The 55,932-nt window shown below is 61.0% G+C and carries 58 protein-coding genes (2 of these 58 running past the window's edge); 35 read left to right on the forward strand and 23 right to left on the reverse strand.

What is annotated here, in order from left to right; genetic code table 11:
- The 4 genes from AC2GXZ_RS21130 to AC2GXZ_RS21145 form a co-directional block, all read left to right on the forward strand.
- A protein-coding gene (locus AC2GXZ_RS21130) for a LysM peptidoglycan-binding domain-containing protein (RefSeq protein ID WP_483761174.1) crosses the window boundary here: on the forward strand, positions 1-518 show its final stretch. The gene continues 1,225 nt to the left of window position 1, outside the view; the window shows 518 of its 1,743 coding nt (coding positions 1,226-1,743); its start codon lies beyond the left edge, outside the window; the stop codon is at positions 516-518.
- A gap of 575 nt (positions 519-1,093) precedes the next feature.
- A complete protein-coding gene (locus tag AC2GXZ_RS21135; protein ID WP_483761175.1) occupies positions 1,094-1,759 on the forward strand; it encodes a hypothetical protein in 666 nt (221 codons plus the stop codon).
- A gap of 119 nt (positions 1,760-1,878) precedes the next feature.
- A complete protein-coding gene (locus AC2GXZ_RS21140; protein WP_483761176.1) occupies positions 1,879-3,783 on the forward strand; it encodes an ABCB family ABC transporter ATP-binding protein/permease in 1,905 nt (634 codons plus the stop codon).
- Between the two features lie 24 nt (positions 3,784-3,807).
- The gene (locus AC2GXZ_RS21145) at positions 3,808-3,960 is read left to right on the forward strand and encodes a hypothetical protein (protein ID WP_483761177.1); all 153 of its coding nucleotides are present in this window, start codon (positions 3,808-3,810) and stop codon (positions 3,958-3,960) included.
- A 73-nt stretch (positions 3,961-4,033) separates the two neighbouring features.
- On the opposite strand, the gene AC2GXZ_RS21150 is transcribed toward AC2GXZ_RS21145, so the two are convergent.
- Together AC2GXZ_RS21150 and AC2GXZ_RS21155 are read right to left on the reverse strand one after the other, a co-directional pair.
- Positions 4,034-4,309: a hypothetical protein gene (locus AC2GXZ_RS21150; RefSeq protein ID WP_483761178.1), complete on the reverse strand. Its 276-nt coding sequence runs from the start codon at positions 4,307-4,309 to the stop codon at positions 4,034-4,036.
- Between the two features lie 116 nt (positions 4,310-4,425).
- Positions 4,426-5,370, reverse strand: coding sequence for an alpha/beta hydrolase (locus tag AC2GXZ_RS21155; protein WP_483761179.1), 945 nt, complete (start codon positions 5,368-5,370; stop codon positions 4,426-4,428).
- 67 nt (positions 5,371-5,437) lie between these two features.
- Between AC2GXZ_RS21155 and AC2GXZ_RS21160 the strand changes: the two genes are divergently transcribed.
- Entirely contained in the window at positions 5,438-6,103 is a 666-nt protein-coding gene (locus tag AC2GXZ_RS21160) for a TetR/AcrR family transcriptional regulator (RefSeq protein WP_483761180.1), read from the forward strand.
- A 78-nt stretch (positions 6,104-6,181) separates the two neighbouring features.
- Here AC2GXZ_RS21160 and AC2GXZ_RS21165 read toward each other — a convergent pair whose 3' ends face one another.
- Both AC2GXZ_RS21165 and AC2GXZ_RS21170 read right to left on the reverse strand, forming a co-directional pair.
- The gene (locus AC2GXZ_RS21165) at positions 6,182-6,307 is read right to left on the reverse strand and encodes a hypothetical protein (RefSeq protein WP_483761181.1); all 126 of its coding nucleotides are present in this window, start codon (positions 6,305-6,307) and stop codon (positions 6,182-6,184) included.
- A 115-nt stretch (positions 6,308-6,422) separates the two neighbouring features.
- Complete coding sequence (locus tag AC2GXZ_RS21170; protein ID WP_483761182.1) at positions 6,423-6,734, reverse strand: hypothetical protein; 312 nt, start codon at positions 6,732-6,734, stop codon at positions 6,423-6,425.
- A gap of 37 nt (positions 6,735-6,771) precedes the next feature.
- Here AC2GXZ_RS21170 and AC2GXZ_RS21175 point away from each other — a divergent pair, with 37 nt between their 5' ends.
- The 3 genes from AC2GXZ_RS21175 to AC2GXZ_RS21185 all read left to right on the forward strand — a co-directional run bounded on the left by AC2GXZ_RS21175 (position 6,772) and on the right by AC2GXZ_RS21185 (position 8,633).
- Positions 6,772-7,470 carry a phosphatidylserine decarboxylase gene (locus tag AC2GXZ_RS21175; protein ID WP_483761248.1) on the forward strand — a complete coding sequence of 233 codons (699 nt, stop codon included), beginning with the start codon at positions 6,772-6,774 and terminating at the stop codon, positions 7,468-7,470.
- A gap of 22 nt (positions 7,471-7,492) precedes the next feature.
- Complete coding sequence (locus tag AC2GXZ_RS21180; protein ID WP_483761183.1) at positions 7,493-8,305, forward strand: CDP-alcohol phosphatidyltransferase family protein; 813 nt, start codon at positions 7,493-7,495, stop codon at positions 8,303-8,305.
- A gap of 190 nt (positions 8,306-8,495) precedes the next feature.
- The gene (locus AC2GXZ_RS21185) at positions 8,496-8,633 is read left to right on the forward strand and encodes a hypothetical protein (RefSeq protein WP_483761184.1); all 138 of its coding nucleotides are present in this window, start codon (positions 8,496-8,498) and stop codon (positions 8,631-8,633) included.
- A 98-nt stretch (positions 8,634-8,731) separates the two neighbouring features.
- On the opposite strand, the gene AC2GXZ_RS21190 is transcribed toward AC2GXZ_RS21185, so the two are convergent.
- The 3 genes from AC2GXZ_RS21190 to AC2GXZ_RS21200 form a co-directional block, all read right to left on the reverse strand.
- Positions 8,732-9,358 (reverse strand): LysE/ArgO family amino acid transporter, encoded by a 627-nt coding sequence (locus tag AC2GXZ_RS21190; RefSeq protein WP_483761249.1) that lies wholly within the window; start codon positions 9,356-9,358, stop codon positions 8,732-8,734.
- Between the two features lie 34 nt (positions 9,359-9,392).
- The gene (locus AC2GXZ_RS21195; protein ID WP_483761185.1) at positions 9,393-10,157 is read right to left on the reverse strand and encodes an SOS response-associated peptidase; all 765 of its coding nucleotides are present in this window, start codon (positions 10,155-10,157) and stop codon (positions 9,393-9,395) included.
- 101 nt (positions 10,158-10,258) lie between these two features.
- Complete coding sequence (locus AC2GXZ_RS21200; RefSeq protein WP_483761186.1) at positions 10,259-10,585, reverse strand: YnfA family protein; 327 nt, start codon at positions 10,583-10,585, stop codon at positions 10,259-10,261.
- A 123-nt stretch (positions 10,586-10,708) separates the two neighbouring features.
- Between AC2GXZ_RS21200 and AC2GXZ_RS21205 the strand changes: the two genes are divergently transcribed.
- The 6 genes from AC2GXZ_RS21205 (at position 10,709) to AC2GXZ_RS21230 (ending at position 13,542) form a co-directional block, all read left to right on the forward strand.
- A complete protein-coding gene (locus tag AC2GXZ_RS21205) occupies positions 10,709-10,987 on the forward strand; it encodes a type II toxin-antitoxin system RelE/ParE family toxin (protein WP_483761250.1) in 279 nt (92 codons plus the stop codon).
- A 21-nt stretch (positions 10,988-11,008) separates the two neighbouring features.
- Positions 11,009-11,317, forward strand: coding sequence for a HigA family addiction module antitoxin (locus AC2GXZ_RS21210; RefSeq protein WP_483761187.1), 309 nt, complete (start codon positions 11,009-11,011; stop codon positions 11,315-11,317).
- 15 nt (positions 11,318-11,332) lie between these two features.
- On the forward strand, positions 11,333-11,761 hold the full coding sequence (locus AC2GXZ_RS21215; protein WP_483761188.1) for an NUDIX hydrolase: 429 nt from the start codon (positions 11,333-11,335) through the stop codon (positions 11,759-11,761).
- A gap of 99 nt (positions 11,762-11,860) precedes the next feature.
- Positions 11,861-12,298, forward strand: a complete 438-nt coding sequence (locus tag AC2GXZ_RS21220) for a TIGR02301 family protein (protein WP_483761189.1) — start codon at positions 11,861-11,863, stop codon at positions 12,296-12,298.
- 117 nt (positions 12,299-12,415) lie between these two features.
- The gene (locus AC2GXZ_RS21225; RefSeq protein ID WP_483761251.1) at positions 12,416-12,673 is read left to right on the forward strand and encodes a hypothetical protein; all 258 of its coding nucleotides are present in this window, start codon (positions 12,416-12,418) and stop codon (positions 12,671-12,673) included.
- A gap of 14 nt (positions 12,674-12,687) precedes the next feature.
- Positions 12,688-13,542 carry a hypothetical protein gene (locus tag AC2GXZ_RS21230; RefSeq protein ID WP_483761190.1) on the forward strand — a complete coding sequence of 285 codons (855 nt, stop codon included), beginning with the start codon at positions 12,688-12,690 and terminating at the stop codon, positions 13,540-13,542.
- 146 nt (positions 13,543-13,688) lie between these two features.
- Here AC2GXZ_RS21230 and AC2GXZ_RS21235 read toward each other — a convergent pair whose 3' ends face one another.
- The gene (locus AC2GXZ_RS21235) at positions 13,689-14,501 is read right to left on the reverse strand and encodes an ATP-binding cassette domain-containing protein (RefSeq protein ID WP_483761191.1); all 813 of its coding nucleotides are present in this window, start codon (positions 14,499-14,501) and stop codon (positions 13,689-13,691) included.
- A 114-nt stretch (positions 14,502-14,615) separates the two neighbouring features.
- Between AC2GXZ_RS21235 and AC2GXZ_RS21240 the strand changes: the two genes are divergently transcribed.
- The 14 genes from AC2GXZ_RS21240 to AC2GXZ_RS21305 all read left to right on the forward strand — a co-directional run bounded on the left by AC2GXZ_RS21240 (position 14,616) and on the right by AC2GXZ_RS21305 (position 32,480).
- Positions 14,616-16,331, forward strand: coding sequence for an ABC transporter ATP-binding protein (locus AC2GXZ_RS21240; protein WP_483761192.1), 1,716 nt, complete (start codon positions 14,616-14,618; stop codon positions 16,329-16,331).
- An 81-nt stretch (positions 16,332-16,412) separates the two neighbouring features.
- Positions 16,413-17,297, forward strand: a complete 885-nt coding sequence (locus AC2GXZ_RS21245; protein ID WP_483761193.1) for a helix-turn-helix domain-containing protein — start codon at positions 16,413-16,415, stop codon at positions 17,295-17,297.
- A 146-nt stretch (positions 17,298-17,443) separates the two neighbouring features.
- Positions 17,444-19,633, forward strand: coding sequence for a TonB-dependent siderophore receptor (locus AC2GXZ_RS21250; RefSeq protein ID WP_483761194.1), 2,190 nt, complete (start codon positions 17,444-17,446; stop codon positions 19,631-19,633).
- Between the two features lie 127 nt (positions 19,634-19,760).
- Positions 19,761-20,636 carry an ABC transporter substrate-binding protein gene (locus AC2GXZ_RS21255; protein ID WP_483761252.1) on the forward strand — a complete coding sequence of 292 codons (876 nt, stop codon included), beginning with the start codon at positions 19,761-19,763 and terminating at the stop codon, positions 20,634-20,636.
- Positions 20,620-22,620, forward strand: a complete 2,001-nt coding sequence (gene fhuB, locus AC2GXZ_RS21260) for a Fe(3+)-hydroxamate ABC transporter permease FhuB (RefSeq protein ID WP_483761195.1) — start codon at positions 20,620-20,622, stop codon at positions 22,618-22,620. The genes AC2GXZ_RS21255 and fhuB overlap by 17 nt, the downstream gene beginning before the upstream one ends.
- A complete protein-coding gene (locus AC2GXZ_RS21265; RefSeq protein ID WP_483761196.1) occupies positions 22,617-23,702 on the forward strand; it encodes a siderophore-interacting protein in 1,086 nt (361 codons plus the stop codon). The genes fhuB and AC2GXZ_RS21265 overlap by 4 nt, the downstream gene beginning before the upstream one ends.
- A 90-nt stretch (positions 23,703-23,792) precedes the next feature.
- Complete coding sequence (gene ygfZ / locus AC2GXZ_RS21270; protein ID WP_483761197.1) at positions 23,793-24,641, forward strand: CAF17-like 4Fe-4S cluster assembly/insertion protein YgfZ; 849 nt, start codon at positions 23,793-23,795, stop codon at positions 24,639-24,641.
- A gap of 32 nt (positions 24,642-24,673) precedes the next feature.
- A complete protein-coding gene (locus tag AC2GXZ_RS21275) occupies positions 24,674-25,255 on the forward strand; it encodes a YfbR-like 5'-deoxynucleotidase (RefSeq protein WP_483761253.1) in 582 nt (193 codons plus the stop codon).
- Positions 25,252-25,767 (forward strand): tyrosine phosphatase family protein, encoded by a 516-nt coding sequence (locus AC2GXZ_RS21280; RefSeq protein ID WP_483761198.1) that lies wholly within the window; start codon positions 25,252-25,254, stop codon positions 25,765-25,767. The genes AC2GXZ_RS21275 and AC2GXZ_RS21280 overlap by 4 nt, the downstream gene beginning before the upstream one ends.
- Positions 25,768-25,893: 126 nt before the next feature.
- Positions 25,894-26,715 (forward strand): mechanosensitive ion channel family protein, encoded by an 822-nt coding sequence (locus AC2GXZ_RS21285; protein ID WP_483761199.1) that lies wholly within the window; start codon positions 25,894-25,896, stop codon positions 26,713-26,715.
- 339 nt (positions 26,716-27,054) lie between these two features.
- Positions 27,055-29,802 (forward strand): DUF2339 domain-containing protein, encoded by a 2,748-nt coding sequence (locus tag AC2GXZ_RS21290; protein ID WP_483761200.1) that lies wholly within the window; start codon positions 27,055-27,057, stop codon positions 29,800-29,802.
- Entirely contained in the window at positions 29,799-30,449 is a 651-nt protein-coding gene (locus AC2GXZ_RS21295; RefSeq protein ID WP_483761201.1) for an HD domain-containing protein, read from the forward strand. Before AC2GXZ_RS21290 ends, AC2GXZ_RS21295 begins: the two co-directional genes overlap by 4 nt.
- A 27-nt stretch (positions 30,450-30,476) precedes the next feature.
- A complete protein-coding gene (locus AC2GXZ_RS21300) occupies positions 30,477-31,325 on the forward strand; it encodes an MOSC domain-containing protein (RefSeq protein ID WP_483761202.1) in 849 nt (282 codons plus the stop codon).
- Between the two features lie 258 nt (positions 31,326-31,583).
- Positions 31,584-32,480 carry a DMT family transporter gene (locus AC2GXZ_RS21305; RefSeq protein ID WP_483761203.1) on the forward strand — a complete coding sequence of 299 codons (897 nt, stop codon included), beginning with the start codon at positions 31,584-31,586 and terminating at the stop codon, positions 32,478-32,480.
- Between the two features lie 69 nt (positions 32,481-32,549).
- On the opposite strand, the gene AC2GXZ_RS21310 is transcribed toward AC2GXZ_RS21305, so the two are convergent.
- Entirely contained in the window at positions 32,550-34,271 is a 1,722-nt protein-coding gene (locus AC2GXZ_RS21310) for a flagellin N-terminal helical domain-containing protein (RefSeq protein WP_483761204.1), read from the reverse strand.
- 312 nt (positions 34,272-34,583) lie between these two features.
- Here AC2GXZ_RS21310 and AC2GXZ_RS21315 point away from each other — a divergent pair, with 312 nt between their 5' ends.
- A complete protein-coding gene (locus AC2GXZ_RS21315) occupies positions 34,584-35,822 on the forward strand; it encodes an MFS transporter (RefSeq protein WP_483761205.1) in 1,239 nt (412 codons plus the stop codon).
- Between the two features lie 15 nt (positions 35,823-35,837).
- On the opposite strand, the gene recO is transcribed toward AC2GXZ_RS21315, so the two are convergent.
- Positions 35,838-36,590: a DNA repair protein RecO gene (recO, locus tag AC2GXZ_RS21320; protein WP_483761206.1), complete on the reverse strand. Its 753-nt coding sequence runs from the start codon at positions 36,588-36,590 to the stop codon at positions 35,838-35,840.
- A gap of 179 nt (positions 36,591-36,769) precedes the next feature.
- Here recO and AC2GXZ_RS21325 point away from each other — a divergent pair, with 179 nt between their 5' ends.
- Complete coding sequence (locus AC2GXZ_RS21325) at positions 36,770-37,162, forward strand: hypothetical protein (protein WP_483761207.1); 393 nt, start codon at positions 36,770-36,772, stop codon at positions 37,160-37,162.
- Between the two features lie 165 nt (positions 37,163-37,327).
- On the opposite strand, the gene AC2GXZ_RS21330 is transcribed toward AC2GXZ_RS21325, so the two are convergent.
- The 9 genes from AC2GXZ_RS21330 to AC2GXZ_RS21370 form a co-directional block, all read right to left on the reverse strand.
- Positions 37,328-37,801 (reverse strand): PAS domain-containing protein, encoded by a 474-nt coding sequence (locus AC2GXZ_RS21330; RefSeq protein WP_483761208.1) that lies wholly within the window; start codon positions 37,799-37,801, stop codon positions 37,328-37,330.
- Positions 37,802-38,034: 233 nt separating this feature from the next.
- Positions 38,035-38,994: a GTPase Era gene (gene era / locus AC2GXZ_RS21335; protein WP_483761209.1), complete on the reverse strand. Its 960-nt coding sequence runs from the start codon at positions 38,992-38,994 to the stop codon at positions 38,035-38,037.
- A gap of 9 nt (positions 38,995-39,003) precedes the next feature.
- Positions 39,004-39,720, reverse strand: coding sequence for a ribonuclease III (gene rnc / locus AC2GXZ_RS21340; protein WP_483761210.1), 717 nt, complete (start codon positions 39,718-39,720; stop codon positions 39,004-39,006).
- Positions 39,720-40,469, reverse strand: a complete 750-nt coding sequence (lepB, locus tag AC2GXZ_RS21345; protein ID WP_483761211.1) for a signal peptidase I — start codon at positions 40,467-40,469, stop codon at positions 39,720-39,722. Before lepB ends, rnc begins: the two co-directional genes overlap by 1 nt.
- A 129-nt stretch (positions 40,470-40,598) precedes the next feature.
- Positions 40,599-41,006, reverse strand: coding sequence for a holo-ACP synthase (acpS, locus tag AC2GXZ_RS21350; RefSeq protein ID WP_483761212.1), 408 nt, complete (start codon positions 41,004-41,006; stop codon positions 40,599-40,601).
- 33 nt (positions 41,007-41,039) lie between these two features.
- Positions 41,040-41,615, reverse strand: coding sequence for a DUF2062 domain-containing protein (locus AC2GXZ_RS21355; protein WP_483761213.1), 576 nt, complete (start codon positions 41,613-41,615; stop codon positions 41,040-41,042).
- A gap of 229 nt (positions 41,616-41,844) precedes the next feature.
- A complete protein-coding gene (locus tag AC2GXZ_RS21360) occupies positions 41,845-42,000 on the reverse strand; it encodes a DUF3563 family protein (protein ID WP_483761214.1) in 156 nt (51 codons plus the stop codon).
- 262 nt (positions 42,001-42,262) lie between these two features.
- Positions 42,263-44,194 carry a methyl-accepting chemotaxis protein gene (locus AC2GXZ_RS21365; RefSeq protein WP_483761215.1) on the reverse strand — a complete coding sequence of 644 codons (1,932 nt, stop codon included), beginning with the start codon at positions 44,192-44,194 and terminating at the stop codon, positions 42,263-42,265.
- A 366-nt stretch (positions 44,195-44,560) separates the two neighbouring features.
- Positions 44,561-46,492: a methyl-accepting chemotaxis protein gene (locus AC2GXZ_RS21370; protein ID WP_483761216.1), complete on the reverse strand. Its 1,932-nt coding sequence runs from the start codon at positions 46,490-46,492 to the stop codon at positions 44,561-44,563.
- A gap of 384 nt (positions 46,493-46,876) precedes the next feature.
- On the opposite strand from AC2GXZ_RS21370, the gene AC2GXZ_RS21375 reads away from it, so the two are divergent.
- From AC2GXZ_RS21375 to AC2GXZ_RS21390, 4 genes are all read left to right on the forward strand, one after another.
- Positions 46,877-47,920: an SMP-30/gluconolactonase/LRE family protein gene (locus AC2GXZ_RS21375; RefSeq protein WP_483761217.1), complete on the forward strand. Its 1,044-nt coding sequence runs from the start codon at positions 46,877-46,879 to the stop codon at positions 47,918-47,920.
- A gap of 207 nt (positions 47,921-48,127) precedes the next feature.
- Positions 48,128-48,913, forward strand: a complete 786-nt coding sequence (locus tag AC2GXZ_RS21380) for a DeoR/GlpR family DNA-binding transcription regulator (protein WP_483761218.1) — start codon at positions 48,128-48,130, stop codon at positions 48,911-48,913.
- A gap of 21 nt (positions 48,914-48,934) precedes the next feature.
- Entirely contained in the window at positions 48,935-50,074 is a 1,140-nt protein-coding gene (locus tag AC2GXZ_RS21385) for an MFS transporter (protein ID WP_483761219.1), read from the forward strand.
- Between the two features lie 8 nt (positions 50,075-50,082).
- On the forward strand, positions 50,083-50,466 hold the full coding sequence (locus tag AC2GXZ_RS21390; protein WP_483761220.1) for a VOC family protein: 384 nt from the start codon (positions 50,083-50,085) through the stop codon (positions 50,464-50,466).
- Between the two features lie 135 nt (positions 50,467-50,601).
- On the opposite strand, the gene AC2GXZ_RS21395 is transcribed toward AC2GXZ_RS21390, so the two are convergent.
- Positions 50,602-52,851 (reverse strand): RelA/SpoT family protein, encoded by a 2,250-nt coding sequence (locus AC2GXZ_RS21395; RefSeq protein WP_483761221.1) that lies wholly within the window; start codon positions 52,849-52,851, stop codon positions 50,602-50,604.
- A gap of 138 nt (positions 52,852-52,989) precedes the next feature.
- The gene (gene rpoZ, locus AC2GXZ_RS21400; protein ID WP_483761222.1) at positions 52,990-53,394 is read right to left on the reverse strand and encodes a DNA-directed RNA polymerase subunit omega; all 405 of its coding nucleotides are present in this window, start codon (positions 53,392-53,394) and stop codon (positions 52,990-52,992) included.
- 452 nt (positions 53,395-53,846) lie between these two features.
- Here rpoZ and AC2GXZ_RS21405 point away from each other — a divergent pair, with 452 nt between their 5' ends.
- Positions 53,847-54,422 (forward strand): LabA-like NYN domain-containing protein, encoded by a 576-nt coding sequence (locus tag AC2GXZ_RS21405; protein WP_483761223.1) that lies wholly within the window; start codon positions 53,847-53,849, stop codon positions 54,420-54,422.
- Between the two features lie 108 nt (positions 54,423-54,530).
- Here the strand turns inward: AC2GXZ_RS21405 and AC2GXZ_RS21410 are convergent, their stop codons facing one another.
- Complete coding sequence (locus AC2GXZ_RS21410; RefSeq protein ID WP_483761224.1) at positions 54,531-55,511, reverse strand: lysylphosphatidylglycerol synthase transmembrane domain-containing protein; 981 nt, start codon at positions 55,509-55,511, stop codon at positions 54,531-54,533.
- 110 nt (positions 55,512-55,621) lie between these two features.
- Positions 55,622-55,932, reverse strand: the 3' portion of a protein-coding gene (locus AC2GXZ_RS21415) for a hypothetical protein (RefSeq protein WP_483761225.1). The gene runs 43 nt beyond the window's last position; only the last 311 of its 354 coding nucleotides appear in the window; the start codon falls outside the window, past its right edge; the stop codon is at positions 55,622-55,624.

The raw sequence follows: 55,932 nt of genomic DNA on the forward strand, positions 1-55,932 counted from the left end.
CCGGCATCGCATTGCAGACGCTTGCCGAATACCGTCTGCCTTCCGGTGCTTCGGTGAGCGCAACGGAAACCGTGGGCGTTACCGCACGGCATGCGGCCGCAGCGCGCCAGACGCTTGATGCGCTGCCGCGCGAGGTGGCAGCTGTCGGCGCGGCAATCGACGGCCTGACGAAGCTGATCGCCGAGACGGTCGGACCGGCACTGGCGCAGCAGTTCGGCGGGGCACCACAAACTGTTGCATCGTCGAATGGCACGTCCGGTACACGCACGATCGAACAGGCGCCGCTGACCCAGAGCGACCGAAGCTCCGTCATCATCCGCCGCGGCGATACACTGTGGCAGATCGCCCGCCGCGCCTATGGACAGGGCGTGCGTTACACGACGATCTATCTCGCCAACGAACAGCAGATCGCCAATCCGGACATCATCCAGCCGGGCCAGATTTTCGGCGTGCCGGAAGAATATCGTCCGGATTCGGAAGAGCTGCACCGCGAACGGATGATGCATCACAAGGGCTGAGCGCCATCCGCTCCATTTCGATCACGGCCGGCGGTTCCAACGACCGCCGGCCGTTTCGTTTCGGGGCTGTATTTTGGAACGCAGCGGATCTGCAGCCTGCCGAGGCGGGGATGATTGCAGCCCCTGCGAAAGAAGGGCGACTTCAATATCAGGCACTTGCCTTGGAAGAGATGCTTCCACCTTCCCCGTCTTTTTGGCCATATCGATAATGACGGCGTCATCGGATGGGAAACCGGGTTCGCGAACCGGTCGCATCACCCGGCTCGACAGGGCTCGGTTTCCGGTGATGGCCGTGACTTGAGATCCGACGGGAACTGACACGTCCCGTGCGATCGAACGAAGCGGCCGGGGCAGGCGGAAAGCCTGACATACCAAACCCCATATACCACCGCCTGCCCTCTTCCCTTTCAACCGAGCCGGCCCTGCCGGGGCGGACAAAGACAATTGCGCGCATCCCCGCCGCACCACAACTTGTGACTGTTGATCAGCTTCGCGCAGGACCGCGATGGCAGCCTTCCACCTATTGGAAATACCGAATCGATTCATGCAAAGCCGATATTCTTCGCGAGGCCATCATGATTTCCAGCATCAGTTCCACCCGGGTCTGGACACCGCAACCGACCTCGACAGCGTCCCAGAGTAGTTCGAGCGATCTCGGAGGCAATACATCCGGATCGTCGATCGCTTCGCTTGCCGGCCTGTTTTACGCCGACACATCCGAAGAAGATGATGATTACGGTTATGCGGCCGAGCTTTCCATGACGATGGCATCGCTGCAGCAGTCAGCGTCCGGAGACACGACGGATGCCGATGGCGACGGGTCGATCGACGACATTTCCTCGAACGCGTTCATGAAGGCGCTCGCCCAGAAGATCGACACACTTGAAGCCAGTGACGATACAAGGGACATGGCGGCGGCGATGCGCGAGGCGCTGAAGGCCGGCCAGCTTACCGTCACCGACGTTGTCGCCGGCGAGCAGGTCACCGGCCGCGAACCCGTCACCGCCGCTGCTGCATCCAGCGGTTCGACAGGGCAGGTTTCATCGTCTGACGTAACAACAGTCGCAACGTCTGAATGGAGCACGTTCCTGCGCGATACGCTGCTGCGTGATTCCCACGGACTATACGTGCGCAACGAGGATTTCAGCCATATCGACAAGGCGACCGGCGCAAGCGCTTATTTCGGCATGATCGGCGACAATAACTATTATCTGTCCTGGACGACGCCGACGAACGCATGACCCCAGCAACCTGACGGGCTTGTTTTGCCAATAAAGCCCGGCCTGCGCATTGCAACGGCGGCCTATGCCGCCTATGTGCCGGGGGCCGCGCCCTGATTGCGGTGCGCCCGGAGTTTTTCATGACGCCCAAGAAAAAGATCGTTTCGGCGGATGCCGGCAACCCGCTCGGCACGCTGGTCAACCTGTGGCCCTATATGTGGCCGAAGGGTCGCGCCGATCTGAAAGCACGGGTGCTGTGGGCAACCTTCTTCCTGCTGCTTGCCAAGCTCGTGCTTCTGTCGGTCCCCTATTTCTTCAAATGGGCGACGGATGCGCTGAACGGCAAGCTCGACATGGCCGGTCTGTTGCCGGCCTTTCTGCTCGGCGCCGTCATCCTTGTCATTGCCTATAACTTTACCCGCATCCTGCAGGTGGGTCTGAACCAGCTGCGCGACGCGCTGTTTGCCTCGGTCGGCCAGCACGCAGTGCGCCAGCTCGCCTACAAGACCTTCGTGCACATGCACGAGCTGTCGCTGCGTTTCCATCTAGAGCGCAAGACGGGCGGCCTGTCGCGGATCATCGAGCGCGGCACCAAGGGCATAGAAACCATCGTTCGTTTCACGATCCTGAATTCGATACCGACGCTGATCGAATTCCTGCTGACGGCGATCATCTTCTGGGCCGCCTATGGTTTCTGGTATCTCGCCGTCACCGCCGTCACGGTTGCCGCCTATATCTGGTTCACCATCAAGGCCAGCGACTGGCGCATCTCGATCCGCCGGACAATGAATGACAGCGATACCGACGCCAATACCAAGGCGATCGATTCGCTGCTCAATTTCGAAACGGTCAAATATTTCGGCAATGAGGAGATGGAGGCCAAGCGCTTCGATGTCTCGATGGCGCGTTACGAAAAGGCGGCAACCGAGGTATGGACCTCGCTCGGCTGGCTGAACTTCGGCCAGGGCGTGATCTTCGGGCTGGGTCAGGCCGTCATCATGATCATGTCGGCGCTTGCCGTGCAGCGCGGCGAACAAACGATTGGCGATTTCGTCTTCGTCAACGCGCTTCTGATGCAGCTTTCTGTGCCGCTCAACTTCATCGGTTTCGTCTATCGCGAAATCCGCCAGGGGCTGACCGATATCGAGCAGATGTTCGAGCTTCTCGAAGTGGAAGCGGAAGTCGTCGACCGGCCCGACGCCAAGGACCTCGTCTTGAGCGCAGGAGAGGCCCAGAAGGGCGCAATCGCCTTCAAGGACGTCAGGTTCTCCTACGATCCGGCCCGGCCAATCCTCAAGGGCGTTTCCTTCGACGTGCCGGCCGGCAAGACGGTGGCGATCGTCGGCCCGTCGGGTGCCGGGAAATCAACCATCTCCCGCCTGCTCTACCGGTTCTACGACATCCAGGACGGATCGATCACCATCGACGGCCAGGACGTGCGCGACGTGACGCAGAAGTCTCTGCGCGCGGCAATCGGCATGGTGCCGCAGGATACGGTCCTGTTCAACGACACGGTGGCCTACAATATCCGTTACGGTCGCCCCGGCGCTGCCGATGCCGAAATGCATGCCGCCGCCGAGATTGCCCAGATCGACAGGTTCATCAAGCAATTGCCGGACGGTTACGAGACGAAGGTCGGCGAACGCGGGCTGAAGCTTTCGGGTGGCGAAAAACAGCGCGTTGCGATCGCCCGCACGGTTTTGAAGGCTCCGCCGATCCTGATTCTCGACGAGGCGACTTCGGCGCTCGACACGACGACGGAACACGAGATCCAGTCGGCACTCGACCTGGTGTCGAAGAACCGCACGACGCTGGTCATCGCCCACCGGCTTTCGACGGTGATCGGCGCAGACGAGATCATCGTGCTGAGGGCCGGCGAAATCGCCGAGCGCGGCACCCATGCCGGGCTGCTGGCGCAGGACGGGCTTTACGCGTCGATGTGGAACCGCCAACGCGAGGCGACACAGGCTGAGGAACATCTGCGCCAGGTGCGCGAAAGCGACGAACTCGGGGTCGTCACACGCGGTACGCCGGCAGCGGAATAACGAGTCAAACGAGGAGGTTGGAACGTGCCCATCAGAAGACGGATGAACTATTCGGCAAAACGCATGCTGGTGGCCGGCACTCTCGTGGCGGCCTACCTGCTGACACTGACCTTCTGGGGTTCGCCGCTTCTGGCACTGACGACCTGGCTTGGCATCGTCGACCCGGCAAAGATCTGAAAACCGAGCGTGCCGAGCGGCGCGCGCCGGGCAACCGGGCCTGTGCCGTGAAGAATATCGGATGGATGGGGTCTTACCAGCCTAGACATGTTTCGCTCGCCTTCGGCGGGCATCTGCCGGGAGCCATCTCCCTGGACAGTTCCGCCTCAAATTTTTCGTCACGCGGCATCGGCGACGCATGAGTGCTGCGCTGTGCAATGCGCGGCCTCGCCGTCTTGCCGGCCGTGTAGGTTTCCGCGGCCGCGAAAAGCAGCCGGGTGAAATCCGGTGTGGAAATGCCGTCCGCACGACGCAACAGTGCAATCAGGGGATCGGTCAATACGTCTTCTAATGTAAGGTCGGGTTGCATGGTTTTGCTCCTCTTCAAAACCTATACACAGGCTGCACAACAGCCACGTTGCAAAACTACGGCCAAAACGGGGCATTTTCCATGTGGCAAAATCGCCAATGCCCCGTTCCGAACGATCACAACATGCGGCGGATGCTGGCGAAAAGCCCCGTTTTTGCCTGGTCCGTGAGCCTGCCGGGCAGCATATCGAAACCATGGACGGCACCGGCATAGACATGAAGGTCGGTTGCAACTCCCGCCTGCAGCAGGGCTCGGGCATAGGCCATGTCTTCATCGCGGAACAGGTCCAGCGCTCCCGTGACGATCACGGCTTGCGGCAGGCCCTGGAGATCAGTGGCCAGCGCCGGTGACAGGTAACCGAGTTGACCATCGTCGAGCGGTCCGCTGCCCCTCACCTGTTCCCAGCAGAACCGCAGGAAATCCCGGCCGACGACAAACTCGCCCGTCAACGGGTCATCCGACGGCGCCTGCGGCGTGGCAGTGCGGATATCGAGCATCGGATAAAGAAGGAACTGTGCCGCGAGCGGCACCTGACCGCGGTCGCGCGCAAGAAGCGCCAGTGCCGCAGCAAGACCGCCACCGCCGCTATCCCCCATCACCGCGATACGCTGCGGATCAACCCCGAGTTCGCCGGCATTGGCATGAAGCCAAAAGAGCGCTGCGTAACAATCCTCGAGCCCGCCGGGAAAGGGAGTTTCCGGGGCCAGGCGATATTGCGGGGCGACAACCATCGCTCCAGTCTCGTTCGCCAGCCGCCTGTGGGAGCCGGCCATCATGTCGGGCGTGCCGGCAACCATGCCGCCGCCATGCAGATAAAGGATTGCCGGCCGCAGTCCGTCAGCTGTTTCCGGACGATGCACGAGCAGGCGCAGATCCGGTTTTCCGGGCTCACCGATGATGATCCGTGTTTCATAATCGACAGGCTCCGGCGTCAGGGCCGCGCCCATGCCTTCGACCAGCCCGGAACGGAAACTGGAGAGCGAACTCTTCGTGGGGTCGATTGCGAGAAAATTCGCCACGGCTTCGCGCTGTTCAGCGTCGACAAGATGAAGGGTGGTCATGTCGGTGATCTCCATGTTATTATCACAACGACCATTCCAATAACATTGACACTCCGGAATTACAACAATGTCCATTGTGATAAATACCGCAAAGGGAAAAACGGCCCGTGGCCGTGGCAGACCGCGCGCTTTCGACCGCGATGCGGCACTGCAAAGCGCGATGGAAGTGTTCTGGGCGCATGGTTACGACACGTCATCGATGCCGATGCTGACCGAGGCGATGGGGATTTCCGCCCAGAGCCTCTACGCCGCCTTCGGCTCGAAGGATGCGCTCTATCGGGAGGCCATCGACCGCTACAAGGCAACGGTCGGCGGCTTCGGCATGCGTGCGATGGACGAGGAAAAGGATGCGCTTGCCGCAATGACGCGGCTGTTTCGGGATGCGGCGGTGGGGTTTTCCTCGCCCTCTCATCCGGGCTGCATGATCACAATGGCACCGGCCGGGGCGCCGGCCGAGGTACAAGTGGGGGCACCTGCGGAAAAGTCAGCCGATCCGCTGGTGGAATTCGGGCGTCAGTTGCGGGCGGAAAGCCTCGATCGGATCAGGCACCGGCTCGAACAGGGGATAAAGGAGGGAGATTTGCGGGCGGATACCGATTGTGCCGTCTGGTCGCGCCACATTACCGGAATCATCCAGGGACTTTCGATCCAGGCGCGCGATGGAGAAAACCTCGAAAGCCTGCTTTCCATCGCAGGCGTTGCCAGCGGCTCCCTGGCTGTCCTGCGAGCATGACCGGCGCCTTGCGACCAGTGCCAGCCTCAGTCGTATGAATGGCGAGGTCCGTGACCTGGTCCATTCGAAAACGGCACGTCAGCGGCGCGACTGGCCGAAGCGGTTGCGCTCGCGATAACGACGCTGGCTCCAGACGGTGTAGGCGACTGCAGCGATGACAATCGCTATGTCGACCATTGCAACGAGGCACCATGTAACGTTCATTTCACACTCTTCCGTTCTTCGACCAACACAAGATCACAGAAGTGCTAACACTCCGGGCTTACGCGCTTTGGCGACGCTCGACCTTGATATAAATCAGCAGTCCCTTGCAGCACTTTCATGACAGTACCGTGAAACACGAAGCAAAAAGCATGCCGTTTTGCTGCAATGCAGCAAAAACAGGATCACCTGTCGGAAAACCAACGCGCCAATCCCGCAATAGTTGCGAATAAAGGCGATTTGACAACCATGCAACAGCCATGAGTCGGATACGCGCCAGATAACGACACGCGAAAACCTGCCCGCAGACGGGGCAAAGCGCTGCTTTCAGGTGCATGAGACCGACAAATGAGGGCTTTCCAGGCTGCAGAAGGAACCGCATTGCCGGGAATATCGTTTTTCGATAGTCAGTGCCCACCGACATGGGCATTACGCCTCCAGATTACCCCTTCAGGGAGACACAGTTGATCAACCTCTTCGACACCATCCGCAACACGCTCGTGCCGATCCACAAGGAAGGCTATGTCTTCATTGCGATCTTCTTCGTCGTCTCGCTGATCCTCGGTTACTTCGCCGAACCGCTGTTCTGGATCGGCCTCGTGCTGACGCTGTGGTGCGCCTATTTCTTCCGTGACCCGGAACGGGTCGTGCCGCAGGATGACGACCTGATCCTGTCGCCCGCCGATGGCCGCATCAGCCATGTCGCCATGGTCGTGCCGCCGGCCGAACTCAATCTCGGCCAGGAACCGATGCTGCGTATCTCGGTGTTCATGAATGTCTTCAACTGCCATGTGAACCGTGCACCGGTGCGTGGCGAAGTGACGGTGATCGAATATCGCGCCGGCCAGTTCGTCAATGCCGAACTCGACAAGGCAAGCACGGACAACGAGCGCAACGGCCTCGTCATCGACAGCCGCCACGGCCGGGTGGGCGTGGTGCAGATTGCCGGTTTCGTTGCCCGTCGCATCGTCTGCTGGGTCAAGCCCGGCGAGCCGGTCAATGCCGGCGAACGTTTCGGCCTGATCCGCTTCGGCTCGCGCCTCGACGTGTTCGTGCCGCATGGCGGCCAGGCGCGTGTGTCGATCGGCCAGCTGGCGATTGCCGGCGAAACCGTGCTTGCTGAGTTCGGTTCGGCCAAGGGGCCGTCCCTCGGCCGCCGCAGCTGATAAAACCTGGAGGAGACGGAGCATGGATGTGCCACCAGCAGAGCAGAACCGCTCGACCGACGAGGCGCGCGGGCCGCGGCTGAGGGAAATCCCCATCCGGCTGATGGTGCCGAACCTGATCACGGTGCTGGCGATCTGCGCCGGCCTTACCGGCATCCGGCTCGCCTTCGAGGCGCGTTATGAGCTGGCGGTCGCCATGGTTCTACTTGCCGCCTTTCTCGACGGCATCGACGGCCGCGTCGCACGCCTGCTCAAGGCCACCTCGAAATTCGGGGTGCAGATGGATTCGCTCGCCGACATCATCAATTTCGGCGTTGCCCCTGCCCTGGTCTCCTACGCCTTCCTGCTCGACGGTGCCCGCTCGCTCGGCTGGATCGCGGCATTGCTTTATGCGATCGCCGCCGGCCTGAGGCTCGCCCGGTTCAACGTGATGGAGGACCGCGGCATCAAGGCGCCGTGGCAGTCGGAATTCTTCGTCGGGGTGCCGGCCCCGATGGGCGCCATGCTGGTGCTGCTGCCGGTCTATCTCGGGTTTATCGGCGTCGAGCGGACCCCGCTCTTCGTTTACGGCAGTGTCGCCTACACGGTTGCGATCGGTTATCTGCTGGTCTCCCGCCTGCCCGTGTGGTCCGGCAAATCGAGCAAGATCCGCCGCGACCTGATGTTCCCGATCCTGCTTCTCGTGGTGCTCTATGTGGCGCTGCTGATGAGCTATACGTGGGAAGTCCTTTCGATCACCGTGGTTGCCTATCTGTGCGTGCTGCCGTTCAGCGCCAGGGCATGGAAACGCCGCTTCGGAACGATCACCATCGAAGACGATGGCCATCACCTTTAGGGCGGGCGGACTTCGGAAATTCCTTGCTGCGACGCACTGAAATTGCTGCGTTGCAGCTCCTGCCTGCGACAAGTTGACACGCGTAGACTGACCTCATCGAAAACGGGCGGATAAGCCTTTATTCCGCCCGTATTGCCGGTGAATTGCCGGCGCCCGCAAATGCGGTAGATAGATTCTTGAGGACCAGACCGTGAGCAACACTGCCAAGACCAATGCCCCGGAAGCAAAGCCGGACGTCAGCGAACATTTCCGCCCGATCGGCCTGAAGGCCGTTGCGGCCGCAGCCATGATGCTGAAGCGCAAGCCGAAGCTGTCGCCGATCCGCTAGATCGTTTCACGCGTTCATGGAAACGCTGGGATAATCCAGCGCTTTGTTTCTCCGCAATTCCGGACGCGAAACCGCTCTGCACTTTCGCTGGAATTGCTCTAGGCGGCCTGGACCTCGGTCACGGCACTCCAAAGCAATCCGAGCGCCAATGCGCTCATAACCAGGCCGATCAGGCCGTCGAGCACCCGCCATGCGGCGGGTCTGGCAAAGACCGGTGCCAGCAGCCTTGCACCATAGCCTAGCCCGAAGAACCAGACGAATGAGGCAAGTGCCGCGCCTGCGCCATAGGCCACACGTTCGGAGCCTTCGAAACCTGCCGAAAGACTGCCCAGAAGCAGGACCGTGTCGAGATAGACATGCGGGTTCAGGAATGTGAAGGCGAGACAGGTCAGCACCGCCGCTTTCAGCGACAATCCCTCCGACCCACCGGCCAGCATGACGTCCGGCCTTGCCGCCCGCCTGAATGCGAGCGCTGCATAACTCCCCAGAAATACGGCGCCCCCGAGCGTCACCAAGAGGATCAGCGTCCTCGACTGCGAGACGAGCGCGCCCATGCCTCCGACACCGGCGGCGATCAGCACGGCGTCTGACGCTGCGCATATCAGGCAGAGCAGGAAGACGTGCCGGCGCAACAATCCCTGCCGCAGGATAAAAGCATTCTGGGCGCCGATCGCGACGATCAGCGAACCACCAAGGGCAAAACCGGACAGACCGGCAGATACGATGTTCATGAAGCTGGGATTCCGCAGGCAGGGGATTTTAGAAGAGCGACATCTGGGACGTGTCTTTTGCCGGTTTCGGCGGCTTGTCCTGAGGCTCGGCAACGGCAACCGGTTTCTGGATGTCCGGCCCCATATTGGAAACCTTGTTGACCAGATCGGAGACCGGGATCGCCTCGAAGAACTCGTCTTCAACGGGTTTCAGCAAATCTTCGACCTGGCGCGGTTCCTGGGTCTTGCATTCCAGCCAGCGATCGAAATCATCCGGCCTTATCACCACCGGCATGCGGTCATGAATGCCGCGGATGGCACGGTTCGCTTTGGTCGTCATGATCGCCGCGGTATCGACTTCCGAACCGTCGGCGGAGGACCATGTCTCCATCAGACCGGCAAAAGCAATGATGCCGCCATTCCTGGGGCGGATCCAGAAGGCCTGCGACTTCTCTCCGCTTTCCTTCGGCGGGCGTTTCCACTCGTAAAAACCGGAGGCCGGCACGAGGACACGGCGATGCCGCATAGCGGCGCGAAATGAGGCCTTGCCGATCGCAGTCTCCGACCGGGCGTTGATCAGCAGCGGGAATTCCTTCATGTCCTTGACCCAGCCGGGGATCAGCCCCCAGCGGGCGAGGAAGGCGGTGCGCTCCGGAAGGTTGGAACCCGGCTGGCGATCGGCCTGCATGACGACGAGAACAGGCTGCGTCGGCGCGATATTGAACCGCGCCGGAAAATCCGGCTCGAAATCGACGACGCTGACGAATTGAAGAACATCATCCGGCGAGTGGGTCAGGGCATAACGTCCGCACATGGAAGCCTAGATGGCACCGGCTATCAGCCCGGTCAAGCCGCGCGCACAACCGACGCCATGTCGGGCTGACCGCAATCATGCTGTCGAAAGCCGGTCATGCCTCATGCACTGCGCGGCCCGAACATGATGATGGCGCCGCCGATCAGGCAGACAAGCGCACCGCCGATATCCCAGCGATCCGGCGAGCGGGCCTCGATGGCCCAGAGCCAGAGCACCGAGGCGACGATATAGATTGCGCCATAGGCAGCATAGGCGCGGCCCGCTGCTTCCGCCGGCACCAGCGCCAGCGCCCAGGCGAACAGTGCCAGCGACACCATGCCCGGCGCCAGCCACCAGACCGGCTTGCCGAGCTTCCACCAGCCCCAGAAGGCAAAACAACCGGCGATTTCGGCAAGTGCCGCAAATGCATAAAGGAGATAGGTCTTCATCGGTTGCCGTGCATGGAAGATTGACCCTTCGGGACTTAGCATCGACATTGATGATCAGCAACGATGCGGTCAATTCCCGCTATCGAGCCTTGACGAAACGTAAGCCAAATGCTTACATTCATTATGATCAGGTCGTTCAGGAGCAAAGCGTTGGCGAGCTTGTTCGAAACGGGCAAGGCGAGCAAGATAGACGCCAAGATGCACAAGCGCATCCTGGTGCGCCTCGACCGGCTCGATGTAGCGGAACAGCCGCAGGACATGAACTTGCCGGGGTTCGACTTCCATGCCCTGCACGGTTTTGATCCAACGCGCTATACCGTCCACGTAAATGGGCCCTGGTGCATCACGTTCGAATTCGATGGCAAGGATGCCGTTCGTGTCGATTTCGAGCAATATCATTGATGGCGTGGCTGAGGTGGCAAAATGACCGAATACCAAATCAAGAGACCCATCGAGCGCAGTCCCTCTCATCCGGGAGCATTGCTTCAGGATGTCATCGCAGCTACCGGCAAGACCAAGGTCGAGATCGCCGAACTACTGGGCATATCGCGCCAGCAGCTCTACGACATCCTGCGGGAGCGCAAACCCGTCTCGCCAAATATCGCCGCCCGTCTCGGCAAAATGTTCGGCGACGGCGCGGCGATGTGGTTGCGGATGCAGGCCTCCTACGATGCCTGGCATGCGGAGAGAAATGTCGACGTCAGCAATATCCCGACGCTGACAGCCGCATAAAGAGGCAGTCGAGCCATGCCGTTTCCCCCGCAGGCCGCTTCTTCCGCCATTCTCGAGCGCGACGGCAGGTTGCTGCTGATCCGCCGGACGAAGCCACCTTCCGCTGATCTGTTTGCCTTTCCCGGTGGGCGGGCCGAGGTGGGCGAAACTCCACCCGAGACGGCGATCCGTGAATTTTTCGAGGAAACAGGCATCACGGCGCGCAATCCGGTGCTGTTTGCCACCTATGACCTGACCGGCGACAAGGATGCCGCCGGGGATGATGCACGCCACTTCTTCCTGTCCGTCTTCCGGGTCGAGGCCGATCGCGATGTCGTGGCGATCGCCGCCGACGATGCCGCCGATCCCGGGTGGTATACGGTCGAGGAAATCCGAAGGCTTCCGGTGCCGCCGAGCGTGCTCGAATGCGCCGAGAGGCTGGCGGCGATCGAAGACGGCGGGTAATGTCGGCTGCGGTCGAAGCGACCGCCGAATCACCGCTGTTCGAACGGGGTTCGCCCTTTTTTGAAATCAGCCGACCGGGCCCGCACCAAGGAATGCTGTTTGAAATCCGCCGCCTGCATCGCCCTGCCCCTCCTCCTTGCACTCGTCTCGCCGCTTGCCGCACAGACGGTGAAGAAGTCGGCTGCGGAAAAACCGGCGCCTTCACTGCAGGCGGACCCGGCCGAGACGGCAAGGCCGGCACCCTATGACAACCAGCTTTTACGGCTTGCCGAAGTGCTGGGATCGGTCAGTTATCTGCGGTCGCTTTGTGGTGCACCGCAGGAGGACTGGCGCCAGTCGATGCGGCAATTGCTGGATACGGATGCGGCAAACGAGGCGGCGCGACGGGAGCGGTTGACGGCTGCCTATAATCGCGGCTACCGGTCTTTCGCCGCAGTGCACGCATCCTGCACCGCGGCTGCACGCATCGCTGAAGAGCGTTACCGTAACGAAGGCGCAACACTTGCGACGGAAATCGCCTCGCGCTTCGGAAATTAGCGGATTATTTACCTCTTTCGTCAGGAGAGCGTGTCGTTTTGATAAAAGGCTGATAAAGTTCTTAACGGCGCAGTAAGCAAATCAGCCTCCGGGCTGGCACCGAGGGAAGTTATGAGTATGCATTCAGGCCGCAACGATATCGATGACATGATCGTCCACGAAAAGATGCAGGTCGCCCTCGAATATCAGAACGACGCCTGGGCTGACGGCCGTGCGGACGGTATCGAGCCGGAGATCATCGCCGACGCAGCGATCGTCTTCGCAATGCGTGAAACCATCCGTCTTCACGGCGAACAGGGCGCAGAAGCAATGCTCGAATCGCTGCGTGACCGGATGCTTGCCGGCGAATTTTCACCAGAACGTATCGTTCAATAAGACCGGGCATGCCCATGCGAACGGCAGTTCGTTCCAGATCAGTCATCATTCTGCTGCTGGCGTCAGCGGCATCGTTTTCCTGCGCCTCCATGGCGCTTGCCGTTTCCGACGGAAGGCTCGCACCTCAAAGCGATGGCCGGCAAGGCTCGGCCAGCGGCACCCAGCCGGGCGCCGGCACGCAGCAGGCGTTCGAAGGTGCAACGAGGCCGGGTCTCGCGCTCGACAATAACGAGATGGCGCAGGACAAGGTGCAAGGCACCCTGCCCGACAAGGCACCGGGAGAAAACGGTGATAGCGGTTCCGTTTCGACCGGAGCGGACCAGACCGGCGACAAGGCAAGCAGCGGGGCAAAGGGCCCGGTGGCCAACGGGGCGGCCGGCAGTGCGGGCGCGGCCGATCAGGTTCCTGCCGAAATCATCCGCGACCTTTCCGCCCTGCCCGCGCCGGTCAAGGCGATGCGCGAGAAGATCGTCGAGGCCGCGGCATCAGGCGATATCGAACGGTTGCGTCCATTGATGCAGAACCCGCTCAAGCCGCCGCAGATCATGAACAACGAGGCCGACGATCCGATCGACACGCTGAAGAATTTTTCGGGCGATCCGGACGGGCAGGAAATCCTGGCGATCATTCTCGACCTTCTGGCGTCGGGGGCGGCGCGGATCGATGCCGGCACACCGGACGAGATGTATGTCTGGCCCTATTTCGTCGGCAAGCCGCTTTCCGAACTGACCCCGCCGGAACGGGTGGAACTGCTGAGAATCGTCACCGCCGGCGACCTGATGGGCATGGAAGAGAGCGGCAATTACAATTTCTACCGGCTCGGCATTTCGCCCGATGGCCACTGGAAGTTTATGGCCGGCGGCGACTGAGACCGGTTCGCAGCATCCCACTCCTGCTCCATCGTCATGCTCGGGCTTGCCCCGGGCATCTGCAACGCCGCAACCGCTTCGGCGTCGCTGCGTCCTCGGGACAAACCCGAGGATGACGGCCGCGAAGGCCGAGACTGTCCTCTTTCTTACTGCGCCATCGCGACAAGCCGGCCGCTTCCCGGCTGGCGGATGATATCCATCTGAACATCGTAGATGCGGGCAAGCGCGTCGGTGGTCATGATTGCGTCGGGCGTGCCATGGGCGATCATCCGGCCGGCGCGAAGGGCGACGATCTCGTCGCAGAAACGGGCGGCCATGTTGATGTCATGCAAGACCGTGATGATGCTGATACCTTTTTGCCGGCAGAGATCATGGGCCAGCGACAGCACTTCCAGCTGGTGGCCGATGTCGAGGGCCGAGATCGGTTCGTCGAGTAGAAGGCAAGCCGCATCCTGCGCCACCAGCATGGCAAGCCAGACGCGCTGGCGCTCGCCGCCGGAAAGATTGTCGACCATGCGGTCGGCAAACTTGCCGATGCCGGTCAGTTCGATCGCTTCCTCCACCTTCTGCCGATCGGCGTCGCCGAAACGCCCGAGCGCGCCGTGCCAGGGATAACGGCCGAGCGCCACCAGTTCCTTGACCAGCATGCCGGGGGCCGCCGGAGTGCGCTGCGGCAGGTAGGCGAGACGTCTGGCAAAATCGCGATTGCCCCAGCCATCCAGCGGCTTGCCTTCGAAAACGATCTTGCCGCCGCTCAGCGCCTGCTGGCGTCCGATCAGTTTCAGCAGCGTCGATTTTCCCGAACCGTTATGGCCGATCAAGGCGATCGACCGGCCGGCACCAAGCTCCAGCGTCAGCGGATGAAGCAGCGTCCGGCCCTCGACGGCGAAGGTGACATTGGTCAGCGATAGAAGCGGCACGGCAACATCCCCCGACTTTTGCTGGGCATTGTGGAGCATTTGGACTTTCCGCGGAGGTTCATTTTCGAATATGGAGATTTCGGCTCATGTTTGGCCAATTTATTTCAGGCGGTCAACCACAGGCCGCGGCCTGCTTTTCCGAAGAGACCCCCGATGCTTGCCCGTTTCTTTGCCTATTATCGCCCTTATAGAGCGTTGTTCATCGTCGATTTCGGTTGTGCGGTGCTGTCCGGCCTGCTGGAGCTCGGTTTTCCGATGGCCGTCAAGCTGTTCGTCGACCGGTTGCTGGTGACGCAGGAATGGCTGCTGATCGTGCTCGCTTCGGCAGCACTTCTGGTCTGTTACGCGGTCAATACCGGGCTGATGGTGGTGGTCACCTATTGGGGCCACATGCTCGGCATCAATATCGAGACCGACATGCGCCGCGAAGCCTTCAACCATATGCAGAAGCTGTCGTTCAGCTATTACGACAACCAGAAGACCGGGCATCTGGTCGGCCGGCTGACCAAGGATCTCGAAGAGATCGGTGAAGTCGCCCATCACGGGCCGGAAGACCTGTTCATCGCGATCATGACATTCATCGGGGCCTTAGCACTGATGATCTCGGTCAACTGGCAGCTTGCCTTGATCACCGCGCTGGTGGTGCCACTGACGGCCTGGGTGACAAGCCGCTACGGCGCGCGGATGAGCCACAACTTCCGGCGGCTGTTCGAGCGGGTCGGTGATTTTAATGCCCGTATCGAGGAAAATGTCGGCGGCATGCGGGTGGTGCAGGCTTTTGCCAACGAAAGCCACGAACGCAACCTGTTCGAACGCGACAACCAGAGCTATCGGCGGGTCAAGCTCGAAGCCTACAAGATCATGGCTGCCAGCACCTCGCTCAGCTACATGAGCATGCGGCTGACGCAGATGATCGTGATGATCGCCGGCGCATGGTTCGTGTTGCAGGGCGAGTTGACGGCCGGTGGGTTCATCGGCTTCCTGCTTCTCGTCGGCGTGTTCTTCCGCCCGGTGGAAAAGATCAATTCGGTGATCGAGACCTATCCGAAGGGCATTGCCGGTTTCCGCCGCTTCACCGAACTCGTCGATACTGCGCCGGATATCGCCGATGCGCCGGATGCGGTCGTGGTCGAAGCGCTCAAGGGGGCGATCGAATACCGCAACGTCTCCTTCGGTTATGTGCCCGACAAGCCGATCCTCAACGAGGTCAGCCTGTCGATCCGGCCGGGTGAAACGATCGCCTTTGTCGGCCCGTCGGGTGCCGGCAAGACGACGATCTGTTCCCTGCTGCCACGCTTCTACGAGATCGGCGGCGGCGCAATCGAGGTCGACGGCATCGACATCCGCAAGATGACCAAGACGTCGCTCCGCCAGCAGATCGGCATCGTCCAACAGGATGTCTTCCTGTTCGGCGGCACGATGCGCGAAAACATCGCCTATGGACGCCTCGGTGCCAACGATGCCGAGATCATGGAGGCGGCCCGCCAGGCAAGGCTCGAAGAGATGATTGCCGGCCTGCCGGACGGGCTGGACACGGTGGTCGGCGAACGCGGGGTAAAACTTTCCGGTGGCCAGAAGCAGCGCGTGGCGATTGCACGGATGTTCCTGAAAAACCCACCGATCCTAATTCTCGACGAGGCGACCTCGGCGCTCGACACCGAGACCGAACGGGCGATCCAGCGTTCGCTTGCAGACTTGGCTGTCGGTCGCACCTCGCTGATCATCGCCCACCGGCTGGCGACCATCCAGGGCGCCGACCGGATCGTCGTCATCGATGGCAGCGGCATTGTCGAACAGGGCACGCATCAGGAACTGATCGCCCGTCGCGGTGCCTATAACCGCCTGCATACGGCGCAACTGGGTGCGTGATTAAGCCCGGTTGAATACGGGCGTAAAACTTGATAAATTTGTGAAAGTTTTAGAGCAAGGCCGGGGCTACAGGGTCGGGACATGACGTTTCAGCCGAATATGCGCAATCAGATCGAGGGTTTTTCCGTCGTCGGAGGATTGCGCCGTCGATACTGGAACGGCATCACCGCCGATCTTTGGGATGTCGAATGCGCCAGCTATGCCGGCGGATATTATGTCGCCCGTGACCCGCGCCTGTTCATCCTGCTCGACCATCGCGGTCGTGGCCGGCCGGCGGTCAAGCGCTCTGCGCGCGAGGCCGGCCTGCCGCAGGATGCGAGCATGAGCCCAATCTCCTATATTCCGGCCGAGATGGATCTGTGGGTCGATATCAAGGATGTGCAATATGTCCGCCATCTCGACATTCATTTCGATGCGGATGCAGTCGGCCGGCGGCTTGGCGAGGATTTCGATCCCAACCGCCTGAAGGATCCGAAGCTCTTGTTTGCCGACAGCCGGATCATGGCGCTCGCCGAACTGATTGCCGCCGAAATCGCCAATCCCGACCCGTTGCACGATCTTTATGGCGACGGGCTGGCGCTGGCATTGCTGATCGACGTGATGAAGCTTGCCAGAACCGAAAGGCGCAAGCGCGGCGCGCTTGCGCCTTGGCAATTGAAGCGGGCAACGGAGTTTATCGAGCAACATTGCCTGCGCAGCATAAGGCTGGAAGAACTGGCGACGCTTGCCGGACTATCGCAATCGCATTTTTCCCATTCATTCAAGGCGTCGACCGGCATGGCGCCGCACGACTGGCAGATGAATGCGCGCATTTCGCGTGCCAAGGATCTGTTGAAAAACGGCGACGAACCGCTGACGGCAATCGCCGCGGAAACCGGCTTTTCCGACCATGCGCATTTCACCCGGGTGTTTCGCAAACATGTGGGCCTGGCACCGTCGCAGTGGAAAAAGTCACACTGCGCGTAAAACATGCGGGCGAATGCGCAAAGACGTTAACTTTGCCCAAAAACATTCAAGTCCCGTGCATGACAACAAGCGGGACAAAGAAATCTGAGTTAACCACTCATCTTATCATATGGCCGCATGAAAAGGCGGCGCGAGTGGGGCGAAGAATGAAAAAATCGATCAAGTCTTCCGTCATCAGGACGGGTCTCTGGGCGGGCGTAGCAGCCATCGGCCTCAGCGCCGGATGGGCGGCTCAGGCGCAGGATGCAGCAAGCAGCCCAGCGCTCGCACCCATCGTCATCCAGGGCGAAGGCCAGGAGAGCGGCACCGGTCCGGTGAAGGGTTATGTCGCAAAACAGTCGACCTCCGGTTCGAAGACGGATACGCCGCTCAACGAAATTCCGCAGGCCGTGTCCGTCATCGGTGCGCAGGAAATGTCCGATCGCGGCATCGTCAACAAGATCGATGAAGCACTCCGTTATACGCCGGGCGTTGACGCGGCGCCGTTCGGCACCGACCCCGATACGGACTGGGTCTATATCCGCGGTTTCGACGCGACGCAGACTGGCCTCTATCTCGATGGCATGCAGCTTTACGGATACGGTTTTGGCGCCTTCCAGATCGATCCCTTCATGCTGGAGCGCGTGGAAGTGCTCAAAGGTCCGGCATCGGTTCTTTACGGCGGCGGCAATGCTGGCGGTATCGTCAACGAAATCCGCAAGCGGCCGACCGACGAGCCCTATTATTACACCGAAATCGGCATCACCAGCGACGCCAACGCGTTTACCGGTTTCGACATTTCCGACAAGCTCGGCGATAGCGGCACGATCAGCTACCGCCTGACCGGCAAGGTTGCCGGCGGTGAGGGTTATTCGGATTACCAGAACGATTTCCGCGGTTTCATCATGCCGCAAATCACGGTTTCGCCGGATGAAGGCACCAAGATCAACGTCTGGGGCATGATGTCGAGCCTCGACCAGCGGCATACGGGCAACGGCTTCTTCCCGTATGAAGGAACGGTCGTCAACGCGCCGTTCGGCAAGATCGATCGCGACGCATTCCTCGGAGAACCCGGAATCGACAAGGGCTGGTATGCGCAGCAGATGATCGGCTACGATGCCGAGCACGAGTTTTCCGACGACTGGAAGATCAGCTCGGCGGCGCGCTACGGGCACCTGAAAAAATACGAAAACGCGCCTTACGCCTACGGCTATGTCAACACGACAGATCCGACCGATCCGGGCTATTACCAGATCAACCGCCTCGGCTTTACCGGTCGTTCAGAGGTCAATACCTTCACGATCGACAACCATCTCGAAGGCAAGATCGATACCGGCCCGCTGGAGCATAGCGTGCTGCTCGGGCTCGACTACAAATATTACCAGCTCGACAACGTCCAGGCGTCCACCGGCGCCACATCCATCGACCCCGTCGATCCGGTCTATGGTGCAGCCCAGCCGACAAACCTCGTCTACAGCAACCAGCTGATCACTCAGCAGCAGGTCGGCGTCTACGCCCAGGATCAGGTCCGCTTCGGCGATGGCTGGCTGGTAACGCTCAACGGTCGTTATGACTTCGTCCATACGGACACGGACAACCGGCCGACGGCCTACAGCGCTTCGAGCTACAGCTACACCTATGACGAGGGCAAGGCGAGCGGCCGCATCGGCGTTGCCTACGAGTTCGACAACGGCATCACGCCCTATGCCAGCGCCGGGACGTTCTTCAACCCGACCGTCGCCGTCAGCGCGACGCCGAACAACAAGCCGGAAGAAGGCGAACAGTATGAGATCGGCGTCAAATACGACCCGAGCTTCATCGATGGCTCCTTTACCGCCTCGCTGTTCCATCTCAACCGCCGCAACGTCGTGACGACCGATCCGGCAACCTTCCTCGCCGAGCAGATCGGCGAAGTGGAATCGCGCGGCATCGAACTTGAAGCCAAGGTCAATATCAACAGCAACTGGAAGGTCCTCGGCTCGTTCTCCTACACCGATCTGGAAACGAAAGAAGACATCCGGACCGACTTCATCGGCAAGAAGCCCTGGCTCATTCCGGCAACGACCGCTTCGCTGTGGCTCGACTATTCGGTTACCGAAGGTGCGCTTGAGGGCCTCAGCCTTGGCGCCGGCGTCCGTTACCAGGGCGAGAGCTATGCCGACCGCCTGAACCTCTACAAGGTACCGGATGCGACCGTATTCGACGCGGCCGTTCGCTACACCAAGAACGACTGGACCGCTTCGCTCAACGTCGGCAACGTGTTCGACAAGGAATATGTCAAAGGTTGCCAGGGCGTATCCACCTGCGGTTACGGCGACGCGCGTACTCTGACCTTCAAGCTCAGCAAGGTCTGGTAAGACAGCGGCCTCAAGTCGTAAGTTGACAACATAGGTAAAGATTATAAGGAAGGCCCGACGAGGGCCTTTCTTTTTGTCATCGGAGACCGATTTGCATCCTTCCGTCCCGCTCTCCCGCCGGGTCTTCATGACAGGCATGGCAGCACTTGCGGCAGCGTCTGCACGGCCGGGCATGTCTTTTGGACAATCCACCTCCCCGGCCGCCACCCACCCTCGTACGGCGACACTCGACTGGGCCCATCTGGAAACGCTGCTGGCGCTCGGTTCCAACGTCGTCGCGGCGCCCGAATTGCGGCAGTTCCGCGATGTTGCCGTCGAACCGGCAATGCCGGATACGGTCGCCGATCTTGGCCTGCGCGGCCTGCCCAATCTTGAAACGCTGTCCTTTGCCAAGCCCGAGCTGATCTTCAATTCGAACTATTATGGCTGGGCCGATCCGCTCATTTCCGGCATCGCACCGGTGCATAATCTGGCCATCTACCTGCCAGGCGAAGACCCTTACGTGATGGCGACACGGGCAACCGTCGAGGTCGGCAAGGCAATCGGCGTCAAGACCGCCGTCTCCTATGTGGCCGAGGTCAATCGCCGGCTGGACGACCTGCGGATCTCGCTTTCGATCGGCGACGGACGGCCGGTGCTTTTGATCAATCTCGGCGATGCCCGGCATTACCGGGTGTTCGGAGCCGACAGCATGTTCGGCTCTGTCCTGACCCGGCTCGGGCTCGACAATGCCTGGACGGGTGCCACCGCCTATTCCGCCACCGCGCCGATCGGCATCGAAAGCCTCGCCTCGATGCCGGACGCATGGATCGTGATGATCCCGCCGCATCCGCTCGATGCGATCGCAGCACTTGAACGTGGCGCCTTCTGGAACGCCCTGCCGGCGGTGAAGGACAAACGCGTCATAACCATTGGTTCGGTCAATCCTTACGGCGCGCTGCCGGCCGCGCGGCGGTTTGCCGAAGAAATATCGAAAGGTCTGACCGATGGCTGGAACGGTTAGCCTTGCCGCCCGCACCACGTCTCCCGCGCGCCCGGTGAAGACGATCGGGCTGATCGCGGCCGCCTGCGTTGCGATGCTGGCGCTGCTCATTTTCACCCGTCCGACCGTGCCGGGAGATCCGGCGACGGCGGCAATGCTCGGGCAGATCCTGCTCTGGGACAGCCTCTTGCCCCGCGCCGTGATCGCGGTCATCTGCGGCGCCGCTCTGGGCCTTGCCGGGGCGCTTTTGCAGCGGGTGCTGCGCAACCCGATCGCCGATGCCTCGACGCTTGGCATTGCCGCGGGTGCGCAGCTCGCCATGGTGGCGGCGCTCACCTTCCTGCCGCTGCTTGCCGGGTTTTCGCGCGAGATCGTGGCCTTTGCCGGTGGGCTTGCGGCGGTGTTTCTCGTCCTGGCGCTCTCCTTCCGGCGCGGGTTCGATCCGGTGACGGTAGCCGTGTCCGGTCTGGTCGTCAGCATGATCGCCGCCTCGATCACAATCACGCTCATTCTGGCGCGCGGCGAATATGCGATGTCGGTCAGCATCTGGGGTGCCGGCGCGCTCAACCAGCAGGACTGGCAGGGGGTGATCTCGCTCGCCCCGCGCCTCGCCATCGGTGCCGTGCTTGCCGTTTTCCTCGTCCGCCCGCTCAATGTGATGGCGCTGGACGATACGAGCGCCAGAAGCCTCGGCATGTCGATCATGGCGATCCGGCTGGCGATCCTGCTTCTCGCCGTGTGGCTGGCCGCCTCGGTGACGGCGACCGTCGGGGTGATTGGTTTTCTCGGACTGGCGGCACCGGCGGTTGCGAGGCGTCTTGGCGCACGCACCACAGGTCATGTGCTGATCGCAGCGCCGCTTACAGGTGGCGCGCTCCTCTTCTTGACCGACGGGCTCAGCCAGTTGCTCGGGCCGGGTTTTAACGATCTTGCACCGGCGGGGGCTGCCACCGCGCTGATGGGCGGGCCGGTTCTGCTGGCGCTTTTGCCGCGCCTGCATGCAAGTTCACCCGTCACGGCCGAGGCGTCTCCCACCGAATACCGACTTGCCCGGCCGACCATCTGGGTAATCGGCCTTGGTGCTGCGATCGTGGTTCTGGTGCTGACGGCGCTCACCATCGGCCCCTCGCCGACCGGCATGGCATTTTCGGTCGGGCCGGCACTGGCCGAACTCATTCCTTTCCGGCTGCCGCGCATTCTGGCAGCGGGCGGCGCCGGCGCGCTTCTGGGTGCTGCGGGCTTCATCATGCAACGGGTCACCGGTAATCCGATCGCCAGCCCCGAAGTGCTCGGTGTGTCGGCCGGCGGCGGTTCGGGGCTTGCGGCAACGCTTTATCTTTTCGGGTTCGGCTCGCCGGCGCTGATGCTTGGCGGCATGGCCGTCGGGGCGCTGGTGGTCTTCCTGATCATGATCGCGATTGCCGCACGCGGCGAGCTTTCGGCCGAAAGACTGCTGCTGTCCGGCATCGCCATGAGCGCGATCTCGATGGCGATCGTGACGATCGTGCTTGCGCAGGGCGACATGCGCTCCTTCGTGCTTTTGATGTGGATGGCCGGATCGACCAACCGGGCCGGTCTGTTCGAGGCCTGGACGGCGCTTGTCGCATTGGCCGTCTTCACCCTGCCGCTGCTCGTCATGAGCCGCTGGCTGACCATCCTGCCGCTCGGCGGGGTGGTGTCGAAAAGCATCGGCATCGGGTTGACCGCCTCGCGGCTGTCGCTTGCGGTCATCGCTGCGCTGATGACAGCGGTCGCCTCCTTCCTCGTCGGGCCGCTCAGCCTTGCGGGGCTGGTGGCGCCGCATCTGGCGCGGCTGATCGGGTTTTCCGGGGCACGCCAGCAGCTCTTCGCCTCGCTTGCGATCGGTGCTGCGATGCTGATCCTTGCCGACTGGCTGTCGCGCGTCGTCATCTATCCCTATCAGGTCCCGGTCGGCGTGTTTGCCGCGCTGATCGGCGGCCCTTACCTTCTTTGGCTTCTCGCACGCATGGAGAAACGATCGTGAACGCTCAAAATTTCCCCCACCGGGAGTTCATCCTCACCGGCATGGCCGTTCCGGTGGATGCCGACGACATGCTGGCGGAAATCTGCGAGCACTTCATTGATCATGCCGAGGTTTTGCGCGATGGCGACCATGTGACCCTGTCGAGCGAGATCGGCGAGGCGTATATTTCCAAGGTCAGCGAGCAGCTGGATATCCGCCTTGCCTGCCCGACCGCCGACATGCTGTCGATGACGCGGGCGATCATTGCCGAACATCTGTTCATGTTTGCCGGCGATGATCCGCTGGTGCTCGAATGGGCCGACCAGCCGAAGCCGGCAAAACTTTCCAACCTGAGCGAGATCACCATCGTGTCGGCGGAGAACATCACGCCGCGGATGCGTCGGCTGACCGTCTCCTGCGCCGACGCTGCCCGTTTCGACACGGTGGACGGGCTGCATGTGCGGCTTCTGATGCCGCCGAAGGACCGGGCGCCGGTCTGGCCGGTGACGCTTGCCGATGGCCGGATCGGCTGGCCGGAAGGCGAGGATGCGATCGCCGTGCGTTATTACACGATCCGCAGCATCGATCTCGATCGCTGCGAGATGACACTCGATTTCGTGCTGCATGAGGATTGCGGGAAAAAGATGCCGGGCGCGGAGTTTGGCCTTGCCGCCAGACCCGGCGACCGCGCCGGCCTGCTCGGTCCGGGTGCAGGCGGCATGCCGGAAGCGAAGGACCTGATCCTTGCCGGTGACGAGACCGCGCTTCCCGCAATCGGCCGGATGATCGAGCTTGCGACGCCGGAGATGCGCATCCATGCGATCATTGAAGTGGCGGATAGAGCGGAGGAACAGGTGCTCACCTGCGCATCCGCCGATTTTTCCATCGAATGGCTGTATCGCAACGGCCAGGATGCCGGAACGGCCGGATTGCTGGAGCCGGCGATTGCCGCGAGGCTCGATACTCTCGGCCCGGAGACCTTCGTCTGGGCCGCCTGCGAAAAGACCGAGGCGCAGGCGATCCGCGCGAGGCTGAAGGCGCATGGGCTGGGCCGGACACGGATGAGCGCCATCACCTATTGGCGGCGCGGGTATACGGATTGATCCCTTCGCTACCGCCGAGGTCTCGGCCTTGCGGCTTGCCCCGTTCGGCGTGAAGACTTATCTCAAGCGGATAAGAGGGAATCGGCTTTCATGACACACGCCTATCTTCCGACACGTTGCCTGATCCGTATCGCCGGCAATGATGCGCGCGACTTTTTGCATGCGCTGATCACCACCGATGTCGAGGGACTGACCGACCGCGAGGCGCGGCCGGGTGCGCTGCTGACGCCGCAGGGCAAGATCCTGTTCGATTTCCTGATCTGGAAAAGCAAAGACGGCTTTGTCATCGAGACCGACGAGAGCCAGCGCGACACGCTGGTCAAACGCCTGACGATGTACAAGCTGCGTGCGGCCGTCGAACTCGCCGCACTGCCCGACGAGGGCGTCACGGTGTTCTGGGCTGATGAGGCAGATAAGGGCGCGGTCGCCGATGGCGCATTTGCCAAGGCGGGCATCATGATGTCGCGCAGTCCCGGCCAACATGGCGATGGGGATGGCGATGCCTTGGCCTATCAGTCTCTCAGGATCGCGGCAGGGCTTGCGGTTTCCGGTGCGGATTTTGCGCTCTCGGATGCGTTTCCGCATGATGTGCTGCTCGACAAGAATGGCGGGCTTTCGTTCAAGAAGGGCTGTTATGTCGGTCAGGAAGTCGTTTCCCGCATGCAGCATCGCGGCACCGCAAGGCGCCGGGTGGCAACCGTGAAAGCCGAGACCGCCCTGCCCGCACCCGGCACCGAGATCACCGCCGGCGGCAAGCCGGTCGGTACGCTCGGATCGGTGTCGGACAGAGCCGGGCTGGCGATCGTGCGGATCGACCGGGTGGGTGATGCGGTTGCCAAGGGCGTGCCGCTTCTGGCCGGTGAAACGTCGGTGACGATCGAGCTTCCGGCATGGACGGGTCTCGCCTTTCCTGCGGATGCCGAAGGGGCCGAGCCTTGAGCACCAATGCCGGTGCCCGTGCCTGGCAGCGGATGTTGTCGGGCCGCAGGCTCGACCTTCTCGACCCCTCGCCGCTCGATGTGGAGATTTCCGACATTGCCCACGGGCTTGCCCGCGTCGCCCGCTGGAACGGCCAGACGCGCGGCGACCATGCGTTTTCGGTCGCCCAGCATTGCCTCGTGGTGGAAGAGATCTTTCGCCGCTGCAATGAGGGTGCCAGCGCCGATGCGCTGCAGATGACGCTGCTGCATGATGCCCCGGAATATGTGATTGGCGACATGATCTCGCCGTTCAAATCGGTGGTCGGCGGGGGCTACAAGACCGTCGAGGCGCGGCTGGAGGCCGCGATCCATATCCGTTTCGGCCTGCCGCCGCATGCCGCCAAGGATCTCAAGGTACAGATCAAGAAGGCGGATACGATCGCCGCCTATTTCGAGGCGACCGAGCTTGCCGGTTTCAACACGACCGAGGCGCGCAAGATTTTCGGCCAGCCGCGCGGCATCACGCGCGAGATGCTGCCGCTTGCCCCCCTGTCCGCCGTCGAGGCGCAGCAGCTGTTCATCGCCCGTTTCGAGGAAATCGAGGCCGAGCGTGCGAAAGTGGTTGCCTCGTGAGCTATATCGTCGTCTGCCCGCTTGCCAGCATTGCCGAGACTGCGGTTCGCCACAAGGCGCGGGAAATGGTGAGCCTGATTGCCGAAAAACAGGATTTTCATCGGCCGGGCGTGATCCGCGCCGAACGGCATCTGAAACTTGCGATGAACGATATCGGTTTTGCCGGCACCGGCGGGCTGATTGCGCCGAGCGAGGCGCATGTCGCCCAACTGATCGATTTCGTCCGTGAGTGGGACCAGACGGCGCCGCTTGTCGTGCATTGCTGGATGGGCGTTTCCCGCTCGCCGGCAGCGGCGGTGATCGCCATCCTCACGCTTCATCCCGAACAGGACGATCTGGAGCTCGCCCACCGGCTGCGCAAGGTCGCGCCGCATGCCACACCGAATACGCGGCTGATCGAGATCGGCGACCGGATGCTGAAACGCGACGGAAAACTGATTGCCGCGATGAAGTCGATCGGCCGGGGCGCCGAGACCGACGGGCGTGCATCGTTTTCGATAGCACTTTTGTAGCGGACTTCGCCAAGCGGTTGAAAATTCTATTATCTTTAGAGAAATAGAAAAACCTCCCGCATTTTCCTTGACCTCCCCGCCCGTAGCGCCAATTAGGGACGCAAGAAAAAAAGGAGTTCTTGCGGAATGGATCAGGCATCCGACTTCGTCGTCGCGACGCGAACGGCACTGGCCCAACTCACGGCGCTTGGCGTGCAATATTCCTTCTCGGTGATCGGCGCCGTCATTCTGCTGGTCATCGGCTGGCTGGTCGCGGGCCTTCTCGGCCGCTGGGTCTATAACGGCCTGTCGCGGATTTCCGGCATCGATGCGACGCTGTCGCAGTTCTTCTCCAATATCGTGCGCTATGCGGCACTGATCCTCGTCATCGTCATGGTGCTCGGGCAGTTCGGCGTGCAGACGGCGTCGATCCTTGCGGCGCTTGGCGCCATCGGCCTGGCCGTCGGACTGGCGCTACAGGGCACGCTGCAGAATATCGCCGCCGGTATCATGCTGCTGGTGTTGAGGCCTTTCCGGGTCGGAGAAAGCATCGAGACGGGTGCGGTCAGCGGCACGGTCGTCGATGTCGGCCTGTTTGCCACCGAGCTTCGCACCGCCGAGGGCGTCTACCGGCTGGCGCCGAACTCGACGCTGTGGAATGTACCGATCACCAATTACAGCCGGCTCGGCACCCGCCGTCACGAAATTACCATCGCGATCGGCGCGGACGAGGATGTCGACGGCACCGAGGACAGGCTGCTCAAGCTCGCTGCTGCCGACGAACGGGTGCTGAAATCGCCGGCACCCAGCGCATTCGTGTCGGAATTCGATGCCGGAAGCGCCAAGGTTACCCTGCGTTACTGGATCAATGGCAAGCAGTGGTGGGATGTCAGCCGCGACATGACCAAGGCGGCCAAAAACGCCTTCGGCAAAGCGACGGAAGGCGGGCCGGAGGAAGTCACGGCCTGACCGAAGAATTCCGATCCATCAGCGCGTCTGGCGCGTTCCGGTCCGAGCGGACCTCTGCAGCCTTTTAAGGGCGCGGACGAACCGGGGCCATGCGGGACTGATGGCAAGGATGTATCGGGTTCGGTTACGAGGACCGAACCCGATACCTTTAGATCGCTCTAACACCTGGACCGCTCCAGCACCGCTTCAGCTGTCCCATCATAACGGCGCCTTATTCCCCGTATTGCTGATCGGCTGTGGAGCCTTGCGGTCGGGGTCTTTCTTAACAGCGCCTTTCCTCTAAATTCAAATCGTCGGCGCGGAGGCTTTTGCTCAGCTGCAGAGAGCCGGCGTGGGGGAGTGAACGTGTATCTGATCGATATCCTGCTGGTCATCCTTGTGTTCTTCCTGGTGTCACAGAACCGGAAGATATTTTCGCGTGTCGACTTGCTGGAAAAGCAACTCGCCGAGGTAAAGAGGCTGATCGCCGAAGGTGCGGTTCCGGCGGCGGCCCTGTCCACCGAGGCAGACACCCAAGCGGCAGTCACCGGACCGGCCGAGGCGATTGCCTCAGCTAATGGCGATAACCTCGATATCGCCGCGCAAGCAGCCCCGGGAGAAGACCAAGGCGAGGATCAGGCCAAAACCGATGCGGCGCAGGCCGCAGCGGTCGTCGCTGCGAAACCCCGCCCCTCGCGGGAAAATCTCGAGAGTTATCTCGGTGCGCGCTGGCCGGTCTGGGTCGGCGGCGTGGCCCTTGCCTTCGGTGGCATTTTCCTCGTCCGTTATTCGATCGAGGCCGGTCTGCTCGGCCCGGCGGCAAGGCTGACGCTTGCTGCACTTTTCGGCCTGCTGCTGACGGCGGCCGGCGAGATCGTGCGGCGCCGCGCTCTTCCGAAGATTTCCGAGCTTTATGCCAATGCGATGATCCCGGGCGCGCTGACGGCGGCGGGCGCCGTGACCCTGCTCGGCACGGTGTTTGCGGCCTATGCCTTCTACGATTTCATCGGCCCCGGTACCGCCTTCGTGCTGATGGCGCTGGTTTCGCTTTCGACCGTGGCGCTGTCGCTGATGCATGGTCAGGCGCTGGCGGGGCTTGGCCTGCTCGGTTCGCTGGTCACACCGCTGCTGGTCTCGACCGACGATCCGAAGGTCAGCGCGCTGTTTCTCTTCCTCGGCGTCACCTGGCTTGCCGTCAATGCCGCCTCGCGCATCCGCGGATGGACGGTGGTGCCGGCGCTCGCCAATCTCGGGACGGGGCTCTGGGTGCTGACCTATGCGGCGATCGGTACCGATTTCGATCCGTTGCCGCCGACGCTGACAATGCTCACGATGATCGCCGGAACGATCTTCCTGTGGCCCGGATACCTTTATTCCGAAAACCGCAATTCTGGCTGGAAGGCGCTGCTCAAACGGCCGCCTTTAAAGATCACCCTGTCGCTGTCGATCATGGTGATGCTTGGGGCACTCGCGACCATTGCCGGCGGGCCTACGGAGGGTGTCGACCCGCTGTTTGCCTTCATCGCCCTCATCGCGGCGCTCGCGGCACTCGGTGCGAGCCGAGCCTACGGGTTCTGGGCAGCCACCGCCGCTGCAGCCGGGGCCGTGCTTGGCATCCTGGTCATGGCGCTGTCGCTGCTCGATTACGTGATGCCGGCACCGATCGAGGGCGGCGCTGCGCCGGTCGCGGCCACGTTCAGCCACCAGATCGCAGGCTTCCTGCTCATCGGCGCGATCTTTACCCTTCTCGGCTTTTCCTTCCTCAAGCGCTTTCGCCGCGACGAACCGGAATTTTCGATCGTCTGGGCGCTGCTGATGGGGGCGATGCCGGTGGCGCTCGGCTTCATCTCCTTCCTCAACTTCGGCAACTTCTTTCGTGACTGGACGCACGGGCTTTATGGCCTCGGTATCGGGATCGTCATGCTCGGCCTTGCCGACTGGCTGTTCCGCCGAAGCGAGACGGAAAAGCCGGACTGGCCGGCAAATATTGTCGTCGCCGGATCATTTGCAGGTTTTGTGCTGGCCCTGCATGCGCTGACCAACGGTATCGTCACGACGATCCTCGTTTCGGTTCTTGGTTTTGCCTATCTGATGACGCTGCGCATTCGTCAGTGGCCGGCGCTGCCTTGGATGATGGCGGCGGCGATCGTCATCGTCTTTGGCCGGATTGCCTGGCAGCCGACGCTGATCGGGCAAAACAGTCTCGGCACGACGCCGTTCCTCAATGCACTTCTGCCCGGCTACGGCATTCCGACGCTGCTGGCGATCGGCTCGGCGTGGCTCTTGCGCAACTCCGCCGATTTCCGTGTGCGCAACATCATGCAGGCGCTCGCCTCTTTGTCGGCGCTGATCACCATCGCGGTTCTGGTGCATCACGCAATGAATGGCGGGCATCTGTCCGGCGACATACCGACGCTCGGCGAACAGTCGCTCTATACGCTGATCACCATCGGCTTTTCGGGCATCCTGATGACGCTCGATCTTAAATCGCCCTCGCCGGTGTTCCGCTTCGGCTCGATGATCGCCGGCGTGGTGGCAACGGCCAACGTTCTGTCGCTGCATGTGTTTGCGCTCAACCCGTTCTTTTCCGGCGAAAACACCGGGCCGTGGCCGTTCTTCAACCTGCTGCTGCTCGGTTACCTGTTGCCGGCGCTTGCCTATGCGCTCACCGCCTATCTGGCGCGGCAAAGGCGGCCTATGCCCTATGTGGCGATGCTGGCCGTTTCCGGCGCCGTGCTCGGTTTCCTCTGGGCGACGCTTTCGGTCCGGCGTTTCTGGCAGGGCGAGAACCTTGCCGACTGGAAGGGATTTCTTTCGGGCGAGACCTATACCTATTCGGTCGTCTGGCTGGTCATCGGCGTCGGTCTTCTGGTGCTCGGCTCAAAGCTTGATGCCAAGAGCCTCAGGCTTGCCTCTGCCGGACTGGTGCTGATTTCGGTGCTGAAGGTGTTCCTGATCGACATGTCGAACCTCGAAGGCATCCTTCGAGCGGTGTCGTTCATCGGGCTTGGCGCGGTGCTGATCGGGATCGGGCTTTTCTACCAGCGGATATTGGTGAAGAAGGGCAACGAGCCTGAAACAACCGATTCCCCGGATACCGCCACATGACGCTTTCCCTTGCCTCCGCCTTCGGCCCTTTCGAGGCGCTTGCCGGCCAGCTTATCCCGCATGCGACGGATAGCGACGACGGCAGCCATGACATCGCGCATATCCTGCGGGTCTTCAAGAATGCCATGCGCATCCATGAAAGCGAAGGCGGCAACGGCGAGGTTCTGGCGGCGGCCGTGCTGTTGCATGATTGCGTTTCGGTGGAGAAGAACTCGCCCTTGAGGGCGCAGGCGTCGCGGCTTGCGGCGAACAAGGCGAAAGCAATCCTCTCCGGCATGGGCTGGGATGAAGAGGCGGTCGCTTCGGTCGCCCATGCGATCACCACCCACTCGTTTTCCGCCAATATCGCACCTCAGACCATCGAGGCGAAGATCCTGCAGGATGCCGACCGGCTGGACGCGATCGGCATGGTGGGAGCAGCACGCTGCTTCTATATTGCCGGAAGGATGGCATCCGGCCTCTACGATCCGGTCGATCCCCTTGCCAAGCAAAGGCTGCTGGACGACAAGAGCTTTGCCATCGACCATTTCGAGGTCAAGCTGTTCAAGCTCGCCGACGGGTTCCAGACCGCGGCAGGGCGGGCGCTGGCGACACAAAGGCATGAGCGGCTGCAGCAGATCCGGGACATGTTCCTCGATGAGATTTGACGGGGACGAAATTTGAGGGAAACGAAGATGCGTGTGTCGGAGCTGAACGTCTTTCCGCTGAAAAGCGGCCGCGGCATTGCGCTTACCGAAGCGGCGATCACGGCGGCCGGCATTCCCGGCGACCGGCAGATGATGGTTGTCGATCCGAAGGGCCAGTTCATCACCCAGCGGGAAATGCAGGCGCTGGCGCAGGTGGAGGTCGAGCCAAAGGATCTCGGTGTTCGCCTGGCGATCGAGGGTAAGGGCGAGATCATCGTCGCCATGCCGCCGGCCGAGCGGCGCATGGATGTGGTGATCTGGAAAACGCCGGTCGAGGCGGCTGTCGCCGATGACGGATCGAACGAGATCCTGTCGACCTGGCTCGGCCGCGAGGTGAAGCTGGTCTTCTTCGATGACCGCGCATCGCGCATCGCCAGCGAGGAATGGGCGGGGCCTGATACGCCCGTCACCTTTGCCGACGGTTATCAGGTTCTGGTGACCACGACCGGTTCACTTGCAGCGCTGAATGCCGACATGGCAAAACATGGCGAAGGTGCTGTCGGCATGGAGCGGTTCCGGCCGAATATCGTGCTCGACGCGGATGAGGCCTGGGCGGAAGACAATTGGGACGGGATCGAGATTTCCGGCATCCGCTTCGATTTCGTCAAACCCTGCGCCCGCTGCATCATGACCACGCAGGACCAGCAGAGCGGATCGCGCGACGTGGCAAGCCCGATGGCGGCGATGGGGCGCATCCGGATGTCGGCCGACCGGCGCGTGCCGGGGCCGCTATTCGGCTGGAATGCCGTGCCGCGCGGCACGGGCACGATCCGGCTCGGCGACGAAGCGGAAGTGACCTCGTTGCGCAACGCCTGGGCGATCAAGCGGCGCGCCTGATTTACTCCTTCATTCCGCGCAAGCCTTTCTTGCCAGAACCGGCTGCGACCTGCGGGAACGATGCCCTGAAATCCGGGATTTGATCGGCAGGCGTACCGCGGACCGGCCTTGCGGCCTTGACGCATGGCTGCCATGCACAATGGTCTGTTGTCGGCACGCGAAGGTAGCGGCCACAACGATTTCATTCGCAAAAATCAAGATTCGGGCCTTGAGTTCTCAACTGCGCTTTCTCGGCCGGAAAACGCTGAAGAGCTGTTCATGACACCACGCACCCAAGGCCTCGTCTTCGCGCTCAGCGCCGTGACGATCTTTGCCATACAGGACGGGATTTCCAAACATCTCGGTCAGGCCTATCCCGCCGTCTTCGTGGCGATGATCCGCTACTGGTTTTTCGCCGCCTTCGTGATGGCGCTTGCAACCCGAAATCCCGGCGGCATCCGGCAGACGGCGAAAAGCAGCCGGCTTCCGCTGCAGATCCTTCGCGGGGCGCTTCTGGTATTCCAGATCGTCGTGTCGATCTATTCCTTCTCGCATGTCGGGCTGGCGCAGACCCATACGATATTCGCCGCGACGCCGCTGGTGGTCGCCTGCCTGTCGGTGCCGCTGCTTGGAGAAACCGTCGGCTGGCGGCGCTGGCTGGCGATCGGCGTCGGTTTCCTCGGCATCCTTTTGATCATCGATCCGACCCATGCGAGCTTCGGCTCGAACATCGTCATACCGATCGCCTGCACCATCATGTTCGGTTTTTATTCGGTGCTGACGCGCATGGCGAGCCGCACCGACACGTCACAGACGAGCTTCTTTTATACCGGCATTGCGGGGGCGGCCGCGGTGACGCTGATCGGGCCGTTCTACTGGACGTCGATCGCCCCGAGCTACTGGTTCTGGATGGCGGCGCTGTGCATTACCGGGATGACCGGACATTACCTTCTGATCCGCGCCTTCGACGTGCTGGATGCCGTCGTGGTGCAGCCGATCTTCTACTGGCAGACGGTGCTGGTCTGTATCATCGGCACGTTCGTGTTCGGCGAAGTGATGACCTGGAACATGATCGCCGGCTGCATGGTGGTCATCGGTGCCGGCCTGTTCACCATCCTGCGCGAGGCCCAGCTCGGCAAGAAGCGCCCGCCTGTCCAGCCGCCGGGAGCGTTGTGACCAGCCTCGCCCGGCCCGAGAGCCTTTCTGCGAAACGCGAAACCACTACGCAGTTTTACTGGAACTGCTCTAGTTGAACAGGCTGAGGATGTTCTGGGAACCTGAATTGGCGATCTGCAGGCTTTGCACGGCAAGCTCCTTCTGGGTCTGCAGCGCCTGAAGCCGAGCGGAGGCTTCTTCCATGTCGGTATCGGTCAGGCGGCTGACGCCGCTGTCGATCTGATCCATCATCGTTTCGGAAAAATCCGTCGCAAGATCGATGCGTTGCTGCACGGACCCGAGCATGCTGGCGGTGGTGATCGACTGGTCGAGCATGAATTCTACGCCTTCCAGATATTCGTCGACGGTGAAGTCGTCGCTTTCGAGATCGATCTCGGAGAGGTCGAAGCGCAAGGTGAAGGGCGGATCGGGCCGAAACTGGCTGATATAGAAGGAGGCAGCCTTCGTGCCGTAACCGGGATAATCAGCCTGATCGGCCTTGAAGGTCAGCGAATTGCCGACTGTCGTGATCGACAGTCCGGCACCGGTCGTCACGACGTAATCCACTACCGTTTTGAAGTCGGCTGCATTGTTGATCATTCCATCCGTCGTTCCGAGCGCCGCGTCGACCGAAGGGCGGTCGATGACATAGGTCTTGAGATCCTCGTCATCGATGCTGAGATCGAAGGATATCGTGGCATCCACCATCACCTTGAAGGAGGTGAGGAAGGACATGCTCGCGGAGGGGATGAGATTGTCGTGATTGAGGATCGAGCCGGTATTGAGCCCGAGCTCGTAGTTGTTCTCATTGACCTCGTCATCATCATCGATATCGGGATCGAAGGTGGTGGTGATCCCGGAGATGAAAATACTCGACGCCAGATTGCCGGAGGTTTCCAGCGAGCGGATTTCATAACGATAGAGATCGGAAGAGGAGATGGCCTGGGTGCCGTAGACATCCGCATACTGATCGGCACCGGCATTCTCGAAGGCCTTCTGCATGACCGTGCGCAGCTGGGCAACGTTGTCGATCGCTCCATCCGTGGTGCCAAGTGCATCCCCGATGACGGACTTGTCGATGGTGATGTGGAAAGGCAGGCCAGTCGCATCAACGCTGTCGTCGATCAAGAGGTCGAACTCTACCGAATCGGTATCGCTGAAGGTGAGCGGACCGTCAAAATAATGATCCTCGTGCCCCTCGTGATAGAAATTGCTCGAATAGACGGTGCCCATCGGCATGTAATAATCGAGAATGTCCTTCTGGAGGATGCCGCCGCCGCCGAAATTCAGCATGCTGGTGGCGCGCATATCGATCTTGCTGGTGTTCACCGTCGTCGCGCCATTGCTGTCGCGGGTGAAAGAATCGACGACGAGATCATCGAAAGCGTTCATATCGTTGATATGTTCGCCGCCTTTGGTGTCGAGATAATTGGTGCCGCTGAAGCTCGAGGATTTGACGATATTGGTTGCCTGGTCGCTAAGCGCGGTGATCTGGTTCTGGAGCTGGCCCTTGTCGACGCTGTCCTCCTTGGCGGTGACAAGCGTCGCCTTGACGTCGGTCAGGATGTCGATGATCGCCTCGGTGCCGGCATAGGCGGTGTCGACCTTCGAAGCGCCGACGCCCAGCGCATCATTGGCGGCAGAAATCGCCTTGTTGTCGGAGCGCATCGTGGTGGAGATCGACCAGTAGGCGACATTGTCGGCTGCATTGGCCACCCGCAGGCCGGACGAGACCTCGTTCTGGGTGTTGTTCAATCCGGAGGAGACCGAGCGCAGGGTCTGAAGCGCCGACATAGCGGAAATATTCGTCAATATACTTGTCATGACCAGCCAATAAAAATCGATTGAAAATGGCGTCGTCATGAGCCGAATCGTGGAAATACCACATGCCCAAACTGGGCAGATATGGCTAACAGAAACTTAACAAACGGCAATAAGGCAGGATTCCTGCCCTTTCCGGACGGAACCGTACGATAGCGTACGATCGCTTCACCGGTCTGCATCGGCCTGGACCTGCGTCATCAAGGGAAGTGATGGATTAGTTTAGCAAAACTCGTTTAACCGAGGTCGCGGAAAGCAGTATAGGTTGCGTTCCGATTACCGGCTCGATGCGGGGAGATTTCGATGTCTGATACTGGGCGCCCATCCATCCCGCCGCCAATGCCATGGCTGATCATCACCGCCGGCGCGATGATCGCCTTGCTGACATTCGGTCCGCGCTCGGCAATGGGTTTCTTCCAGCTGCCGATCCTTTCCGACACCGGCTGGGACCGCTCGACCTTCGGGCTTGCCATGGCGATCCAGAACCTTGCCTGGGGGCTCGGCCAGCCGATATTCGGGGCGATCGCAGACAAATACGGCACCGGGCGGGTGCTGACATTTTCCGGCCTGCTTTATGCCGCCGGCCTGGCGCTGATGTCGACGGCGCACACGCAAAGCATCCTGCATCTCTCCGGCGGGGTGATGGTGGGACTTGCCGTCGGCGCCGGTTCGTTCGGCACCATCCTGTCGGCCTTTGCCCGCAATGTGACGCCGCAACAGCGCTCGTTTGCCTTCGGCATCGGCACGGCGGCGGGCTCTGCCGGGATGTTCCTGTTTGCGCCGCTCAGCCAGGCGCTGATCCTGAATTACGGCTGGTCGGACAGTCTCGTCATCATGGCGGTGATGATGCTCGCCATTCCGCTGCTTGCCATTCCGTTGCGCGGCAATTCGAGCTCGGGCCGTCAGTCGCAGGTGACCTTCCAGCAGACGGCCGGCGAGGCTCTCAGGGAAGCCTTCGCCCACAAGGGTTATCTGCTGCTGACCAGTGGCTTCTTCGTTTGCGGTTTCCAGGTCGCCTTCATCACCGCGCATTTCCCGGCCTATCTGCGCGATATCGGCATAGACGCCCGCTACGCGGTGATCGCCATGGCGCTGATCGGCTTCTTCAACGTCATCGGTTCGCTGTCTGCAGGGGTGATCGGGCAACGTTATTCGAAGCCCTATTTCCTCGCCTATATCTATATCGGCCGGTCGATCGCGGTGACGGCTTTCCTGCTTTTGCCGCAGACACCGCTTTCGGTCATCCTGTTTGCCATCGTCATGGGGCTGTTGTGGTTATCCACCGTGCCGCCGACCAACGGGCTGGTCGCCATCATGTTCGGCACGCGGCATCTTGGCCTGCTCGGCGGGCTGGTATTCCTGTCGCATCAGGTCGGTTCGTTCCTCGGCGTGTGGATGGGCGGTTATCTCTACGACCGACTGGGATCCTATGATCTGGTCTGGTGGTTCGGCGTGGCGCTCGGCATATTTGCCGCGATCGTCAACTGGCCGATCAGGGAGGCGCCCGCAGAGCGGCCGTCGGCAGTTCAACCGGCGGAATAGAGCTGCCGTTCGCCTTCAGCCGGTCTTGCGCTCCACAGTCACCGACAATGCCTTCAACGCCGCCTGGACGAAGCCGTCACGGGCGGCGTTGGCGGTGATGCCGCGCGGCTCGTAGACATGGCGATGCAGGAAGAACTGGGTGAGCCGGAAGGCTGCCGCCATGCTGTCGCGATCGGCCGCAGGCTTTACCCCCTCGCCCAGAAAACCCGGCAGCGCCAGCATGCGATCGGCATAGGGCATACCCGCCTCGCGACAAACTGCACGGCCGCTTTTCGGCGAGACATAAGTCAGGTTCTCGCGTACGCCGGTCGCCGCACATTCGGTGAGGTCCAGCCCGTAACCGAGATCGTTCAGGACGGCGAGTTCGAAACGGACGAAAAGCTCGCCGGCATCGGCCGGGTCGTCCATCGTATCGAGAATGACGTCGAGCGCATCGAACAGATGCGGATGGGGATCACGCTCGGGCAGAAGCCGCAACAGCGCGCCCATGGCCTGCACCCCGTAGACGGCAGTGGCGGTTTCCATCAGTTTTGCGGCGCGCAGGCGGATCGGCTCCAGCTTCAGGTCGCCGAGATGTTCGTCGAGCCTGGCACGCCAGACCGCCTCGACCCTGTTTCCCGGCTGCAGGACCGGCTGCATGGAGCGGGAACGGCCCGAACGGACCAGCCCCATATGGCGGCCGCGCTCACGGGTCATCAGCTCGGCGATGACGCTGGTTTCGCCATGCCGCTTGACGCCGATGATGATTGCCTCGTCCTGCCACTGCATCGATGCTTGAAGACCTTTTCGAAGTGATTCAGTTCTACCCCATAAGTGCTTCGAACTGAATCGATTTTGCGCTTTCGCAACAGCCGCCGCAAAACTGCGATCAGGTGTCATCTGTATTGGAACAAACTGCCCGCCAGCGGAATTCTCCCGCCAACCGATAACATCGTCAGGGAGTTCCCATGAGACATACCGTTTTGGCCGCCGCAGCCTTGTCGTCAGCGCTTGCCGGATTTGTCCTGCCGCAACCGGCAGCCGCGCAGTCGCCGCAGCTCGAACAGGCCTGTATCGCGGTGGCGAAGAATTTTCTTCTGGTCTCGACGATCAAGACCGGGATCGTGCAATCCTTCCCGGAACTCAACCCGCCCGGCGCACGACTGACCTATTCAACCCGCGAGGATGCCAAGCCGACCGATTTCAGCAACGAGATCAATTGCGAATTCGACAAGCCGACGCCGCCCTTCGGGCTGACGCGTTTCTGCATATCCCAGACCTGCTATGGGCCGAATGAGCAAGAGCCGGACAATCGTCGACGCTACCAGGAAGTCAAGGCGCTGATGGATCGGGCCAAGTAATCTCGGTCCAGCAGAAATGCCGGCGGAGTGGGATAAACCTCTCCGCCAGCCTCCGTGAGGCAGACATCATCGCGTGAAACGTTCCATGTTTTCAGGAACGTTCCAGCTCACTGTTCCATACAATTCCCGACGCGAAACCGCTTAGGCAGTTTCGCTGGAACGGTGTCAGGCGCGACGCCCGAGAGCGCCCAGCGCCGAGGTCAGGTAACGTTCGGCAAGTGCATGCCGACGCCGCTTGGCGATCTTCAATGCCTCAAGGCAATGAGAGGTGAGCGGATCGGCATCGCTTTTGCCGAGGCCGATCTCTTCGGCCGTGACGGACCCGGTGTAGATCGACGGCATGCCTTCGCCGTTGCGCAGGCAACGGCCCTGGCCGGTGACCATGATATTGCGGCCGGCCGGGTGGCTGATGCGATATGTCTGGTGACAGGAATTGCCGGAGATGATCGTCTCGTGCAGCCCTTTTGCAACTCTTGGCATGTCGTCCTCCACGACATGTTTGATGACCTGCTCGATCGGCGCACCGATCTCGAGCTCGCGATGCGGGATACCGTAAATGTAAGCGAAAACGTGGTCGGCAAAAACCTTGTTCTCACTCAGATCCCAGCTGAAGAAACCGACTGCGTCCTTCAGATCCACGCCATTTTCTTTTTCTATATACCGGCTGGTGCCCATGCAGCTTACTGTCCTTGTGGCGTTTCCGTGCCAATCATGTCGCGAATTGATTGAATCGTTTTATTCGCGACTTCGATCAAAGTTCCACAGTTGCGCGATGTCAAGCGCGCTTCGCAGAGTTGCACAACCTCTCGCCGTTAAGATCGATCCAAACAGCCAAAGCGCGAACAAGTTCCCACGGAAGGAATTTTTGCCACTCAGTTCTTGGGGAAATCCAGGCCCATCTCGCGGAATCGAGCGGGATCGTCACCCCAATTTTCACGCACCTTGACGAACAGGAAGAGATGAACGGGCTGTTCGAGGATCTCCGAGAGTTCCTTGCGCGAGGCGGTCGAGATTGCCTTGATGGCATCGCCATTCTTGCCGAGCGCGATCTTTTTCTGGCTGTCCCGCTCGACATAGATGACCTGTTCGATCCTCACCGAGCCGTCCTTGCGCTCTTCCCATTTTTCCGTCTCGACATGGGACGAATAGGGCAGTTCCTGATGCAGGCGCAGGAACAGCTTTTCACGGGTGATCTCGGCGGCCAGCTGACGCATCGGCAGGTCGGAGATCTGATCCTCGGGATAATACCAGGGACCTTCCGGCAGGGTGGTGGCGAAATAGTCCATCAGATCCTCGCAACCGGAACCGGTGGTTGCCGAGATCATGAAGGTACGCTCGAAGGCGATCTTCTCGTTGGCGGCGGATGCAAGGGCGAGCAAATCCTCGCGCTTGACCTGGTCGATCTTGTTCAAAAGCAGGATCTTCGGCTGATGGACATCCTTCAGGCCTTCGAGGATGGCCTCGGCGTCGCCGCGAATGCCGCGCTCGCTGTCGATCAGAAGCGCGATCATGTCGGCATCCTTGGCGCCGCCCCAGGCGGTGGTCACCATGGCGCGGTCAAGCCTGCGGCGCGGCTTGAAGATGCCGGGCGTGTCCATGAAGACGATCTGGGCGTTGTCGTGGATGGCGATGCCGCGCACGATGGCGCGCGTCGTCTGGACCTTGTGACTGACGATCGACACCTTGGCACCGACCAGCCGATTGACCAGCGTCGACTTGCCGGCATTGGTCGCGCCGATCAGCGCCACGAAACCGGAATGGGTCGGGCCGGGATTCGTTGCGTCCGCACCGGGCTCGTTGTGTTCACCGGCGATGTTGTCGTCTTCACTCATCTTGTCCATTCAATCTTTGGCAGACGTATTCTGCCAGATGCCCTCGCGTTCGAGGATCCTCGTTGCGGCAACCTGTTCGGCTGCCCTCTTTGAGCGGTCGGTACCTGTTTCCGGTGCCACGCCCTTTATTTCGACCGTCACCGTAAAGCGCGGATCATGATCCGGTCCGGAGCGATCGTCCACCCTGTAGACCGGCGTCACGGCGAATTTCGCATGCGCCCATTCCTGCAGCTCGGTCTTGGCATCGCGACGGGCGGCATCCGCCTTGGTCGCCCTGTCATTCCAGTAGCGGAGAATGAAGGCGCGCGCCACCTCAAGCCCACCATCGAGATAGAGCGCTGCGATCAGACTTTCCACCACGTCGGCGCGAACGTTGAGCATGCGCTTGCCGGTCAGCTTCTTCACATCGGCGCCGGTACGAATGAAGCGGTAGAGCTCCAGCTGATCGGCCACCAGCGCACAGCTTTCGGCCGAGACCAGCTGATTGAGGCGCACAGACAGTTCGCCCTCCTCCGCCATATGGAAGGTGGTGAACAGGAGTTCGGCGACGCACAGGCCGAGCACACGGTCGCCGAGGAACTCCAGCCGTTCATAATTGGCATTCTTCGCCGAACCGGTGCTGGCATGGGTCAGCGCCCGGTCAAGCCATTGTTTGTCGACAAACTTGTAGCCGAGCAGCGTTTCCAGCTGGCTCACCTCGTCTGCCGACAAAGATTTCGGTTTCATCAGTAGACGCCCTTGAACAGGCGATCCCAGCGCATGTTGGACGGCCACTTCCAGATTTCACGGAAGGAGGTGTCGTTGCCGAGCGAGAAGAAGATCACGCTGGCGCGGCCGACGAGGTTTTCGGCCGGAACGAAACCGACATCGAAACGGCTGTCGAGCGAGTTGTCGCGATTGTCGCCCATGAAGAAGTAGTGGCCGGCCGGCACATCGAATTCCGGCGTGTTGTCGCCGCGCGAATTCGGAATCTGGTCGAGCGTGTCGTAGGTCTTGCCGTTGTCGAGCGTCTCGCGGAAGATCGGCACGTTGGTGCCCGGATCAAGCCGGTAATCGGAGGTAAAGCTGCCGTCGGCCTGTTTCGGCACGGGCTTGTCGTTAACGTAGAGAATGCCGTCGCGCATCTGGATGCGGTCGCCCGGAAGGCCGATCAGGCGCTTGATATAATCGATATCCGGCTGCTGCGGCAGGCGGAAGACGATGACGTCGCCGCGCTTCGGCTCGTTGAATTCCAGCACGCGGCCGGAAAACAGGTTCGGCGAAAACGGCAGCGAATATTTCGAAAAGCCGTAGGCGAACTTGTTGACGAAGATATAGTCGCCGACCAGAAGCGTCGGCATCATCGAACCGGACGGAATGGTGAAGGGCTGGAACAGAACGGTGCGGATGACCATGGCAAGCAACAGGGCCTGAATGATGACCTTGATGTTTTCCCAAAGAGCGTTCGGCTGCTTCGTATCGGCTTTATCGGACACGTCTATATATCTTTCTATCTCGGCGAGTGGCTGAACTGTCTAAACTCTTCGCAATGCCGCGGCAATGGCCCATGAGATTACGTTTCCTTCATGCGCGGCACGCGCCCAAAGCTTTAATGCATGGGAATGTCAGGCATTCGTCACAGGCCGGGCCTCGATGACGACAAAGGCCTGGGCGTAGGGATATTCGTCGGTAATGGTGATGTGGATGACGGGCGCGTGGCCGGCCGGCATGAGTTCGGCGAGCTTTTCGGCGGCACCGCCGGTCAGGGCCATGGTCGGCTTGCCGCCGGGCAGGTTGATGACCCCCATGTCCTTCCAGAAGACGCCCTGCGCGAGACCCGTGCCGAGCGCCTTGGAACAGGCTTCCTTGGCGGCGAACCGCTTGGCGTAGGAGGCGGCGCGGTTCTTGCGGCGGTCGGATATTGCCCGTTCGATATCGGTGAAACAGCGGTGGGTGAACCGTTCGCCGAAGCGTTCGATGGATTTTTCAACACGCCTTATATCGATGAGGTCGCTGCCCATGCCAATGATCATTATGCCAGTCCTGTCGTTTTCGAGCCGCCGCGTTCAGGCGGTCAAGCCGGTATCGCCTGACTTGATGCTCCGTGCCCTTTCCGTCAAGCGGCTGAGGCGACGATTGCGAAAACCACGCACGGCAAAATAGGTGGCGGCATAAAACAACAGGGCGCAGACGATGCCCGGCGGCAGGGAGCCGAGCAGCATGGGCTCAAGCACCGGGCCCCAGAGCTGCGACATGTCGAGATGGGCAAACAGGGCTGCAAGATCGATATGGCGCGATGTCGGCTCGCCGCCGAGCATGAGCTGGCCGAGTTCCCAGGTCAGCGGCCAGATGATCGGACAGGTGACCGGATTGGCAAAGGTCGTGCCGATCGCCGCGGCGATCATGCTGCCGCCGAAAAGCCAGGCCAGCGGGATGGCAAACAGAACATGCAGGCCGAGAAACGGGGTCCAGGCACTCAGCACGCCGATGGCGATGCCGGCAGCAACCGCATGCGGCGATCCGCCGATACGCATGACCTTGAGGCGATGATAACCGAGCGCACGGCGAAGCCCCCGTTTTGGGATGAACATCCCGGCAAGCCTCTGGCGCAGGGTGAGAGGTATGCGGCGGCGAAACGGCATTTGGTCAACCTGTCCAGTCGATCCGGACAGGACCGGCCCCATCTTGGCTCACTGATCGAACGATCCGGTATCCGAAGCCGACGATCATGGCGATTTTGGGGACAGCTATCCGCACGAAGCCCTGGGCAAGGCACGCAGGACGGTTCCATCCACAGGTGAGAAGGTCTTGTCCCCTCACCTGCTGCGAGCGCCCGGCGGCTATCGCCAGTGGCGCTCCGATCTGCAGAGCTTAGAACTGTGTCTTGCGGAACATGCCACGGTCAACCTGGCGCATGCGGTGCTCGAGGTCCAGACGGTCGCGGGATTCGTTGAGGTAAGCCATTTCGCGATCCTGGGCCGAAGGGACGCGCAGGGCGCGGGCAAACTTGCGTACAGTGTCAAACATTGGGGTTCTCTCGTTTAGCTACTCTTGTTGGTGCTAAAATACGATCTTCCGGGCTCCTTTACCAACCTCAGGGCCGCGATGCAGATTTGCGCCTGCTGCATGGCTCGTGCATTGATCGCCGTCAAATTGCCGCTAATCGGGAGCTTCGGCACCACTTTTACGCGATAATGCCCAAAAAAGAACCGCGAAGGCCGGCAAGCCTCCGCGGTTGGTCATATCGTCGCACCCATGGCGATTTAGCCGCCACTCGGTTTCATTTGGCTCAGAACTCTTCCCAGCTGTCGTTCTTGACGGCGAGTGCCGCATTGCCGGAGAAGGCGCCGGCCAGCTTGCGGCCAAGGGCGCGGGCCGGAGATGCCGCCGGTACCTCGTCGGCGCGCGCAGCGCGCGTGCCCTGCCGGAGCGTCTGCTGCTGCGACAGCTTGAACTGGGCAAGCAGCGTGTTCAGCGATGCGACGTCGCGGGCCAGACCATGGCTTGCAGCCGTCTGTTCCTCGACCATCGCCGCATTCTTCTGCGTATCCTGGTCCATCGTGTTGACGGCCGTGTTGATCTGCTGCAGGCCCGAAGACTGCTCCTGGGCGCTCTCGACGATGGCGGTCACATGGCGGTTGATTTCCTGCACTTCCGTGACGATCGTTTCCAGCGCCTTGCCGGTTTCACCGACGAGGTGAACACCGTTCTCGACCTGGTGGTTGGAGGCGGTGATCAGCGTCTTGATCTCCTTGGCAGCATTTGCCGAACGCTGGGCCAGTTCGCGCACTTCCTGGGCAACGACGGCAAAGCCCTTGCCGGCTTCACCGGCGCGTGCTGCCTCGACACCGGCATTGAGTGCCAGCAGGTTGGTCTGGAAGGCGATATCGTCGATCACACCGATGATGTTGCCGATCTCGCCGGAAGACTTTTCAATGGCTTCCATCGCCTTGACGGCGTTTTGCACCACTTCGCCGGACTTTTCGGCGCCTTGGCGGGTGCGGGCGACGAGATTGCCGGCCTCGGTTGCGCGGCGTGCGGCATCCTTGACGGTGGTGGTGATCTCTTCGAGAGCAGCAGCGGTTTCTTCCACCGAGGCAGCCTGCTGTTCGGTACGCTTGGCCAGATCATCGGCAGCAGATTTGATCTCGGCAGACCCTGCCTCGATGCTGCGGGCATTTTCGGCGACCTGTTCGAGCGCTTCCTGAAGCTTTTCGGCAGAGGCGTTGAAGTCGCTACGGACGCCATCGAGGGCTGCCGTGAACGGCTGGTCGATGCGGTAGGAGACGTTGCCGTCGGAAAGCTGGCTCAGGGCCTTGGCGAGATTGTCGACGGCATATTTGACGTCGCCAGCTTCGCGGGTCTTGGCGGCTTCGCGCTCGATACGCTCCTTTTCCGACAGGCTGCGATTGTCCTCGGCTTCCTGTTCGAGGCGCTGACGATCCAGCGCGTTGTCGCGGAACACGGCAACCGCCTCGGCCATCTGGCCGATCTCGTCCTTGCGGTCGAGGCCGTCGATTTCAGTCGCGGTTTCGCCAACGGCCAGCGCGGCCATGCGTTCACGCAGGCGGGCCATCGGGGACGTGACGCCTTTCTGGGCAATGATCATGGCGATCACGATCGCGACGATATTGCCCAGAAGCATGGTGCCGACGGCCCAGATGATGTTCGAAATGACCTGATCGGACAGTCTGTCGGCGCCATTCTTGATGAGATCGGACATGGCGGCGTTGTTTAATCCGCTCTTGGCGGAAAACTCGATGGTGATCTGCTCAAGCCTTGCGGACATGGCGTCGAAGGCTTGCCTGTCACCGGTGGCATGGGCCTTGATGAGTTCACCACCGACGGTCTTCAGCGCATCGACATCGGCCAGCAACTCGTTGATGGCGGCGGTCCGGTCGGGAACGATGGCCGGGATCTGCGCGAGACGCCCCCGCGCCCCGGTGATCTCGTTACTGAAGCGTGCGGCAAATTCGGTGAACTTATCGGACTGGGGATCCTGGGCGACTGCCCGGTTCAGCCAGTTGACGGCCGTCCACATGCCTGCGGCACCCCGCGGGCCGAAGGTCGCCGCACTGCTCTCGTTCTGAAGGAAACTGAAATAGGTGTTGTTTGCTGTGTTGAAGCGCTCGATGACGAAGGCCAACCCCGCCAGAGAAATAAGGCTCAGGATGGCGATCGCCATCAGGAATTTGGTTCTGATCTTAAGATTTTTGAGCATCCGATTTACCTCCAAAACGCGATGATGCCGCAACCTCCCTCAATGAGGGCGGCGCACGGCGCTGCAGTGCCGACCCCTGACGAAAGGATCGAAAAAAGGCAGGAGCCGTCGGCCGGCAGCACGCAAAAGCGGCTGACGGCAAGCGGCGCACATCATGCGCGCGTCGGAGCGGGGTGTTTCTCGAATGTCCCGGCGACAGGGTAGAGCCGTGACTTATAATAAAATCTTACGTTGTACCCTCGAAAGGCAAATTCATGACAAGATGTCGCATATTCGAACCAAACAAAACGGCCGCAGGCGGGGATGCCTGCGGCCGTCTTTCATCTCGCTATACCCGGCCTGAAATCGGGCCGGATCAGGCTGGTCTCAAAACTCTTCCCAGCTGTCGTTCTTGACGGCGAGTGCAGCATTGCCGGAGAAGGCGCTGGCCAGCTTGCGGCCAAGGGCGCGCGCCGGAGATGCCGCCGGCGTTTCGCTGGCATGGGCCGCACGAACGCTGTGGCGAGGTGCGTGCTGCTGCGACAGCTTGAACTGGGCAAGCAGCGTGTTCAGCGATGCGACGTCGCGGGCCAGACCATGGCTTGCAGCCGTCTGTTCCTCGACCATCGCCGCATTCTTCTGGGTATCCTGGTCCATCGTGTTGACGGCGGTGTTGATCTGCTGCAGGCCCGAAGACTGTTCCTGGGCGCTCTCGACGATGGCGTTGACGTTGCGGTTGATTTCCTGGACTTCGCCAACGATGGTTTCGAGCGCCTTGCCGGTTTCGCCGACCAGATGCACGCCGTTTTGAACCTGCTCGTTCGAGGCCGTGATCAGGGCCTTGATTTCCTTGGCAGCATTTGCTGAACGCTGGGCCAGTTCGCGCACTTCCTGGGCAACGACAGCAAAGCCCTTGCCGGCTTCACCGGCGCGTGCTGCCTCGACACCGGCGTTGAGTGCCAGCAGGTTGGTCTGGAAGGCGATATCGTCGATCACACCGATGATGTTGCCGATCTCGCCGGAAGACTTTTCGATGGCTTCCATCGCCTTGACGGCCTTCTGCACCACTTCGCCGGACTTTTCGGCACCCTGGCGGGTGCGGGCGACGAGATTGCCGGCTTCGGTTGCGCGGCGTGCGGCATCCTTGACGGTGGTGGTGATCTCTTCGAGAGCAGCGGCGGTTTCTTCCACCGAGGCAGCCTGCTGTTCGGTACGCTTGGCCAGATCATCGGCAGCCGACTTGATCTCGGCAGACCCTGCCTCGATGCTGCGGGCATTTTCGGCGACCTGTTCGAGCGCTTCCTGAAGCTTTTCGGCAGAGGCGTTGAAGTCGCTACGGACGCCATCGAGGGCTGCCGTGAACGGCTGGTCGATACGGTAGGAGACGTTGCCGTCGGAAAGCTGGCTCAGGGCCTTGGCGAGATTGTCGACGGCATATTTGACGTCGCCAGCTTCGCGGGTCTTGGCGGCTTCGCGCTCAATACGCTCCTTTTCCGACAGGCTGCGATGATCGTTTGCTTCCTGCTCGATGCGGATCCGCTCCAGCGCGTTGTCGCGGAACACGGCAACGGCTTCCGCCATCTGGCCGATCTCGTCCTTGCGGTCGAGGCCGTCGATTTCGGCGCGGGTCTCGCCGGCAGCCAGCGAAGCCATGCGCTCACGCAGGCTTGCCATCGGCGCGGTGATGCCCTTCTGGGCGATCATCAGGGCCAGGACGACAGCAACGGCAATGCCGATCAGCATGCCGACGATGGCAGTCTTGATGGTCGAGGAAACTTCAGCGGAAAGGCGATCGGCGCCGTTCTTGATGATCTCCGCCATGGCACCGTTATTGGCACCGAATTTCGGCGACAGGTCGAGGATGGCCTTGTCGAGATCCAGCGAAAGCGCGTTGACCTTGGCGGCGTCGCCTGCGGCATGGGCGGTCAGCAGGCCGTCACCGATGGACTTCAGCTTGTCACCACCGGCAACCAGTTCGTCAACGGCCGCCTTGCGGCTCGGGACGATCGCCGGGATCTGGGTCAGGCGATCACGCGCACCGGTGATTTCCTTGGTGAAGCGGCCGGAGAAATCCTTGAAGGCGTCGGACTTCGGATCCTGTGCCAGCGCACGGCTCAACCAGGTCGTTGCGGTCCACATACCGGCGGCACCACGAGGACCGAAGGTCGCCGCATTGCTTTCGTTCTGCAGGAAGTCGGAATAGGCGTCGTTGGCGCCGCTGAACTTGCTGGTGACGTAGAGCAGACCGGCGAGCGAAATGATGCCGAGGATGGCAATAACCATCAGAAATTTGGTTTTGATCTTCAAATTCTTGAGCATAGGGGGACCTTCTCAGAAAAACTGAAAGCGTGGCGCATGGCGGATGGACCGGGGAAATACAGGAACCGTCATTGACGGTGCACATCATGCGCGCAGAGGATCGACAGGCGATCGGGTTGTCCTGAGACAGGTTTAAAACCATTTTTATAAAAAAAATCTTACACTTGCCGCAATGCACTCTCGTTTTTGTCAAATTCCGGCGGAAGGCGAAAAACAGCCCCGCGGATTAACCCGACCTTAAGCGTCATGGCGGAAACAAGGCGCGCCCCATGTTGCAGCGCACAAGGCTCTGCGGCTAACAGGGGCTCAAGGCCATGATTGCCGCCTCCCGCAAATCGGGAAGATTGATATGAAATCAACGACTATTATCGAAGGACTCTTCCCGTGGATCTTAGCCGCCGCAACCTCATGACATTCGGTGCCGCCGCCGCAGCAACTGTCGTCACCACCAAGATTGCCTCCGCGCAGGCAATCGGCTTCACCCCCTCGCCGATCTATCCCGATCCGTCCATCCAGGTTCTCGACCCGAGCTTTGCCAAGTATCGCGTCGCCAGCGCCTCTCTGGAACAGGTCGCAACCGGCGCCCGCTGGCTCGAAGGCCCGGTCTATTTCGGCGACGGCAAATATCTTCTCGTCAGCGATGTGCCGAACAATCGCGTCATGAAGTTCGACGAAACCAACGAGACCTGGAGCGTCTTCGACGCCAACTCGAATTTCGCCAACGGCCATGCCCGCGACCTGCAGGGCCGGCTTCTGGCCTGCGAGCACCTGACGCGCCGCGTCACCCGCACCGAGCATGACGGCTCGATCACGGTTCTCGCCGACAATTACAAGGGCAAGAGGCTGAACTCGCCGAACGACATCGTCTGCAAGTCGGACGGCTCGATCTGGTTCACCGACCCACCATTCGGCATTGCCGGCGAATGGGAAGGCGACAAGGCGGAAGCCGAACTGCCGCATTCCGTCTACCGCATCTCGCCGGACGGCAAGCTCAACCTCGTCACCGATGAACTGAAGGGCCCGAATGGCCTGGCGTTTTCCGAAGACGAGAGGAAGTTCTACGTCGTCGAAGGTCGCGCCGCGCCCTACCGCATCATCTGGTCGTATGACGTTGCCAAGGACGGCTTTACGCTGTCGAACAAGAAGGCGCTGGTCACAGCCGACGACAATGGCGGCATTGACGGCTTCAAGGTCGATGTCGACGGCAATCTGTGGTGCGGCTGGGGTTCTTCGGGTGCAGCCGGTGCAAAGCCGGAAGACCTCAATGGCGTGAAGATCTTCAACAAGGACGGCAAGGCCATCGGCTTCATCAAGCTGCCGGAACGTTGCCCGAACCTCGTCTTCGGTGGCAAGAAGAAGAACCGTCTCTATATGGCGTCCAGCCACTCGGTCTACGCGCTCTTCGTCGAGACCCGCGGCGCCGTCTGATCACACCAACGCATAATTTCAGAACCAGAACGGGCCGGAGCAATCCGGCCCGTTTGCGTTTTGCGGGGGCAAGCAGAACGTCGAGCTAAAATGGGACGAACCGCGCTCAGCACCGTTCGAAAACACTGCGGGGAACCCTGCATTCACGCATAATCATGCACAATCATGCATATTGACATGCACGTTTATGCACGATACCTCTCACCGATGAACACTCATCTTCCCCTATCGCGCCGCGATGTGATCGAGGCGCGGCTCACGTCAGGGCAGCAGGTTTCCGCGGTCTCACTGGCGCAGGAATTCGACGTTTCCGAAGATGCCATCCGCCGCGACCTCAGGGCGCTTGCAGCGGAGGGCAAATGCCGGCGGGTCTATGGCGGGGCGTTGCCCCTGCCCGCCAGCGCCCGCCCGATGGCGCTGCGGGTGAGCGAGGATAGCGGGCGCAAAAGGCACTTGGCGCAGACGGCCGCCACGCTGGTCCGGCCTGGCGAACTGGTGTTTCTCGACAGCGGCAGCACCAATCTTGCGCTCGCCGATTGCCTGGGGAGCGACCTCGGCCTGACCGTCGCGACCAATTCCATAGACATCGCCGGGGCGATCGCCAGGCGCGACGATATCGAACTCATCGTGATCGGCGGCGCCGTCAATCGGCATGTCGGCGGCAGCGTCGACGCCTCGGCAATCGCCGCGGTCGACCTTCTCAACATCGATCGCTGCTTTCTCGGCGCCTGTGCGGTTTCGGCGGCAACGGGCATCAGCGTGCACGATCATGCAGATGCCGCCTTCAAGCGCGGCCTGTTGCGCAACAGCGCGGCATGCGCGGTGCTGGCCGCGTCGGCAAAATTCCTCGAACGGGCTCCCTACCGGATCGCCGGGGCTCAGGACATCGATGTTCTGATCGTCGAAAACGACCTAAACGAGGAGGAGGCCGAGACGCTTGCACATGCGGGCTTCAGCCTTTTGAGGGCCGAGCCCGTCTCCACCACAACCTGATCATCGCTTTAGGGACATGACATGACTTCTTCCGATCGGCCGGAAACCCGGCTGGCGACACGACTTGCATTTCTGGTCTCCGGTTTCGGCCTGGCATGCTGGGCGCCGCTGGTTCCTTTTGCCAAAGACCGGCTCGGCGTCGATGACGGCGTGCTCGGGGCGCTGCTGCTTTGCCTCGGCCTCGGATCGGTGGCGGCGATGATCGCCACCGGGATGCTCAGCGCCCGGTTCGGCGCCAAACCGATCATCATTGCCGGCGGCCTCGGCATGGCGGTTATCCTGCCGGTTCTTGCGGTGGCGGATAGTCCGGTCACGCTCGGCATTGCGCTTGCGGTGTTCGGCGGTGCGCTGGGCTCGATCGATGTGGCGATGAATATTCATGCAGTGGAGGTGGAGAAAGCCTCGTCGCGACCGCTGATGTCCGGCTTCCATGCACTGTTCAGCATTGGCGGCTTTGCCGGCTCGCTGCTGATGACCGTGCTGCTGTCGGCCAAGACGGGAGCGTTCACGGCGACGCTTGTCTGTGCTGCCCTGATGATTGCGGGCGTTGTCGTGGCATGGCCGCGGCTGCTCGATACGGCGCAGGTCGAGGATGCACCGCTGTTTGCCGTGCCGCGCGGCATCGTGCTTCTTTTGGCAATTCTCGCGGCGATCACCTTCCTGGTGGAGGGTGCCGTTCTCGACTGGAGCGCGTTGCTTCTAACGACGGCCGACCATGTCTCGCCGGAACATGGAGGAGCCGGCTATATCCTGTTTGCGATCGCCATGACGGCCGGGCGGCTGAGCGGCGATGCCTTGACCGCAAGGCTCGGTGACCGGGCGACGCTGTTCTGGGGCGGCATTGTGGCGATTGCCGGTTTCATCGTCATCCTGACAATCCCGGTCACGCTTGTGGCGATGAGCGGGTTCCTGCTGATCGGCCTCGGCGCCGCCAATATCGTGCCGGTGCTGTTCCGCAAGGGCGGATCGCAGACGGTGATGCCGGCGGGGCTTGCGGTCGCGGCGATCACCACGACCGGTTATGCCGGCGTGCTGCTCGGCCCGGCCGGTATCGGTTTCGTCGCCAACCATGTCGGGCTTATCGGTTCTTTCTGGATGCTCGCGGCACTCATCTGCATCGTGCCGCTGTGCGCCAGTGCAGCCACCCGTTCCAAACGCTGAGAGAGACCATGCGTATCGCCCATTCGGCCCTCTGGACCAAAAACCTCGACGCCGCCGCCTCGTTCTTCGAGCGTTATTTCGGTGCGAGCGTCGGCGCGCCCTATCACAGCAGGAGGCGGGAGGGGTTCGTGTCGCGCTTCGTGCAGCTTCCGGATGGGCCGGACCGGATCGAGCTGATGACCGGCCCCTGGATCCGTGACCGGCTGGAGCACCACCATGAAGGTTGGGACCATATCGCCGTTTCGCTCGGCAGCAGACAGGCCGTTGACCGGCTGGCGGAACGATGCGCCACTGACGGATGTCTCTCATCGGGTCCGCGCATGACGGGAGACGGTTTTTATGAAGCCGTGATCCTGATGCCCGACGGAATACCTGTCGAGATCACCGAATAGAGCCCTCTCTCTGGCGTCGGCGCCCCGGAAACGTTGCACGCTCCGGGCGGCAAAGGCCGGCGGCAGGTAAAACTGGCGAAAGCCGGGGTTGCCGCCAGTGCTTCGTGTTCATCGATCAGCAGATGACACCCGTTGTCAGTCGTAGATCCGCTTGACGGTCGAGATGCAGTCGAGATCCTTCAGCTGCGACAGGAGCTGGTTGAGCTGACGCACGTCCCAGACCTCCACCTGCATGAGGATGTCGGAAAAGTCCTCGGTGCGGTTGCCGCCCATGGTGAGCGTGCGGATATTGATGTCGAGACGGGCAATGGTCTGGGCGACGGTTGCCAGCGTGCCGGGCTCGTTGATCGTGTGCAGTTCGATCGTTGCCGGGAAACGCGACTTGTTGGCCTCGTCGAGATCCCAGCGGACGTCGATCCAGCGTTCCGGCTCGTCGTCGAATTTCTGCAGCGACGGTGCCTGGATCGGGTAGATGGTGATGCCCTTGCCTTCTTCCATGATGCCGACGATGCGGTCGCCGGGGACGGCGCCGCTTTGGGCGAAACGCACGCGGGTGTTGGACGACAGGCCGCGGATCGGCAGCAGCGTGGCGCCGAGACCGGAGGCCTGGGCATTTTCGGCTTCCGCCGGACCCTTGCCACCCGCTTGGGCCGGCAGCTTGAACATCATGCCCGAGGCGCTCGGCATGTTGAACCAGCCATCGTCTGCAGCAGGCTTAACGGTGACGCGCTCATCCTTGTAATCGGGGAAGACGGCGCGAAGCACGTCGAGCGAGGAAAGTTCGCCGCGACCGACCGAGGCGATAGTGTCCTCGACATCCTTGTGGGCGAGCCGGTGCAGAGCCGGTTTCAGCGCATCGCGCGAGAAAATCTTGCCGGCACGCTCGAAGGTGCGTTCCAGAATGCGGTGGCCGAGGCCTGCATATTGCTTGCGGATCGCCATGCGGGTGGCACGGCGGATGGCCGAACGCGCCTTGCCGGTGACGACAATCTCTTCCCATGCGGCCGGCGGCACCTGCACGCCGGAACGGATGATCTCGACCTCGTCGCCGTTGTTGAGACGGGTGACGAGCGGCATGATGCGGCCGTTGATCTTGGCACCAACCGTGGTGTCGCCGATATTGGTGTGAACCGCATAAGCGAAGTCGATCGGGGTGGCGCCGCGCGGAAGCGCAATCAGCTTGCCCTTCGGCGTGAAGCAGAAGACCTGATCCTGGAAAAGCTCGAGCTTGGTATGTTCGAGGAATTCTTCCGGATTGTCGCCTTCGGCGAGCGATTCGATCGTGTGGCGCAGCCAGGAATAGGCGTTCGATTCCTTCGGCAGAAGTTCGTCGCCCTTGGCGCCTCCCCTGCCATCCTTGTAGAGCGCATGCGCGGCAATGCCGTATTCGGCGATTTCCTGCATCAGCTGGGTGCGGATCTGCAACTCGATGCGCTGACGCGATGGACCGACGATCGTCGTGTGGATCGAGCGGTAATCGTTCTGCTTCGGGTTGGAGATGTAATCCTTGAACCGGCCGGGCACGACGCGCCAGCGGGTGTGGACGATGCCGAGCGCCTTGTAACAGCAGGATACGTCGTCGACGATGATGCGGAAACCGTAGACATCCGACAGCTGCTCGAAGGACAGCGATTTCGACTGCATCTTGCGGAAGACCGAATAGGGCTTTTTCTGTCGTCCCTTGACGAAGGCACCCTCAAGGCCGTTGGCGACCAGCAGTTCGCGCAACTCGTCCTCGATTTTCTTGATCAGGCCTTCGTTGCGGGCAGACAGGTCCGCCAGGCGCCGGGTGACCGTCTCATGGGCTTCCGGATTGATGTACTGGAAGGATAATTCCTCCAGTTCGTCGCGCATGTCCTGCATACCCATGCGGCCGGCAAGCGGTGCATAGATATCCATCGTCTCTTCGGAAATGCGCGCCTTCTGCTCGGCTTTCATGTGGTCGAGCGTGCGCATGTTGTGGAGACGGTCGGCAAGCTTGACGAGCAGCACGCGGACGTCATCGGAAATGGCGAGCAACAGCTTGCGGAGGTTCTCCGCCTGCTTGGCCTTTTTCGACACGAGGTCGAGGCGTTTCAGCTTGGTCAGGCCCTCGACGAGACGGCCGATATCCTCGCCGAACAGTTCGTCGATCTCGGCGCGGGTCGCCGTCGTGTCCTCGATCGTATCGTGCAGCAGCGCGACCGCGATGGTCGACTCGTCGAGATGCATGTCGGTGAGGATGGCCGCCACTTCGAGCGGATGGGAAATATAAGGATCACCAGAGGCACGTTTTTGCTGGCCATGCTTCTGCATGGCATAAACATAGGCCTTGTTGAGAAGAGCTTCATTGGCATCGGGCTTGTATTTCTGCACCCGCTCAACGAGCTCGTACTGCCTCATCATCCTGTAAGATACCCTCGATAGCGGGCCGAAGAAAAAGAAAATGGCGCGCCAACCGTCCGATTGGCGCAGCCATCATAGAATATTCAAGCAGATTAGGGCGAGAGAATGAATGTTCCCTTGCCCAGATGCCGCAATCTATCAGTAATCGTCACTCTTTTCCGGCGGAACGAGACCTTCGATACCGGCAAGCAATTCTTCTTCCGACATCTGGTCGAAATTGACGGTTTCCGGAGCGTCGTCCTCTTCGCCGTCGGCCGAGATCGACGCGCCGCTGATGGCCAGCATGGCGGCCGGATCGGGCTCTGGCTCGTCCACTTCGACATGCTTCTGCAGCGAATGGATCAGGTCTTCCTTGAGGTCGTCGGGCGACAGGGTTTCGTCCGCGATCTCGCGCAGAGCGACGACCGGGTTCTTGTCATTGTCGCGGTCGATGGTGATCGAAGCGCCCTGCGAAATCTGGCGGGCGCGGTGACTGGCGAGAAGAACCAGCTCGAAACGGTTATCGACTTTGTCGATGCAATCTTCTACTGTGACGCGGGCCATTGCCTGTCCTTTGCGGTCCTGAATTTCCGGAATTGATACGCCCGATACAGACATCGGGCGGGAAATTCAAGTTTTTCCTGACCCATGGCCGACCGGCAGGCCGAATTGTGAGCAATATGCTCGTTTCCAGCAGCCAAACCAAGATGAGAGTGATCTCCATCAAGGCCCCGCAAAAAAGAAATGCGCGATTGTCACCATGATCCGGCAACGGATTCAGGCGTGAGACGATCGGAAATCATGCGTCCGAACGGATCAAGCCTGTGGAATGAGACTAAAGTGGCCTGGGAGGAGGCCATTATTCAATCAACACGTGCTTGGAATATTGCGAATCGTGCCATAAATGACGGATATATGAATAGTTCGTAATGTAGAGAATTATTCCAATATCGTCGGTTCAACTTTTCGTTTTGCCGATAGGCCCGCAAACTGGGCAGAAAAAGGGATGGAGACATATGTTTGACCCGAGAGAGAAAATCGCTCTCTTCATCGACGGCGCAAATCTATACGCGGCTTCGAAGAGCCTCGGCTTCGATATAGACTATCGAAAGCTTCTGAAGGCTTTCCAGAAGCGCGGCTATTTGCTTCGCGCCTATTACTATACGGCTTTGATCGAGGATCAGGAATATTCCTCGATCCGGCCGCTGATCGACTGGCTGGACTATAACGGCTACAAGGTCGTGACCAAGCCGGCGAAGGAATTCACCGACAGTCTGGGCCGGCGCAAGATCAAGGGCAACATGGATATCGAGCTTGCCATCGATGCGATGGAGCAGGCGGAGACCGTCGATCACCTGGTGATCTTTTCCGGCGACGGCGACTTCACCAATCTGGTGGAGGCCTTGCAGCGGAGGGGTCGCAAGGTTTCCGTCGTCTCGACGATGCAGACACAGCCGCCGATGATCGCCGACGACCTGCGTCGCCAGGCCGACCATTTCATCGACCTGATGACGCTGAAGGCCGAAGTCGGCCGCGACCCGAGCGAGCGGACACCGCGTCCGGCCGAACCCGCCGAACCGGCTGATTCCTGATCGATCACGGATGGCGGCCTAAAAAGCCCAATCGTTCAAAGGCGCCGGAGACGGCGCCTTTTTCGTCGGAAGATCACCTATTCGTGCAAACTGGTCATGTGAGCTTCGTCATGCGGGCTCGGCTGAGACGCGGGCGTCATGGCCCCCCTCGCCTGCCACCCGCTCGCCAGAATTTGCCTTGGTCGCACGGAAGACGGCTTCGACGATGAGCGATAAAGGCAGGCCGATGAAGAGCGGAATGAAAAAATAGATCACCCGAAAGGCGACCAACGAGCCGATCGAGGCCTGACCACCCATCACGTGGCCGACCGTTGCCTCAAGTACGCCGAGACCACCCGGCGCATGGGTGATGAGGATCGCCACATTGGCAAGCACGAAGGCGGTTGCGGCCTTGAGGTAGCTGACATCGGCACCCGCCGCCATCACCTCGCGCAAACAGGCGGAGACGAAGGCGAAATTGATCGTGCCAATGACGATCTGGGCAATGGCGATCTTCCAGCTCGGCATTTGGAAGGTCCAGCTGCGGATCTTGAGCGGCGCACGCAGAAAAGCGGCAAGCGCCACATAGAGTGCGGTCGCGGCGAGGCAGCCGCCGCCGATCGCCATCACCACCTCCGGCTTCAGACGCAGCACGGCGGCAGCATCTGCCGGATTGGCGATCATGACAATGCCGGCCAGCACCGCCATGCCGAGCCCGACGGTGACACCGGAAAGAAGCACGATCTTTGCCACATCCTCGGTGGTCATGCCCCAATGGGCATAATACCGATAGCGTAAGGCACCACTGCTCAAGCCCGACATGCCGACACTCTGGCCGATCGACAGGGCGATGAACGAGGCAAGCGCGATTTTCGGATAGGGAAGATCGTTCCTGACATATCGCACACCGCACCAGTCAAAGCCGGTGAGGCAGAGATAGGAGGCAAGGGCAAAAAGAAGGGCGAGCGCAAGATTGACGGTGGGGATATCGCGGACCGACTTGACGATTTCGGCAACCGAATGCTCGCGAAAAACCTGGTAGAGCAACCATGCGGCAAGGCCGAAACTGACGACCAGCATGAGATAGGTGATAATCTGCTTTTTCGTCATCGCCCACTTGCCCGCATGAATGTGCGGGAGAACGGCGCGGGGCGAGGTTTGGTTCCGAAGAGCAAGGCGTTCGCCTTCCCCAGACAACCGGCGTCATTGTGTAAGTCGCCTTATTCACCGCCATTTGCCAAAAGCAATCCATCAAGGAGCGCTAAAAAGGCATGAGGCACGCCCGATGCGTGCTGACCAAAGTCACTTATCTGCGTCGATTGCTCCGAAAACCTATAAAACTCAGAGCGATTTTCGAATATCTCAATTGCAATCGAGTAGGTTGCCAACCACCATGAGAGACAAATCGTGTCCCAGTAGCCCTTGCCGCAATCGTTTGCGGGCCGATAGCGATCGGAGGCAAATTGGAGGAACAGCCGCGTTTTCACCATCGTTTGCGGATCGCAGGAACTTTGGTAATCAGCAAAGATGC

Source organism: Aliirhizobium sp. YIM B11859, assembly GCF_057163345.1.

Coding starts and splice junctions, on each gene's coding strand:
- AC2GXZ_RS21325 (WP_483761207.1), top strand. CDS start 36,770: ATGAGACATACCGTTTTGGCCGCCGCAGCCTTGTCGTCAGCGCTTGCC.
- acpS (WP_483761212.1), bottom strand. CDS start 41,006: ATGATCATTGGCATGGGCAGCGACCTCATCGATATAAGGCGTGTTGAA.
- AC2GXZ_RS21370 (WP_483761216.1), bottom strand. CDS start 46,492: ATGCTCAAGAATTTGAAGATCAAAACCAAATTTCTGATGGTTATTGCC.
- recO (WP_483761206.1), bottom strand. CDS start 36,590: ATGCAGTGGCAGGACGAGGCAATCATCATCGGCGTCAAGCGGCATGGC.
- rpoZ (WP_483761222.1), bottom strand. CDS start 53,394: ATGGCCCGCGTCACAGTAGAAGATTGCATCGACAAAGTCGATAACCGT.
- AC2GXZ_RS21405 (WP_483761223.1), top strand. CDS start 53,847: ATGTTTGACCCGAGAGAGAAAATCGCTCTCTTCATCGACGGCGCAAAT.
- AC2GXZ_RS21255 (WP_483761252.1), top strand. CDS start 19,761: ATGACAGGCATGGCAGCACTTGCGGCAGCGTCTGCACGGCCGGGCATG.
- AC2GXZ_RS21135 (WP_483761175.1), top strand. CDS start 1,094: ATGATTTCCAGCATCAGTTCCACCCGGGTCTGGACACCGCAACCGACC.
- AC2GXZ_RS21210 (WP_483761187.1), top strand. CDS start 11,009: ATGACCGAATACCAAATCAAGAGACCCATCGAGCGCAGTCCCTCTCAT.
- AC2GXZ_RS21225 (WP_483761251.1), top strand. CDS start 12,416: ATGCATTCAGGCCGCAACGATATCGATGACATGATCGTCCACGAAAAG.
- AC2GXZ_RS21295 (WP_483761201.1), top strand. CDS start 29,799: ATGACGCTTTCCCTTGCCTCCGCCTTCGGCCCTTTCGAGGCGCTTGCC.
- rnc (WP_483761210.1), bottom strand. CDS start 39,720: ATGAAACCGAAATCTTTGTCGGCAGACGAGGTGAGCCAGCTGGAAACG.
- AC2GXZ_RS21230 (WP_483761190.1), top strand. CDS start 12,688: ATGCGAACGGCAGTTCGTTCCAGATCAGTCATCATTCTGCTGCTGGCG.
- AC2GXZ_RS21380 (WP_483761218.1), top strand. CDS start 48,128: ATGAACACTCATCTTCCCCTATCGCGCCGCGATGTGATCGAGGCGCGG.
- AC2GXZ_RS21410 (WP_483761224.1), bottom strand. CDS start 55,511: ATGACGAAAAAGCAGATTATCACCTATCTCATGCTGGTCGTCAGTTTC.
- AC2GXZ_RS21215 (WP_483761188.1), top strand. CDS start 11,333: ATGCCGTTTCCCCCGCAGGCCGCTTCTTCCGCCATTCTCGAGCGCGAC.
- AC2GXZ_RS21195 (WP_483761185.1), bottom strand. CDS start 10,157: ATGTGCGGACGTTATGCCCTGACCCACTCGCCGGATGATGTTCTTCAA.
- AC2GXZ_RS21305 (WP_483761203.1), top strand. CDS start 31,584: ATGACACCACGCACCCAAGGCCTCGTCTTCGCGCTCAGCGCCGTGACG.
- AC2GXZ_RS21155 (WP_483761179.1), bottom strand. CDS start 5,370: ATGACCACCCTTCATCTTGTCGACGCTGAACAGCGCGAAGCCGTGGCG.
- AC2GXZ_RS21205 (WP_483761250.1), top strand. CDS start 10,709: ATGATCAGGTCGTTCAGGAGCAAAGCGTTGGCGAGCTTGTTCGAAACG.
- AC2GXZ_RS21395 (WP_483761221.1), bottom strand. CDS start 52,851: ATGATGAGGCAGTACGAGCTCGTTGAGCGGGTGCAGAAATACAAGCCC.
- AC2GXZ_RS21240 (WP_483761192.1), top strand. CDS start 14,616: ATGCTTGCCCGTTTCTTTGCCTATTATCGCCCTTATAGAGCGTTGTTC.
- AC2GXZ_RS21365 (WP_483761215.1), bottom strand. CDS start 44,194: ATGCTCAAAAATCTTAAGATCAGAACCAAATTCCTGATGGCGATCGCC.
- era (WP_483761209.1), bottom strand. CDS start 38,994: ATGAGTGAAGACGACAACATCGCCGGTGAACACAACGAGCCCGGTGCG.
- AC2GXZ_RS21285 (WP_483761199.1), top strand. CDS start 25,894: ATGGATCAGGCATCCGACTTCGTCGTCGCGACGCGAACGGCACTGGCC.
- AC2GXZ_RS21170 (WP_483761182.1), bottom strand. CDS start 6,734: ATGCCCATGTCGGTGGGCACTGACTATCGAAAAACGATATTCCCGGCA.
- fhuB (WP_483761195.1), top strand. CDS start 20,620: ATGGCTGGAACGGTTAGCCTTGCCGCCCGCACCACGTCTCCCGCGCGC.
- AC2GXZ_RS21275 (WP_483761253.1), top strand. CDS start 24,674: ATGTTGTCGGGCCGCAGGCTCGACCTTCTCGACCCCTCGCCGCTCGAT.
- AC2GXZ_RS21355 (WP_483761213.1), bottom strand. CDS start 41,615: ATGCCGTTTCGCCGCCGCATACCTCTCACCCTGCGCCAGAGGCTTGCC.
- AC2GXZ_RS21235 (WP_483761191.1), bottom strand. CDS start 14,501: ATGCTCCACAATGCCCAGCAAAAGTCGGGGGATGTTGCCGTGCCGCTT.
- AC2GXZ_RS21150 (WP_483761178.1), bottom strand. CDS start 4,309: ATGCAACCCGACCTTACATTAGAAGACGTATTGACCGATCCCCTGATT.
- AC2GXZ_RS21315 (WP_483761205.1), top strand. CDS start 34,584: ATGTCTGATACTGGGCGCCCATCCATCCCGCCGCCAATGCCATGGCTG.
- AC2GXZ_RS21200 (WP_483761186.1), bottom strand. CDS start 10,585: ATGAAGACCTATCTCCTTTATGCATTTGCGGCACTTGCCGAAATCGCC.
- AC2GXZ_RS21180 (WP_483761183.1), top strand. CDS start 7,493: ATGGATGTGCCACCAGCAGAGCAGAACCGCTCGACCGACGAGGCGCGC.
- AC2GXZ_RS21140 (WP_483761176.1), top strand. CDS start 1,879: ATGACGCCCAAGAAAAAGATCGTTTCGGCGGATGCCGGCAACCCGCTC.
- AC2GXZ_RS21300 (WP_483761202.1), top strand. CDS start 30,477: ATGCGTGTGTCGGAGCTGAACGTCTTTCCGCTGAAAAGCGGCCGCGGC.
- AC2GXZ_RS21390 (WP_483761220.1), top strand. CDS start 50,083: ATGCGTATCGCCCATTCGGCCCTCTGGACCAAAAACCTCGACGCCGCC.
- AC2GXZ_RS21160 (WP_483761180.1), top strand. CDS start 5,438: ATGTCCATTGTGATAAATACCGCAAAGGGAAAAACGGCCCGTGGCCGT.
- AC2GXZ_RS21385 (WP_483761219.1), top strand. CDS start 48,935: ATGACTTCTTCCGATCGGCCGGAAACCCGGCTGGCGACACGACTTGCA.
- AC2GXZ_RS21250 (WP_483761194.1), top strand. CDS start 17,444: ATGAAAAAATCGATCAAGTCTTCCGTCATCAGGACGGGTCTCTGGGCG.
- AC2GXZ_RS21360 (WP_483761214.1), bottom strand. CDS start 42,000: ATGTTTGACACTGTACGCAAGTTTGCCCGCGCCCTGCGCGTCCCTTCG.
- AC2GXZ_RS21165 (WP_483761181.1), bottom strand. CDS start 6,307: ATGAACGTTACATGGTGCCTCGTTGCAATGGTCGACATAGCGATTGTC.
- ygfZ (WP_483761197.1), top strand. CDS start 23,793: ATGACACACGCCTATCTTCCGACACGTTGCCTGATCCGTATCGCCGGC.
- AC2GXZ_RS21245 (WP_483761193.1), top strand. CDS start 16,413: ATGACGTTTCAGCCGAATATGCGCAATCAGATCGAGGGTTTTTCCGTC.